The following is a 57,015-nucleotide window of genomic DNA, read 5'->3' on the forward strand; positions in this document are numbered from 1 at the left end:
CGATGCGTCTGCCGGCAAGGGATGCCAAACACCATTGAGCGCGAAGCCCTCGGCCTCCGGCGGAAGATCCGATTCGCCCGCCGCGACCGCGCCGGTTTCTTCCAACGACGGAATCGTCATGCTGGCTCTCCGATGCAATGGCCTGCCGCCCGCGCGATGGCAAGCCGCGCCATATCGATGCGATGAACGGCCGTGGCGCGGCAATCGTCGATCGGGGACAACCCCGCCAGCGATGCCCGAGCCACTGCGCCGGCAAGTTCGCGCCGGGGCCGGCCAGCCAGCGAGGCCTCCAGCGTGGTCATCCGCAGCGGCACCGCCGAGGCCCCGCCGACCGCAATGGCGGCGCTGGCCAGCGTATCGTCATCGGCCATGCTTAGGCGGACAGCCGCCGACACCACGGCCAGCGCCATCCCGTCGCGATTGGTGCATTTCACAAAGGCGGTTCGCTCCCGTTCCGCCGGCTGTGCGAAGGTGACGGCAACCAGCAGCTCGTCGGCCGCCAGCGCGGTACGGTGACTGCCCAGCGCAAAGTCGCGCAGTGGCAGGCGGCGTACGCCGCGCACGCTGGCCAGTTCCACTTCAGCGTCCAGGGCCAGTAGTGGCGGCACGCCGTCTGCCACCGGCGACCCATGGCACAGGTTGCCGCCGAGAGTGCCCTGTATGCGGATCTGCCGCGAACCGACGCCCGCCGCAGCATCGCGCAGCGCCACGGGCAGCCACGTGCACTGGACGACAGCGTCCCACGTCGTGGCCGCGCCGATCCGGACGATGCCGTCGTGTCGTGCGATGCCGCGCAGTGCATCGATGCTGCTGATATCCAGCCATTCGTGCCGCCCGGGCACGAGCGCCGGTACGGCAAAGCAGTCCGTCGCGCCGCACAGCACGCGCCGTGGCCGCTCGGCAAGCCTGGCAAGGGCCGCGTCGATGGTATGGGGGCGAAGGTATTGCATGGTCAGGCGGGCTGGCTGCTGGCTGGCGTGTCCGCGCGAACCGCGCGCAACACGCTGTCGATCACAAACGACTCCCAGTGTTGCACGGCCTCGGGAGTATCAAGTTCCTCGCCCAGAAACGCGGACAGCGTGTATCGATTCGACGTATAGAAATACGCCGGCGAGGCGATCAGCAAAAAGACGTCGCGCGCTTTGAGGTCGGGGCGAAACAGGCCTTGGGCTACGCCGCTGGCCAGGATCTGCTCGATGATCTGCATCGCATGGGACGAATATTCGCCCCGCCGATCCGACTTGGATACGTGCCGGCCCTTGTGCAGGTTTTCCGTATTGAGCAGATTGACGAAATCGGGGTTGCGCCGGTAGTAGTCCATCTTGAAACGGATCACGGTCTTCAACGCTTCCACGGGATCCGACGGATCTGGCACCACCTTCGCCTCGGCCTCGTCCATTCGCCGGTAGATGCCTTCCAGCACCGCGATGAACAGGCCCTCCTTGCTGCCGTAGTAATAGTAGATCATCCGGTCATAGGACTTCGCCAGACTGGAGATCTTTTCCACGCTCCCGCCTTCATAGCCGTAGCGCGCGAAAACCTTGGTCGCCGCACGAAGAATCTTGTCGCGGGTTGCCTGCGCCGCGGCCTCCCGGACCCCGGTACCTCGCACGGCCTTTTTTGCTGCTTGCGTCATATCGCTCCTAAGACAGCGGCGCGTCGCCACTGATCCATGAATCCACCGACGGACTCGGTTCCACCTCATTTCATACAGGGAACACTACATGAGCGAACGGATGATACTAGGGACTCCCTCCAATCGCAACACGGATCGATAATCCCTTTAAATTCAATGCATTGGTCATTGGATTTGGCACCTTGCCGCCCCCCTTTCGGCACCAGCGCAACGCTTCGGCGTTTGTCATTTTCAAAAACAATGTGCTAAGGTTGATTTATGGAGCGTTCACTACATGAGAAGCGCTTCGAAGGAGCCTGGCCGGATCGAATGGAACGCACGGTCAGCGGGCAAGAGGTAAAAGAAGATGAACAACGAACTCGACGATTTCCGCTGCACCGGTCCGGTGCCCGGCATCCATCCCGTGGGCTTCGACCGCAGCCCCGCCGAGACCGCGCCGCCTGACATGCTGGCCCTGCGCCAGATCTCGCACAGCCTTTCCACCGAAGCGATGCCGGCCAGGCGCATCGAAACGCTGCTGCAGGCGGCCCTGCAGAGCACCGGCGCGTCCTGGGGATGCCTTGCCGTGCTGCGCGATGGCGAATGGGATGTTGCGGCAAGTGCCGTAGGGCCTGCTCCGCAGCGGTCGCTTGCCGACCCGGACACATTCCTGCTGCCGCCCGCCATGGGGGCGCTGCCCGCCGCCATCCTCGATGCAGCCACGCGCCTGGGCAACGGGCTGGTCTTGCAGGACGCCCGCGAGGCCGCCGACTGGCAGGCGGACGACTACGTGCGCCGCTTCCGGCCGCGCGCCGTGATCTGCGTGCCGATGCGTTGCAATGGCGGCCTGGTCGGCGCCCTTTACCTGGAACACCTGCATACCTCTGGCGTGTTCACGCCAACCCGGACGGCCGTGGTCGAGATCATCGCGCAGCAGGCCGGGTTTGCGCTGGAAAATGCGCGCTTGCACGATGCGCTGTCCGAACAGTGCGCACGCCTGAGCAGCACCGAGGAAAAGATGCGCGCCACGCTGTCGGAGCTGGCCCGCGCCAGCCGTTTACAGGCCTATGGCGAACTGGTCGCGTCGATCGTGCACGAGATGGCTCAGCCGGTCACAGCGCTGGATTCATCGGCGCGCGCCGGGCTGCGCTGGCTTGACCGCAGCAGCCCCAATATCGATGGCGCGCGCGAGATGCTCGCCCATATCTCGGCATGCGCGCTGCGGGCGCGCACCATCATCAACGGCCTGCGCGCCAAGGCCCGGCAGGCCGCCCCAACCTTCTCCCTTTTCGATCTCGATGACGCCCTGCGGGAAGTGGCCGACATGGTGGCGGCCACGCTTGACGCCATGCACGTGGAACTGCGCCTGGTCGGACCGCCTTGCGGCACGCCCCTGCGCGGCGAGCGCGTGCCATTGCAGCAGGCCATCATCAACCTGCTGATGAACGGCGCCGAATCGATGCTCGGCATCCCCACCGGCAAGCGGCTGCTGACGCTGGCGTGCGAGCCCGCGCAGGACATGCTGCACATCCATATCGACGACCACGGAGAAGGCTTCGCGCCCGAACTGGCCGACCGCATCTTCGAGCCGCTGTTCACGACCAAGCCCCATGGCATGGGCATGGGCCTGGGCATCTGCCGGTCCATCGTCGATGCCCATCACGGCAGGCTCGATCTGGCGCAGCGGCCCACGGGCGGCACGCGCGCCACCATCACCTTGCCGCGCATTGCGAACTAGGCGAGCGCGCGCCGGATCGGACGCCGCCGACTACCTGCCTTCGACGTACCGCTTGAAATTATCGAGAATGCTCTGCCAGCCCTGCTGCTGTTGCTCGACCGGATATTCCGAATCCGGGTCAAAGCTCACGCGTACCGTCACGCCTTGCGGGCTATCGGCAAAATCGACCTCGGCGTTCCGGTCTCCGAAGGCGTACACGATGCGCCGGTTCGGCACGATCTCGGTGTAGGTACCCGCGAAATCGAAGCCCATGCTGCCGTCCTTGGCCTCCATCCGCGACGAGAACGCGCCACCAACGCGCAGGTCGACCGACGCCGCCGTGGTATGCCAGTCATCGGACGCGGCATTCCATTGCTTGATGTCCTCGGGCGTGGTGTAGGCGCGCCACACGTTATCGATCGGGGCGGCGACCGTGGTTTGTACGGTGATCTTCATCGCTGCGTCTCCATAATAGTTAGCCGGACGGATAACTATAGGCCGCCGACATGACGAACGCAACCGCAATCTCCGACGAATGCCGATCCCGTCGCGCCACGCCCGCCAGTTCCCCGCTCTCAGTTGATTATGTTGCCGATCAACAGGGCTGCAGCACATCGTGCTGCGCGGCGCTATTCCTACCGCGCATTCCGGGACGTTCTATTCCGGCGCGGCACATAGAATCGATGTCACCACAAGGGCATTCGCATCCGGAGACAGATCATGGGCCGCGCCGAACCGCTTCAGCCACTGCAGATCGATGGGGATATCGATCCGCTGGAAACACAGGAATGGATGGATGCCCTGAGCGGCATCGTGTCGGCGGCGGGGCCCCGGCGCGCGGGCTTCCTGCTGGAACGACTTGGCGAGCACGCCGCCCATCTGGGCCTGGACAAACGCGCGCATCCCTACTCCGCCTATCAGAACACCATTGCGCCGCAGGCGCAGCCGCCTTATCCCGGCAACCTGGCCATCGAACAGCGGCTGACGGCCATCCTGCGCTGGAATGCGCTGGCGATGGTGGTCCGCGCCAACAAGGCGTACGGCGAACTGGGCGGACACCTGGCCAGCTACGCATCGGCCGCCGAGATCTTCGAAGTGGGCTTCCAGCATTTCTTTCGTGCCGATACGCCGGAGCGCAAGGGCGATCTGGTCTTCTTTCAGCCGCATTCGGCGCCCGGCGTCTATGCGCGCGCGTTCCTGGAGGGTCGCCTTTCCGAGGCGCAGCTGAGCCGCTACCGGCAGGAAGTCGATGGCGGCGGCCTGTGCTCGTACCCTCATCCGTGGCTGATGCCCGATTTCTGGCAGTTCCCCACTGGCTCGATGGGCATCGGCCCGATCAGCGCCATCTATCAGGCGCGGTTCCTGCGCTACCTCGAGCATCGCGGCATTGCGGCCACGGCTGGCCGACGCGTCTGGGGGGTGTTTGGCGATGGCGAGATGGACGAGCCCGAATCGCTGGCCGCCTTGTCGCTGGCGGCCCGCGAGGGCCTGGACAACCTGACGTTCGTGATCAACTGCAACCTGCAGCGGCTCGATGGCCCGGTGCGCGGCAACGGCCAGGTCATCAACGAGCTGGAAGCATTGTTCAGCGGCGCCGGCTGGAACGTCATCAAGGTGATCTGGGGCTCTGAATGGGACGCCCTGTTTGCCCGCGATACCAATCACGCGCTGCTGAAGCGTTTTGCGGCCATGGTCGATGGCGAGTACCAGAACCTGGGCGCCAAGGACGGCGACTACAACCTGTCGCACTTCTTCCACCAGGACCCCGAACTGAAGGCGCTGGTGGCGGGCATGAGCGCAGCCGATATCGACGGCCTGCGCCGTGGCGGCCACGACTTGCGCAAGCTCCATGCGGCCTATCATGCCGCCGTCCGTCATCCCGGCCAGCCTACCGTCATCCTGGCCAAGACCAAGAAGGGCTACGGCATGGGCAATGCGGGCGAATCGCGCATGACCGCCCACCAGCAGAAGAAGCTCGACATCGAAGCCCTGCACGCGTTTCGCCACCGCTTTGCCCTGCCCATCGACGATGCCGCGCTCGAATCGATGCAGTTCTACAAACCAGCCGACAACAGCCCCGAAATGGCGTACCTGCGCGAGCGTCGCGCAGCGCTGGGCGGGCACCTGCCCCGGCGCACCGACACCGCGCCCGCCTTGCCGGTGCCGCCGCTCGACAGCTACGCCGGCTTTGCCCTGACGCCCGACGGGCGCGAGGTATCCACCACTACCGGCGTGGTGCGGCTGTTCACCAACCTGATAAAAGACCGCACGCTCGGCCCGCGCATCGTGCCGATCGTGGCCGATGAAGCGCGTACCTTCGGCATGGCCAACCTGTTCCGGCAGATCGGCATCTACGCGCCACAGGGCCAGCTCTACGAGCCGGAGGACGCCGGATCGATGCTCTATTACAAGGAAAGCCGCGACGGCCAGCTGCTGGAGGAAGGCATTACCGAGGCAGGTGCGATGGCGTCGTGGACGGCGGCGGCCACGTCGTACAGCGTCAGCGGCGAGCCGATGCTGCCGTTCTACATCTACTACTCGATGTTCGGCTTTCAGCGCGTGGGCGACATGATCTGGGCCGCCGCCGACCAGCGCGCCCGGGGGTTCCTGATCGGTGCCACCGCCGGCCGCACCACGCTTTCTGGCGAGGGCCTGCAGCACCAGGACGGCAGCAGCCAGCTGGTGGCCGCCACGGTGCCGAACTGCCGCGCCTATGACCCGGCGTTCATCGGCGAGGCCGCAATCATCATCGACCATGGCGCACGCGCGATGCTGGAGCAACAGCGCGACGAGTTCTACTACATCACGGTCAACAACGAGAACTACGCGCATCCACCGCTGCCGGCCTCGGCACACGCCGACGTGGTGCGCGGCATGTACCGCTTCGGCACGCGCGGTGACGGCGTCGCCCGTGTGCGGCTGCTGGGATCGGGCCCGATCCTGCGCGAGGTCATCGCCGCCGCCGACCTGCTGGCGCAGGACTGGAACATCGCCAGCGAAATCTGGAGCGTGACGAGCTTTCCGGAACTGGCCCGCGATGCGCGCGAATGCGAACGCCAGCAGATGTTCGGCACCGGTACGGGCCATACCGACACCACCAGCCATGTCGCACGCTGCCTGGCCGGCACGACGCCGGTCATCGCCGCCACCGATTACGTGCGCGCCTACGCCCAGCTGATCGCGCCCTACGTGCCGGCCCGCTATATCGCCCTTGGCACCGACGGCTTCGGCCGCAGCGACACGCGCGGCGCGCTGCGGCGCTTCTTCGAGATCGACCGGCACCATATCGTCGCCAGCGCGCTGCATGCGATCGATGCCGGGTTGCACGCGCAGGCGCTGGCGCGATACGGGCTGGATGCAGGGGCCGCACCCTGGAGCCGCTGACCGGCAGGCGCCACCTGCGCCGGCCTGACGTGCAAATCCGATCGATCTAGTGGGACCACCGCGGGGTGCGCCGGCCGCCCCGCTTGCATCAGGCCGGTTGCGGAATACGGCGTATCGGCACCTGCCGCCGATCAAGACCCCGCCCCGGGGGGAATCCGGCTGCGTCAGGGCTGGATGGCACGCTGCGCCTGGCAGCATTCCCGTGGCAACGTCACGGTGAATACCGTGGTACGAAGCCCGGGCGACGATTCGGCCACCACGGTGCCGCCGTGCAGCATGGCCAGCTCGCGGGCGATATAGAGGCCGAGCCCCAGCCCCTCGGAACTGCTGGCGCCGGTAGCGCCCGCCGTTGCGCCCATCCCCGAATGGAAGGCGTCGAAGATATGCGGCAGCACGCGGGCATCGATAGTGCCGCCGTTCGACACCGCCACCGTCACGCGGTCCGGGACCGTGCCGTCCACGCGCACGGTCACCGGCGCGCCGGCATCGCCGTGCTGCAGCGCGTTGCCCACCAGGTTCTGCACCACCTGGGCGATCAGGTCGGGATCGATCGTGGCCCGGGTATCGCCCAGCTGCTCCAGCACCAGCTGCAGCGCGCCGCGCGACGCCTGGCATTCATCGACGATGGCCGCGCAGATCGCGCCCAGATCCGCCGCCTGCGGCATCAGGCTGACGCGTCCGCCATGCAGGCGTGCCACGTGCAGCAGCTGGTCCACCATGCGCGCCATGCGCTGGCTGCTGCGGGCAATCCGGTCCGTGGCCGGCTTCAGCTTTTCCTCGCCACCAAAGCGGCCCAGGAACGACGCCGAAGCGATGATGGCCGATAGCGGCGTGCGCAGATCGTGCGCCAGCACGGCCATCAGCATTTCATTGGTCTTCAGCAGCTGCTGGGCGGTTTCAAGCTGCTCGGCCAGTAGCTGCTTCTGCTGGGCCAGTTGCACGAACACATCGACCTTGGCCGACAGCACGCGCGCATCCACGGGCTTGAACAGGAAATCCACCGCGCCCGACGCATAGCCGCGAAACGCGCGCTGGCTGTCATGCCCCGCGGCCGTCAGGAACAGGATCGGGATCTGGCTCGTACGCTTGCTGCCGCGCATCAGCTCAGCCAGTTCGAATCCGTCCATCTCCGGCATGTGCACGTCCAGGATGGCCAGCCCGAATTCGTGGTCGAGCAGCAGTTCCAGCGCCTGCGCACCGGAATTGGCATGGACGATCTCCACGCCCGGTTTGGCGAGAACGGCGTCGAGCGCGGTCAGGTTGGACGCAATGTCGTCGACGGCGAGGATCTTCACGGGAGCTTGCATGGTAGGCGTCATTCAGTCAGGCGGGCCAACCCGTGGCCAATCGCTTCGAGGGTCAGTATGTGGTCGGCCGCACCACGTGCGATAGCCTCTTGCGGCATGGTCTCCACCATGGCGGATTCCGGCGACTGCACCCACGTACGGCCGCCGGCCGCGCGAATCACCGCCAGGCCGCGCGCACCGTCGTCGTTGGCGCCCGACAGCAGCACCCCCAGTGCGCGCTCCCGCCAGGCGACGGCGGCCGACTCGAACAGCACGTCGATCGATGGACGCGAAAACCGCACGGGCGGCGCCACCGACAGGGCCAGCCGCACACTGTCTGGCGTGTCGGGGTCCCGTTCCAGCAGCAGGTGATAGTCCGGTGGCGCCAGGTAGAGATGGCCGGGCTGCACCGGCAGCTTGTCTTCGGCCTCGTGCACCGGCATCGCACAACGCAGCGCGAACAGTCCGGGCAGCAGGCTCGGCGTCGACGCCAGCTGGTGCATGACGATCACGACCGGCGGCATGAAACGCGCGGGCAGCATCGGCAGCACGGCGTTCAGCGCCTCCAGCGCGCCGGCCGAGCCACCGATTACCACCCCGCTGCACGGTTGCGTCCCGGTTTGCATGATCGTGCCTCAGAGCTTGCGGTACAGCCGCTCGCGCGACGACACCGCCTCGAAATCCTGCGAATGGGCGCTGAAGTGCAGGCTTTCCTTGCTGCCCAGCCCCAGGAACCCGCGCCGCGCCAGCGCATCGCGGAACAGGCCGATGGCACGGTCCTGCAGCGGCCGGTCGAAATAGATCAGCACATTGCGGCACGAGATCAGCTGGGCCTCCTGGAACACGCTGTCGGTCGCCAGGCTGTGATCCGCAAATACCGACTGGCGGATCAGCTGCCCGTTGAACTTGGCCTTGCCATAGGCGGCGTGATAGTAGTCCGACAGCGACGCCCGCCCGCCGGCGGCCAGATAGTTGGCGCCGAAGCTGCGCAGCCGGCCGGCGTCGTACACCCCCGCGCGCGCGATGGCCAGGGCCTCCGGGTTGATATCGGTGGCATAGAAGACGGTGCGCGACGCCAGGCCCTCTTCCTCGAACAGGATCGCCAGCGACCACAGTTCCTCGCCGCTGCTGCAGCCGGCCACCCAGACGTTGACCGACGGATAGGTCTGCAGCACCGGCACCACGTGCTCGCGAATCGCGCGGAAGTAGGACGGATCGCGGAACATCTCGCTGACCTGCACCGTCAGGTATTGCAGCAGCCGGCCGAACAGCACGGCGTCGCGCAGCATCCGGTCCTGCAGCTGCGACAGCGTGGACAGGTTCAGGTCCCGCAACGCCTGCTCCAGCCGGCGCCGCAGCGACGCACGCGAATAGCGCCGGAAATCGTGCTGGTACTTGCGGAAGACGGCCTCCAGCAGCAGTTCCAGTTCGATGTCGAAGTTGGCGTCGAGCAGCACCGTGCCGTCGTCCGACCCTGCGTCGGCCAGCGGCCCGGCGTCCTGGGGTTTCAGTTTGCGTGTAGCCATACCCGACACAGCGAAAGCAGTTTATCCACATCGATCGGCTTGGCGATGTAGTCGTTGGCTCCGGCCTGCAGGCAGGCCTCGCGGTCGGACTGCATGGCCTTGGCCGTCAGCGCGATGATCGGCAGGCGCGCGTACTGCGGCATCTGGCGGATGTGCCGCATGGCCGTGATGCCGTCCATCTCGGGCATCATGATGTCCATCAGCACCAGGTCGATGTCGTCCATCCGGTTCAGCACGTCAAGCGCCTCGCGCCCGCTGCGGGCGATCTCCACGGTGGCGCCCAGCGGTTCGATGACCTTCGACAGCGCGAAGATATTGCGCGCGTCGTCCTCCACCAGCAGCAGTTTACGGCCGTCGAACGTGTCGTCGCGGCTGCGGGCCGCGCGCAGCATGCGCTGGTGTTCCGGCGGCAGCGACGACTCCACGCTGTGCAGGAACAGCGTCACTTCGTCGAGCAGCCGGTCGGGCGAACGGGCCCCCTTGATGATGATCGACTTCGAGTACCGCCGCAGCTTCTGCTCGTCCTCGGCCGACAGCTGCCGGCCCGTATAGATGATCACGGGCGGCATCGCGCCGGCATTGGCCTGCGCCCGCTGCGCCATATGGGCCAGCAGGTCGTGACCGGTGCCGTCGGGCAACACCATGTCCATCACCACGCAGTCGAACGGCGTGCCGTCCAGTGCTGCGGTGGCCCCTGCCACGCTGTCGGTGGTCACGATCTCGGCCTCCAGCGACTTCAGCAGCGCGCGAATGCTCTCGCGCAGCGCCGGGTCGTCCTCGATCACCAGCACCCGGCGCTGGCCCGCCGCCATGCGCGCCTCCAGGCCCCGGATCGCCGCAGCCAGCTTGTCGCGCTCGCTGGGCTTGAACGTATAGCCCACCGCACCCAGGTGCAGCGCCGCTTCGGCATGATCGCTGACCGATACCAGATGCGTCGGGATATGTCGCGTGGCGGGGTCGCGCTTGAGCCAGTCAAGCAGCGTAAGGCCCGACTGATCGGGCAGCGCCACGTCCAGCAGGATGCCGCACGGCTGATGCTGGCGCGCCAGTTCCAGGCCCTGCGCCGACGTGGTGGCGTGAATGCAGTCGAAATCGAGTTCGTGGGCCAGGTCGTAGAGAATGCCGGCAAAGTCGATATCGTCCTCGACCACCAGGATCAGCCGGTTGCCGCGCGTGCGATGGTCGCGATCGTCGGCAATCGGTGCCGGGTAGCCGGGCTGCACGCGCTCCATGGGTTCCTGCGCCGGGGCCGGGGCAGGCGGCACCGCGCGCGAGGGCGGGGCCATCACCAGCGGTGCCGGCGCGCTGGCCGGCTGCGTCATCAGGCCAGCCTGCGTGGCGGAGTCCGCGCCGAGCAGGCGCGGCACAGTCAATGCAAACACGCTGCCCTGCCCCGGTTCGCTGGCCACCGAGATCACGCCGCCCAGCAGACGGCCCAGCTCGCGCGAGATCGACAGGCCCAGTCCCGTGCCGCCATAGCGGCGGCTGGTGGTGCCATCGGCCTGCTGGAAGGCTTCGAAGATGACCTGCTGCTTGTCTTTCGGAATGCCGATGCCGGTGTCGCGCACCTCGAAGCGCACCGCGTCGTCACCCTGCGCAGCCAGCGCCAGCGTGACCGCGCCCGATTCCGTGAACTTGAATGCATTCGACAGCAGGTTCTTGAGCACCTGCTGCAGACGCTGGCTGTCGGAGACGATAACGTCGGGCACGCCGGGCAGGAATTCGACCCGGAACGGCACGCCCTTCTGCTCGGCTATCGGCCCGAACATGCCCTGCAGCGTCTCGGTCAGCGCCTTCAGTTCGACCGCTTCGTGCTCGATCACCAGATGGCCGGCCTCGATCTTGGACAGGTCGAGGATGTCGTTGATCAGGTTCAGCAGGTCGGTGTTGGCCGCGTGGATGGTGGATGCGTAGCGCACCTGCTCCGCGGTCAGCGTGCCGTCCTTGTTCTCCTGCAGCAGCTTGGCCAGGATCAGCGCACTGTTGAGCGGCGTGCGCAGTTCGTGCGACATATTGGCCAGGAATTCGCTCTTGTACTGGTTGGACCGCTCCAGCGCCCGGGCGTTGGCGGCCAGTTCCGCCTGGAAGGTCAGCATCTCGCGCTTCTGGCCTTCCAGCCGCTGCGCGTGTTCTTCCAGCTGGACGTTGGCCTGTTCCAGCTCCGCCTGCTGGGCTTCAAGCCGCGCCTGCGAATCCATCAGCGCGCGGCCACGCTCCTCCAGTTCCTCGTTCGATACGCGCAGCTCTTCCTGCTGGACCTGCAGTTCTTCGCTCTGGCGCTGGGTTTCGCCCAGCAGCTTTTCCAGGCGGCCCCGGTAGGCGGCGGCCCTCAGGGTCATGCCGATCGGGTCGCCAATGCGCTCCAGCAGTTCCACGATGTCTGCGGTGTCCCGCTGCATCGCGACAAAGCCCAGTTCCACCACGCCCACCACCTCGCCTTCGGCCGTCAGCGGCGCCGCCACGATCTCGTTGGGCGTCGTCCGGCCCAGGGCCGAGGACACCTGGAGATAGTCGGCCGGCAGGCCTCCGACCGCGATCACGCGGTTTTCCGCCGCTGCCTGGCCGGCCAGCGTCTGCCCCGCCGTCAGCGTCTGCGGCAGTTCGTCGGCGTTGGCCAGCGCCCAGGCGGCCACGCGGCGCATCTGGTCGCCATCCACCTGGTACACCGCGCCCACGTGCGCCTGGAAGGCCTGCGCCAGCACGCGCACCAGCGCATCGGCCACGTTCCCCGCCGATTGCGGATTGCGCACGGCCTGATGCACCCGCACCTGCGCCTGCTGCAGCCATGCCACGCGCTGCATGGCCGCCTGCGACACGATGTAGCGATACACCACCACGGCCAGGAACCACAGCATGACCACGCCCGCGCCGCGGTTCGCGATGGCATATATCGGCCGGATATTGCTGGAAGGCGACACCGCGTAGCCAATGCCGATCAGCACCGTGCCTACGGCGGCGACGATCAGCGGCAGCCTCGGGTCGTTGCCGTACAGGGACAGGCAGACCGGCACCAGATAGAACAGCCACGCCGCCAGCCCAAGCGGGGTGAGCGCATCCATGCCGAATACCACGGCCATCGAGACCGGAACAAGGATCGTGCCGAACAGGAAGCGTTGCAGGGAAGACGGTTGCATACCGGCGGGATAGAAGGAAAGGCGCGGTTGCGCGCGCTCCTACGACCGCACCGCGCGCAACAACAGGCCAAAGCGACTTATGCTACCCCGCACCAACCGAAATGGCTGTCGGTGTCGCGCCGACATCGGCCCGGCGCCGGCGGGCCGGCGAGGCCCCCCGGTCAGGCCCTGGACTTGGCTTTCGGCTTGGCCGCGGCCTGATTCAGCGCAACCGCCGCGCGGATCAGGGCCTTCAGGGCGGCTTTGTCGATGGCCTCGCCCTCGCGGAAGTCGATCGCACGGCGCACGTTGCCGTCCAGGCTCGAATTGAACAGCCCCTTGGGATCGTCCAGCGAGGCGCCCTTGGCGAACGTCATTTTCACGGTGGCCTTGTAGACCTCGCCCGTACAGAGGATGCCGTCGTGCGACCACACCGGCACGCTCCATTTCCATTCCTCGATCCCCTCGGGGTCGGCTTCCCGGACGATGGCCCGCAATTGCGCCAGCATCTTGCCGCGCCAGTCGTCAAGCTCGGCAATCCTGGCATCGATCAGCTCGGCGGCCGGTATGCCGGCCTGCGGTTCTGCCTTCTTCATGTTGCTGTCTCCCGTTGAATGGTTACCGTCGTCACACGTGTCGATACACCGCATGGCTTGGCGACGATGCGGGTTTTCCCTTAGCCTTGAGCCCCCCCGTGAGCCGGCTGCCATCAATCCTTCGGGTGCCGCTGGCCGCGCATCACTATAAATCACACCATGACGGAATCCGACAGCGCCGGTCCGCTTGACAAATAATTCTCTAATTATAATACTCAACACACTTTCATTCTCTAACGGAGAACGACACAGTTGTGTCGTCGCACAGGCGTGGAACTGGCAGAACTGGAGATTTTCAGGGCGGTGGCGCGCGAACAGAGCATCACACGGGCGGCCAAATCGCTGGACCGCGTGCAGTCGAACGTGACGACGCGCGTGAAGCAGCTTGAGGAAAGCCTCGGCGTGGACCTGTTCCAGCGCGCGAACAAGCAGATGATCCTGACCCCGGCTGGCCAGCGCCTGCTGGGCTATGCGGACCAGCTGCTGGCGCTGGCTGAGGAGGCACGGCAATCCATGCGCGCCGATGCGCCCAGCGGCCGCCTGCGCGTGGGATCGATGGAAAGCACCGCGGCCACGCTGCTGCCCCGGCCGCTGGGCCGCTTCCACGCCGCATGGCCCGACGTCGAACTGGATCTGAGCACGGGCACGTCGCAGGCGCTGGCAGACGGCGTACTGGAACGCCGGCTGGACTGCGCCATCGTGGCCCATCCGGGCACGGGCAGCCCCCGGGACATCGACGTATCGGAAATGGGCGCGGGCCTGGAAGGTGTTTACCTGACCACAGAGGACCTCGTGCTGGTGCTGCCGGCGACCCATCCGAAGGTGCGGCGCCCCGAAGACGTGACGCTGCGCCAGCTGGCCGCGTTCTCGCGTGGCTGCACCTATCGCCGGTGCGCCGAGGATTGGCTCGAACAGGCTGGCGACGATGTGCGCCGCCATCTCACCGTCATCGAACTCCCTTCGTACCACGCCATCCTAGCCCAGGTCACGGCAGGTTCCGCCGTGGCCATCGTGCCGCGCTCGCTGCTGGCCATGCAGGCCATGCAGGCCAATATGGGAGCCCTGCAGACCGTGCCGGTCCGCAAGGTGCATACGTACCTGATTCGCCGCTCCGCTTTCACCACCTCCGCCTACGACGCATTCGAGCAGGAACTGCGCCGTAGCCAGCCCGCATGACAAGGACCGCCATGGAACCCGATCGTCAGAACCCGTCCCGCAACCTGCTGTCGCGCCTGGGCATCCGCCTGCCCATCATCCAGGCCCCGATGGCGGGCGTCAGCACCCCCGCCATGGCAGCGGCCGTATCCGAAGCCGGCGGCCTGGGCTCGCTCGGCGTCGGCGCCATGGATGCCGAGGGCGCGCGCAAGGTGATTCGCGAAACCCGCGCGCTGACAGCGAAGCCCTTCAATATCAACCTGTTCTGCCATGTGCCCGCCACGCCCGACGCCGAGCGCGAATCGGCCTGGCTGAAATACCTGGCCTCGGCCTTCGCCGAATTTGGCGCCACGCCGCCGGGCACGCTGCGCGAGATCTACAAGAGCTTTGTGGTCGATGACGCGATGTACCAGATGCTGCTGGAAGAGAAACCGGCGGTGGTGAGCTTCCATTTCGGCCTGCCGGCGCAGGCGTGGATCGATGCGCTGAAAGCGGCCGGCATCGTGCTGCTGGCCAGCGCCACGTCGCTGCAGGAAGCGCGGCGGATCGAGGCGGCCGGTATCGACGCCATCGTCGCGCAGGGCATCGAGGCCGGTGGCCATCGCGGCGCCTTCGATACCGAGGCCGAGGACGAAGGGCTTGGCACGTTCGCGCTGACCCGCGTGCTGGTGGCCCGCACGAACCTGCCCGTCGTCGCGGCTGGCGGCATCATGGACGGCGCCGGCATCGCCGCCGTGCTGGCGCTGGGCGCCGCCGCCGCGCAGCTTGGCACGGCGTTTGTCGCCACCAGTGAATCGGCCGCCGACGCCGCGTACCGCGCCGCGCTGACCGCCGACGAACCCCGCCCGACCACGCTGACCCGCGCCATCTCGGGCCGTGCGGCGCGCGGCTTCACCAGCCGCTTCACGCGCCTGGGCACCGCCGCCGGCGCCCCGGCGATTCCCGACTACCCGGTGACGTACGACGCCGGCAAGGCGCTGCACGCAGCGGCCAAGGCCAAGGGCGTCAGCGAGTTCGCCGCCCAATGGGCCGGCCAGGCCGCGCCGCTGGCACGCTCGATGCCCTCGGCCGAGCTGGTCGCCGTGCTGGAGCGCGAACTGCGCGAGGCATTGGATCAGTTGAGCGCCGTGCGGGCCGGGTTGGCTTGAGCATACGTGCGGCGCGGAACGTTCGAGCCAGCAACCGGCTCCGCGCAAACGTCCCGGCCATCCAGTGCAGGAACGCCCGCACGCCAGACGCTGCGGGTTAATTGGGGGATCGTCTGAGGTCAGTCTGCGGGTTGGCTGCCCTTGGTTTGCTCCCTCTCCCGCACGACGGGAGAGGGAAAGCCACGCACCGCCCTACCCCGCCAGGTGTCCCCTCAGCAGCCCGTTCACCTCGCCGGCCTTTTCCATCTGGCTCATGTGGCCCGCGTCGTCGAACACCGTCACGGTCGCGCCGGCCGGGACGTTTTCCGCGTGGGCAGGCGGGACGACCTGATCCCTCGCGCCCCAGATCACCAGCGTGCGTTTGCCCGCCTCGGCCAGCCGTCGGCCCGGCTGCTCGCGCTGGCGGCCGTCGGCGAACAGGCTGGCGCCCAGTGCCGCGAGTGCCTCGGGCACGCCGTCGAGCCGCTTGTACCGCAGCAGGTCGTCCAGCATCTGCCGGCTGACCAGATCGGGGTTGGCGAACAGTAGTTCGACGACCGGCTTCAGGTCGCGGCGCGACTGCGCATTGACAAAGCCTTCCGTGTAGCCATTGTTGATCTCGTCGCCAAAGCCCACGGGGGACACCAGCGCGACGGACAGCGCGCGGTGCGGGGCGTCCACGGCCAGTTGCGCGGCAATGCCGCCGCCCATCGAATGGCCCACCAGGTGCGCCTGGCCGATGCCCACCGCATCGAGGAAGCGGGTCACGAACCCGGCCATCTCCGCCAGCGTCGTGCCAGCCAGGCGGGGCGTGGTCTGTCCGTGCCCGGGGAGATCCAGCGCCACCACGGTGTACGTGTCCGCCAGCGGATCGAGGTTGAACAGCCAGTTGTCCAGATCTCCGCCAAAGCCGTGGAGGAAGAGCACCGCCTCGGCGCCGTGGCCCCTGCGGGCGTAGCGGACGCGCAGGCCGTCGACCTCCACGAACTGATAGGCGGGGCCGGCTTCGTCTTCATCTTCGTCATCGGCCGGCGTCTCATAGCTGGCGACATACGCGTCGATTTCCGCATCGCTGACCTCATCGGGTGCCAGTACGCCAAGCAGCGCCTTCACACGCAGCACGTCGCCCGCATCGGCCACCTTGCGCCGCAGCGTGCCGGCGTCGGGTGCTTCCACGGCGTTGGCGATCTTGTCGGTTTCCACATCGAGGATCGGCATGCCCACGGTTATCTCGGCGCCGGTGTCGACCAGCCAGGCATTGACGGTGCCTTCCTTCATCGACAGGCCCCATTTGGGCATCACGATCGGGGTGATTGTTGCGGCCATCAGTGTTTGCCTCCCTTCATGGTCTTGCGCGCGGCTTCCACGATGCGGGCCGCGCTGGGGATATACAGGTCTTCCAGCGTCGGCGAGAACGGCACCGGCGTATGCGGCGGACAGACCATCTCGATGCCGGCCTTGAGCGCGCCAAACGCCTGCTGCACGGTCTGGGCGGCGATGTCGGTGGCGATATTGCAGCGCGGGCTGGCTTCGTCCACCACCACCAGGCGGCCGGTGTTTTCCACCGATTCGAGCACGGTGTCCATGTCCAGCGGGGACAGCGTGCGCAGGTCGATCACTTCGGCCTCGATGCCGTCCCGGGCCAGCGTGGCCGCCGCCTCCAGCGCGCGATGCACCATCAGGCCATAGCTGACGATGGTCACGTCCTTGCCGTCGCGGGCGATATTGGCCTCGCCGAACGGGATCGCGTAGGCGCCCTCGGGCACGTCGCCCTCCAGCCCGTACAGGTTCTTGTGCTCGCAGAAGATGACCGGATCGTTGTCGCGGATGGCCTGGATCAGCAGGCCCTTGGTGTCGTACGGCGTTGACGGGCACACGACCTTGAGCCCCGGGATATGCGTGAAGATCGGCGTCAGCATCTGGCTGTGCTGCGCGGCCGCGCGGAACCCGGCGCCGACCATGGCGCGGATCACTACCGGCGTTTCGGCCTTGCCGCCGAACATGTAGCGGAACTTGGCGGCCTGGTTGAAGATCTGGTCGAAGCAGACGCCCATGAAGTCGATGAACATCAGTTCGGCGATCGGGCGCATGCCGCAGGCGGCGGCACCGATGGCGGCGCCCACATAGGCCGATTCGGACAGCGGCGTGTCGAGCAGGCGGTCGCCATGCTTGGCATAGAGCCCCTTGGTCACGCCGAGCACACCGCCCCAGGCGTCTTTCTCGCCCTCGGCGCCTGCGCCGCCGACGATATCCTCGCCGAGCATGATCACGCTCGGATCGCGGGTCATTTCCTGGTCGATCGCTTCATTGATCGCCAGCTTCATGCTGAGTTTGCGGGCCATGATGCTGTCTCCTTTGTTTTGGAATGGCTTAGTAGCTCACGTAGACGTCGGTCAGCAGGTCTTCGGGCCCAGGCAGCGGCGCGGCCTTGGCCTCCTGCACGGCGTGGTCGATCAGCGCGGCCACCTCGCGGTCGATGGCATCGAACTCGTCGCGCGTCACCACGCCGGCCTGGGTCACGGCCCGCGTGAACAGCTTCAGGCAGTCCTTGTTGGCGCGGATATCGTCCAGCTCGCCGGCGCCGCGATAGGTCTGGGCATCGCCCTCGAAATGGCCATAGAAACGGACCATCTTGCATTCCAGCAGCGACGGGCCGCCGCCTTCGCGGGCGCGCCGGATGACCTCGCCCGCCGCCTCGTGCACGGCAAAGAAGTCTGTGCCGTCCACGGTCACGCCCGGGATGCCGAAGCCGGCCGCGCGATCGACATAGCTGTCGACGGCCGTGCCGTAGTCGCGCGACGTGGATTCGGCGTAGCCGTTGTTCTCGATGACGAAGATCACCGGCAGGTTCCACACCGCCGCCAGGTTCAGGCTTTCCAGGAAAGTGCCCTGGTTCGACGCCCCGTCGCCGCAGAACGTGATGCCGACCTCGCCCTTGCCGCGAAACTTGGCCGCCAGCGCCGCCCCGCAGACCAGCGGTGCGCCAGCGCCGAGGATGCCGTTGGCGCCCATCATTCCCTTGGACAGGTCGGCGATATGCATCGACCCGCCCTTGCCGTTGCATGAGCCGCCCTTCTTGCCGTAGATCTCCTTCATCATCGCCACCGGATCCACCCCCTTGGCGATGCAGTGGCCGTGGCCCCGGTGCGTACTGGCAATGCGGTCGCCATCGTGCAGATGGTGAAGAATGCCCACGCCCGCCGCCTCCTCGCCGGCGTAGAGGTGCACGAAGCCGGGAATATCCCCCCGGCCGAAATCCACGTGCAGGCGTTCCTCGAAATCGCGGATCGTCCGCATCTTGCGGTACACGGTCAGCAATGTCTCCTTGTCGAGGGGCAGCTGCGCTGAATGCGAAGTGCTGGCGCTCATGGTCGTCTCCTTTGGTGGTGGTACTGCCTGTGATGGTGGTACTGCCTGTGGTGATGGGATGAAGGGTCGGGATCAGGTCAGCGCCGGCACGCTGCGCATCAGCTGCTCGCACGCCGCGTAGCGCATGCACGCCGCCACGTCGATGCTGCCGAACGCGTGGTCGTGCAGCGTGACGGTGACTTCGTCGTGCGGCCCGAACGCCAGCTCGCGTTCGCCGTCCAGCGCGACGATGCCGGCGCGCTGGCGCACGCGGTGCGGGCGGGCGTGCGCGATGCGGTGCCAGCCCGCGATCGGCACGGTACAGAGCAGCCCGGGAGCAATCGGTGCCAGCAGATCGCAGGTACCCTCGCCGGCCGGTGCCAGCTCGATGGCCAGGCCGCCCGGCTCGCGCCGGCCTATCGGTTCCAGCAGGCCGGCGATGGCGGACAGGCCAATCGCCTGCGGGTCTGCATAGGCCACGTAGACGGCGGCCAGCGTGTCGGCCCGCCATAGCGCCCGGGCGCCGATGAACTGCTCATGCGCGATGACGGCATCGACCAGGGCTATGTCGCGCCGGAAGCCGCCATCGGCATCGCGGATCACGATATCGAGCCGCTTGTTCGACGCCAGCGCGCGGCCGGCGGGGATCTGCCCGGTGGCGTAAAGGCCGGCGGCCAGCCCGGTGATGGTCGGCTCGCGCATTTCGGGGAAGGCGTTGTTGGTGCCGGTGGAGACCCCGGCAATCGGCACCGCGCCGCATTCGCGCACCACGGCACGGTGCGTACCGTCGCCGCCGAGCACGATGATGACGGACACGCCGGCATCGGCCATATGACGGGCGGCATGCAGCGTATCGTCGACGCGCGCGGTCACCGGCATGTCGATGAAGTCCACCGCCGGCAGGCGGGCATCGGGGCCCTGGTGGCGCGTCAGGTGCCGGGTCAGCATGACGCGCAAGCCCTCGCGGTCCGGCATCATCATCACGCGGTCGATGCCGCACGCGGCCAGCGCGGCCAGCAGGCGCAGCACGATATTGACGCGGTCAGCCAGCTGCAGGCTGTTGGCGTTGGCGATCACGCGGCGGATGTCGCGCGCCGATACGGGATTGGCGATGATGCCGACCAGCGGTGCCCCCATGGCCTGTCTCCTGTCGCTCTTGTCGTGACAGGGTCATTGCAATGGGTGTGCCAAGGGTGTAGCGGCGGTGCCAGGGCTGGAAACCGCGGAAAATCGGCTTCAGGCCCACGCGATAACCCGGAGGCCGCACGCCATTCCGCCGGTTCAGGATGTGACAGGTGTCACAGTACAGCTGTCCAGGGCTGGACAGTCGTCACGGCTGGCTGCCATCGCGCCGGTTGGGCGACGCGATGCCGTACCGTTCCATGCGCCGGTACAGCGTCATGCGGCTGATGCCGATCTGCCGCGCCACGGCACTCAGGTTCCAGCCCGACGCGCGCAGGTACTGCATCAGCAGCATGGCTTCGGGGGATAGCGCCTGGGATACGCTGTCGGTGCCGGTGCCGGTGCCGGTGCCGGTGTCCGCCTCGGCCCCGGCCGCAGGCAAGCCCCGCGTCAACGTGGCGTCTTGCGCGAAGCCGTCAGGCAGATCATCAGGCGTCACCATGCCACCGTGGCAGATCGCGCAGGCGTATTCGATGACATTGCGCAGCTCGCGCAGATTGCCGGGCCAGCGGTGGGCGTGCAGCCGCTGGCGCGCCGTGTCGGCCAGCATCACGTTGCGCGTCCCTTGCGAGGCCGGCTGGCCGCCATCGCCACCGGCCAGCATCTTGTCGATCAGCCAGTCCAGATCCTGCCGCTCGCGCAGCGGGGGCAGCTCGAAGCGCGCGCCATTCAGACGGTAATAGAGATCCTCGCGGAACTGGCCGGCCTCCACGAGCTGGTCCAGCCGGTGGTGCGTGGCCGAGATCACGCGCACATTGACGGGCACCGGCCGCGTCGCGCCGATGGGCAGAACCTCTCCTTCGGCCAGCACGCGCAGCAGCCGCGATTGCAGGTCGCGGGGCATGTCACCAATCTCGTCCAGGAACAGCGTGCCGCCATCGGCCTCCTGGATCAGGCCGCGCTTGCCGCGCGCCCCGGCCCCGGAAAAGCTGTTCGGCAGGTGGCCGAAGAGTTCGCTTTCGATCAGGGTTTCAGGAATCGCCGCGCAGTTGAACGCCACGAATGGCTGGGCCCGGCGCGCGCTGGCCTGGTGCAGCGCCTTGGCGAAGTATTCCTTGCCGCTGCCGGTCTCCCCGTGAATCAGCAGGTGGATGCGCGCATCCACCAGCCGTGCCGCGCGTTGCAACTGTTGTTGCATGGCAGTGTCGCCGCCGCTCAGGGCCGCCAGCGCGGCCGGCAGTGGCGCCGCCGGTTGCGCATCAGGCCGCGACTGCCAGCGCAGCGCAGGCGGCATCACGCTCAGGTACAGCAGGCCGCCGCTACGGTGCAACGCCACCAGCCGCTGCTCGCTGGGCCGGGAATAGACGTAGCGCCCCAGATCGTCGATCCGGGCATCGAACAGCGCCTCGAACGACTGACCCAGCACCGGTGTGCCGGGGCTTTCGCCCTCCAGCATGCGTCGGGCACGGTTGTTGCAGCCGACTATGCGGCCTGCGGCGTCCAGCGCCAGCAGGTATTCGGGGCTGACATCGACGAACTCCGGCGCGACATTCAGCTTCAGGATCCAGTCCCGGTGGTGGACGCGCAGGAAGTTGGCGTTTTCGATATGGGCGGCATAGATGCGCACCATCTGCAGCGCCAGGCCCTGGCTCGCCTTGGCGTCGGGGGACGTCAGCGCCGAGATGTCCAGAATCGCGTTGAGGCGGCCCTGCGTGTCGAACAGCGGCGCGGCGGTACAGGTCAGCGGGATATGCGTGGCATCGAAATGATCGGCCTGATGGACGGTCAGCGCCTCGCCCGTGACGAGCGCGGTGCCTACAGCACAGGTTCCCGCGCCGGCTTCGCTCCATTCCGACCCCAGGTAGAGGCCGGCGTGGCGCAGCGCGGCGTCGGTATTGGCATCGCCGATATAGTCGACGGTCACCCCCTGCGCATCGGTCAGCAGCACCACGTAGCCGAGGCCGGCGACATGGCCATATAGCGATTCCAGGCCATGACGGGCGATGCGCGCGAAGTCGTCGATGCGTTGCTGGTGCTCGCGCAGGCACGATTGCTCCACGATACGCGCCTCTTGCATGCGTGACGGGTCCAGGCCGTACTGATGCACGCAGCGTCGCCACGAGTTCTGGATCATGGCGTCGTGCCCGATCGGCGCGGCGGATTCGGCGGGCAGGGGCAGCCAGGTGGTGGCATGCACCACGGTCTCGATGTGCTCGCGCTGCCGCAGATCCATCGCTGTCTCCTTATCGGTCTGCCGGGTACTGTATCCCACCGCCCTGCTGGCGCAAACGCGGCGCTGCAGCATCGCGCAGCGAAATGCGCTGGACATCACGTCATGGCGGTTAATCGCATAATTTGGCTGTCATCCCAACGTTCCCGGCGTCGCCCAAGCCAGGGGCGTCCGGCGTACGGATGGCGGTTAATGGCATTTGTTGTCCGATCATCAAGACAGCGTTTCCAGTGCCGATACTTCACTTGCCGCCCCGTACGCGCGATCATCTGGGGTCGCCTAAACGGAAGAGTCCCTCACATGTTCGAGCGTCGTTATGGCGCCGTGGCCCTGTCGGCCTGCGGCCTGATCGTCCTGGCCGCCCTGGCGGCCACGCGTGCCCTGTCGTGGTGGTGGGTGGCGCTGCCGCTGGCGTTGTGCCTGGTAGGCGTCCACGACCTGCTCCAGCGCCGGCACGCCATCCTGCGCAACTACCCGATCTGGGGTCACGCGCGCTTTTTCCTGGAATTCATCCGGCCGGAGATCCGCCAGTATTTCATCGAGGACGATACGTCCGAGGCGCCCTTCTCGCGCGCCCAGCGCAGTCTGGTGTACCAGCGCGCCAAGAACGAGGTGGATAGCCGTCCGTTCGGCACCGAATCGGACGTCAAGCGCCCAGGCTACGAATGGATCAGCCACTCGCTGGCCCCAACCAAAATCCCGTCGGCCGATTTCCGTATCACGGTGGGGGCCGGCCGTGCCCAACCCTACGACATCTCGGTCTTTAACGTTTCTGCGATGAGCTTCGGCGCGCTGTCGGCCAACGCCATCCGCGCCCTCAACCGCGGCGCAAAGATCGGCGGGTTCGCCCACGACACCGGCGAGGGCTCGATTTCGCCGTATCACCGCGCCGAAGGCGGCGACCTGATCTGGGAACTGGGCTCCGGCTACTTCGGCTGCCGCCGCGCCGATGGCAGCTTCGACCCCGAACTGTTCGCCAGGCAGGCGGCCGACCCGCAGGTCAAGATGATCGAGATCAAGTTGTCGCAGGGCGCCAAGCCGGGCCATGGCGGGGTGCTGCCGGCGGCCAAGATCACGCCGGAAATCGCGGCCACGCGCGGCGTGCCAATGGGGGTCGATTGCGTGTCGCCCGCCGCCCATAGCGAATTCTCCACGCCGCTGGAACTGCTGCAATTCGTCGATCGGCTACGTAACCTCTCAGGCGGCAAGCCCACCGGCTTCAAGCTGTGCATCGGCCATCCGTGGGATTTCTTTGGCGTGGTCAAGGCGATGCTGGCATCGGGCATCCTGCCGGATTTCATCGTGGTCGATGGCGCAGAAGGCGGCACCGGTGCGGCCCCGCTGGAATTTGTCGACCATATCGGCGTGCCGCTGCAGGAAGGGCTGCTGCTGGTTCACAACACGCTGGTCGGCGCCAACCTGCGCGACAGGATTCGCGTCGGCGCCAGCGGCAAGCTGATCAGCGCGTTTGATATTGCCCGCACGCTGGCGATGGGTGCCGACTGGTGCAATGCCGCCCGCGGCTTCATGTTCGCGCTGGGTTGCGTGCAGGCGCAGAAGTGCCACACCGACCGCTGCCCGGTGGGCGTGGCCACGCAGGACCCGGTCCGCCAGCGCGCCATCGTGGTGCCGGACAAGGCCGAGCGCGTGGCCAATTTTCATCGTCATACGGTGCATGCGCTGCAGGAACTGCTGCAGGCAGCCGGGCTGCATTCGCCCAGCGAACTCACCCCGCACCATATCGTGCGGCGCCTGTCGCCCAGCGAGGTCAAGCCGATGTCCGAGCTGTTCGACTTCCTGCAGCCGGGCGACCTGATCAACGGCAACCTGCGTTTCAGCCTGTGGGAAAAGTACTGGCCGATGGCCCGCGCGGACCATTTCGGCATCCCGGTCTCGATCAGTACTCGCCCAGCGCCCAGCCGCTGATATAGGCGAAGTATTCGCGCAGCCAGGCGTTATAGCGCACGTACAGCGGCGTTGGCGCGGCCACGCCCGACACCGCGCCGAACCCCGCCTTGCGCGCGATGCGCTCGGCGCGCAGCAGGTGAAAGTCGCTGGTCACCATCGCCAGCGGCGCGGCGGCGCCGATGCCGTGCTGTTCCAGCACCCGGCGTGAGAAGCGCATGTTCTCTTCGGTGCTGGTGCTACGGTCCTCGCGCAGGACGCGCTGCGGCGGCAGGCCCTGGCTCACCAGATAGTCGGCCATCAAGCCGGCTTCGGTGCAGTCGAGCCCCCCGAAATCACGGCCACCCGTCACCACGACCGGCACCGCCGGCCACTGGCGAGCCAATGCCAGCGCCGCGTCGAGGCGGGATTTCAGCGTGGGGGATACCGCGCAGTGGGGCGATCCGGAACCCAGTACGAGGATGGCCGCCGGCGGCTGCGTGGCGGCGTCGGGCGCGGTGAGCGTGGCCGGCGCGTGGCCGCCCTGGCTCAGGAAGCGGAAGAAAACGGCGACGCTCAGCAGCCAGACGATCAGGATCGCCCAGCCGGTGCGCCACAGCCACGCCACGCCGGGATACGTTCGGCGCCAGCGCGCCACCGTGTGCCAGCGCACCGCCAGGGCAAGCGCGCCCAGTCCGAGCACGCCGGGCACGACCACACCAACATTCATCACGCCCCGCAGCGCCAGCATCAGGGCATCGCCAAGCAGCACGCTGCCCAGCACCGCCATTGCAATACGCCACCCTTTCGATCTACTCGCCATTCCCGCGCCCGCAAGCTGTGTCAGGCGGCGATGCTACAACCGAATGGCGGGCTTGCGATTGTCAGCCGGCAAGAAACTTCACCACCGCCTGGCTGAACGCGTCCGCCTGCTGCAGGTTGGAAAGGTGCGCGGCGTACAGTTCGACGTACTGCGCGCCCGGGATGGTGTCGGCCAGATAGCGGCCATCGGCGGGAGGCGTCGGGATATCGCCCGAGCCTGCAATGACCAGCGTGGGCGTGGTGATGCGGCCAATTTCGTTACGCAGGTCTGAGTCGCGCACGGCCAGGCAGTTGGCGGCGTAGCCACGCGCATCGATCGCACCAAGCATGGCGCGCAGATGCTGGACCAGTGCCGGCTGCTGCGCGGCGAAATCGGGCGTCAGCCATTTGTCGACCACGGCGGCGGCGATCGACGCCACGCCATCGCGCTCCACGGCGGCGGCGCGGTTGGTCCAGTTCTCGGGCGGGCCGATATAGGCTGCCGTATTGCAGAGCACCAGCTTATGCAGGCGGTCGGCGTGGTGCAGCGCCAGCCACATGCCAGTGATGCCCCCCATCGACAGGCCGCAGAAATGCACGCGCTGCAGGCCCAGGTGATCGAGCAGCGCGATCACGTCGCCGCCCAGCTGGGCGATGCGGTACGGGCCTTCGGTCACGGCCGACTGGCCATGGCCGCGCGTGTCGTAGCGCAGCACGCGGAAATGCTTCGTCAGCTCAGCCATCTGCGGCTGCCACATGTCGAAGTTGGTGCCCAGCGAGTTGGAAAGCACCAGCACCGGCAGGCTGGCATCGCCATCGAGCTGGTAGTGGATCCTGACGCTGGAAGGGGCAGACAGTTCGGCAAACGGCATGATCGGGCTCCGCTCAGTTCTGGGCAATGGCCGAACCGTGCTGCGCCAGCGCGGTGACCTTCATTTCCATGTACGGATACAGCGGCAGCGCCGTCAGGATCGTGTGCAGCTCGTCGGCGTCCTTGACGTCGAAGATGCTCACGTTGGCGTACTGGCCGGCCACGCGCCACAGGTGACGCCACTTGCCGTCGCGCTGCAGTTGCTGCGAGTAGGCCTTTTCCTCGGCCTTGATCTTGTCCGCCACCTGCGGATCGAGCGAATGGGGAATACGGACAGTCATTTCGACCATGAACAGCATGGCGGCTCCTTCTTGGTTAATGGGGTGATATCCACGTGGCGGAATCAGACGGTGGCAACCGGCGTCACAGGCGAGCCCATCGCACCGGGCAGCCGCAAAGGCGGCGCCGACAGGAAAAACCGGTGGCGGCCTTCGGCCCGCAGGTACGCCGCCAGCTCGCGCAGGTGCCAGAGTTCGCCCAGCGGCAAACCCAGCTTGAACAGGCAGTGGTGATGCAGCGGCAGCATCGGCACCGGGCCGGCGCTGTCGGGCACCGGCCGCGCCGGATAGCGTTCCACCGCGTAGTTGTCGGCGGCAATCGCGGCGATGCCGGTGTCCGTAATCCACTGCAGCAGGCGGTCGTCCCGCCCGTCCAGCGCGCAACAGCTGTTGTGCAGCAGCGCGGCGTCCGGCTGGCCCGCCATTTCCACGAGCATCTCGGCAAACCCGGTGCGCAGCACCAGGATGTCGCCGCTGCCTACCTCCACGCGGTCGGCATCGATCACGCGCATCAGGTCGTCGTAGCCCACCGTGCGGCATTCGCGGCCGTAGTGGTGCGCCAGGTCGACCAGCACGCCACGCGCCTGGATGCCGTGGGTGGCGAAGGTCTCGATGCCCAGCGCCGCGGCGTGGCTATGATCGTGGCCGCAGGCGTGCGCCGTGAAGTGGTCGGCTTCGGCGTAGTCCACCGGGCCGACGATATCGGTATTGGGCCGGAACCCGTTGTAGTACACGCGCTCGGCCACGCCGTCGCCGTCGGCATCGAACAACGCGCCCACGTGCGCCAGCGAATCCCATTGCGTGGAGTACTGCATCGACAGCAGCACCTGGTCGTCGCTGAGCACGTCCAGCGCGCGCGGATCTACCTTGGCCAGCGGGAAGTTGACGTACGCGACGTCGTCGCGGAACGTGGGCCGCAGCACCGGCGGATGCCGGCGCGGGTTCAGCACGTTGCCGCCCGGGAGGTCCAGCGGCAGCGACAGGCAGAAGGTACGTCCGCTGCGGATTTCCTGGGCGGCGGCCCGCACGCAGTCCGCCGTGATCAGGTTCAGGCGGCCAAGCTGGTCGTCATCGCCGAAGTCGCCCCAGTTGGCGCCTTCGGGTCGTTGCTTCCATCGTTTCATGAGGACTGCTCAGATATCGGCTCAGATATGGCGGACGCCGTCCAGGTACGCCTTGCGCCAGCGCACGATCTTGACCTCGGCAAACAGGTCGGCCTGGTGGAACGGATCGGCCTCGATAAAGGCCTGGGCGGCCTCGCGCGAATCGACGTCGAGGATATAGATCCCGCCGCCGCCATCGCTACCGTCGTCGTTGAGCTTCGCGCCGCAAGCCAGCAGCAGCTGCTTGTTGGCTTCCAGGTAATCCAGGTGCGTGGGCCGGTTGGCCTGGCGCACGTGCTGGTGATTCGGCTTGTCGAAGGTTTCGATCAGGTACGGCATGCGAGGTCTCCAGGTTGTACTGCGTTGTACTCCGCTGTACTGCGGCGGAAAGACTTCAGTGGGTGGCCATGCCCCAGGCCAGCAGCGCCACGATGTAGATGGCACCGACCCAGAACATCATGATCACGGTGTAGCCCATCACGTCCTTGAGCTTGAGCTTCGAGAGCGCCAGCGCCGGCAGGATCCAGAACGGCTGCACCAGATCGTTCCACGCGTTGCCCAGCATCACCGACATCGACGTCTGTGCCACCGAGCTGCCGATGGCCTTGGCCGCATCGATCATGAACGGCCCCTGGATCACCCAGTGGCCGCCACCCGACGGGGCAAAGAAGTTGATCACGAAGCTGCTGACCAGCCCCCAGAACGGCAGGGTCTGCGGCGTGGCGATATCGACGAACACGCGCGAGATGGTATCCACCAGCCCCGAGCCCGCCATCACCGCCATGATGCCCGCGTAGAACGGATATTGCAGGATGATGCCCGAAATCGTCTTGATGCCTTCGTTGAGCTTGGCCACGTAGTTGGCCGGCGTACCCAGCAGCAGCACGCCGATGAACAGGATCAGGAAGTTGATCAGGTTCAGGTCCAGCGTACCGCCCTGCACGAAGTAAAGCACCGCATAGGCCATGCCGCACAGCCCGATCAGCAGGCTCAGCAGTCGGCTGTTGTTCATGCGCGCGGCCAGCGTGTTCTCGATGCCCATGCTATGGCCGCCGGCAGCCGATTCCTTCGCCTCCGGTTCTTCCTTGATCTCGACCACGTCCCTGGCATCGCGCGGATGCAGCATCGCGTTGAGCAGCGGCAGCGTGACGATCACGGCCAGGCTGGTCAGCAGCATCGGCACCGAGAAAATGGTGTCCTTGAGCGCGATGACGCCCATCAGCTTTTCCATCGGGTGTCCCGGCGTGGAGATCAGCACCGGGATACTGGCCGACAGGCCCAGCCCGTACATCGTGAAGCCGCTATAGGCCGAGGCGATGATCAGCGGGTAATGCACGCCCTTGACCTTAATGGCCAGCTTGCGCGCGATGATGCCGCCGATCACCAGGCCGAAGCCCCAGTTCAGGTAGCTGCCGATGCCGCCCACCAGGGTGGCGACGATGATGGCGCCGCGCGGCGTGGCCACGCGCGCCACGATGCCGTTCAGGAAGCGGTCCACCAGCGGCGCGGTGGCCAGCACGTAGCCCATGGCCAGGATCACGGCCATCTGCGTGGTGAACGAGAGCAGGTTCCAGAAACCCTTGCCCCAGTTGGTGATGATGGCGCTTGCGCCCTGCCCTTCCACCAGCATCGCCATGACCATGCTGAGCAGCGTCAGTCCGATGGCGAACACAAAGGGGTCCGGCAGATACCGGCGCATCAGTTCCGTAAAGAACCCGGCAACCTTGTTCAAGGCTTGTCTCCTGAGAGTCGAAATGACCGCATGTCGAACCCGCGTTCTACATGCGAACGTCTTTTAGTCGTGGCCGGGAGCGTAAGACTTTGGATCGAGCAATGTCAAGGCAATGAATGGGCTGATTTATTCTTCTTGACGCAACAATTCGATGTTGCGGCGCAGCGCAACATGACCCTCGGCCGATAGCGCGAGGGCTGGTGTCTTTCAGGCGAAAACGGGGATTTTGCGATGCAGCATCAACCTTTCAGGCCAGAAAGGCTGATGACCGGTATCCGCACAGAACGCGGGGCCGTCGATGAGGAAAACAGAGTGTCGGGAAAGGCCCGGACATCACCGGGCCCTGGGTGGGATCACCGACTTCAACGAATGCGCAGTTCGTTGTGCACGTCCTTCACGCCCATGACGTGTTCGACGATGTCCTCGATGCGATGCTTCTCACCCCGGTCATGGGCTGCCCCGCGCAAGGTCACCACGCCGCCCTCGACGTCGACCTCAACCTCGTGCAAATCGACGTGGCCGTCATGCGCCAGGCGCGAGCAGACATCGTCGCGGATGCGCTCGTCGGAACGGACGTAGCCCTTTGGCCAGACTGGCTCGGATCGATGCACGGGCTCGCCATACCCGCCAGCATAGCCGCCGCCATACCTGCCGCCATACCTGCCGCCATACCCGCCACCATAGCCGCGTTCGGCCTCGCGGGGCACTCCCGCAACCCGGCCACCTGCCCCGGCCCGATGGCGCAAGGCGCCGTCCTCGTGCCGGTCCTGCCAGTTCACGTCCGCGGCGCGATGCCAGCGGGCGCGGCCGGGTGCGGTACGCAGGCCGTCGTCGTCGGCAATGCCATAGGCGGCCGGGTCGACATGCGATGACTCGTAAACGCTGGCGTCGGGCCGGGGGGCCCGCGCCCAAGGGCGCGGATACGAATCGGGTCCGCCAAAGTCCTCGGTCTGGTCGTGGACGGCCCAGTCGCTGCCTTCATTGAGCACACCGGGGCGGAACCAGGGGTTTTTCAGCTTCTGTGTCATCTGGGTCTCCTTAGCGCGTCTGCCGCGATCCCTGGAACCCTGCAAGTTCTGTTCCGCTGGCTGTCGGGCCACAATCGCCCGCGCTTCCGCCGGGAATCGCTTGCGGGCCATGTAGACCTGCAAGCCTGCGTGGAAGATTTACCGAGCCCGGGCGTGTCAGTCCGCCTCCAGCCGCGCGCGCAGGAAATCCACGAAAGCACGCACCTTGGGCGACGCCACGGCGCCCCGTGGAAACACCGCGTTGAAATCCTGCGCCGGCCCGATCCATTCAGGCAGCACGCGCCGCAGCCGCCCCGCCTTGACATCGGCGGCCATGCTCCGGTGCATGGCCAGCGACAGGCCCTGTCCCGCGCACAGCGCATCGTGCAGCAGGGCAGGATCGCTGGCGACGATGACCGGGTCCACGGCGAATGACTGGGCGCGCCCGCCGTCCCTGCGCAGCGGCCACGCATAGCCGCGCTCGCGCCGCGCCTGGTGCAGGGCCAGCGTGGCATGGCCTTCGAGTTCGGACGGGTGCGCCGGCATGCCGGCGCGCTTCAGGTAGCCCGGGCTGGCATAGACGCCCGTGGCGAAGCTGCCGAGCCGGCGCGCCACCAGATCGGAATCGGGCAGCACACCCAGGCGCAGCGCCACGTCGATGTCATCGGCCACCAGGTCGAGCGGCACGTGCGAAGCCAGGATTTCGAGCCTGACGTCCGGAAAGGCCGTCCGAAAATCCGCCAGCAATGGCGCGATCCACGCCGCACCGAACGAATACGGCAACGTCACGCGCAGCCAGCCGCGCGGGCCGGCCTGCAACTGGTGGACCGCCGCCTCGGCGTCGTCGATCTGACGCACCAGGTCGCGCGCATGGGCGTAGTACAGCCCGCCCGCTTCGGTCAGGCCCAGCCGGCGCGTGGTCCGATGCAGCAACTGGGCGCCCAGTTGCGCTTCCAGCGCCATCACCCGGCGGCTGACGGTGGTCTTCGGCATCTTCAGCAGCCGCGCCCCGGCCGTGAAGCTGCCCGCCTGCACCACGCGCACAAAAATCAGCGTGTCGTTGAGATCCGCGGCCATGCCGGTCCACTCCAGAACGGAAACAGCGGCGATTGTCCCACCAATGGCCCAATCACGCCCATTTCCGAGGACTAATCAGCATGCGCGGCCATCCCTACGATGCGAACCCATCCCACTGCAAACTGGAGAAACCATGACACTGACCGAATACGTGACCCACGACGCGCTGGGCCTGGCCGCGCTTGTCGCCCGCAAGGAAGTCACGGCCGAAGAACTGGCCGAACTGGCACGCGAGGCCATCGAAGCCGTCAACCCGGCCATCGGCGCGGTGGTCGAGCACTGGCCGCTGGCCGACGCCGGTCAGGCTAAGGTCGATGGTCCGCTTGCCGGCGTGCCCTTCCTGATCAAGGACCTGGCGATCGCCATGGCCGGCAGGCGGCTGGAACTGGGGTCGCGGCTGGCGGCCGGTCTGGTGGCGCCGGACGATTCGAACCTGATGCAGCGGCTGCGCGCCGCCGGGCTGGTCACGCTGGGCCGCACGGCCACGCCCGAAATGGCGTTCAGCACGGCCACGGAATCGGTGCAGCAAGGCCAGACCCGCAACCCCTGGGATACGCAGCGCAGCGCGGGCGGCTCCAGCGGTGGGGCTGCCGCAGCCGTGGCGGCCGGGATCGTGCCGCTGGCCCACGCCACCGATGCAGCGGGATCGATCCGCGTGCCGGCGTCGTTCACGGGACTGTTCGGCCTGAAATCCACGCGCGGCCGGGTTTCGAACGGTCCGGCGCTCGACGAGGTCTTCGCCGGGCTTGGCGTGCAAGGCGGCCTGAGCCGCACCGTGCGCGACAGCGCCGCGCTGCTTGATGCCATCCACGGCACGGCAGCCGGCGAGCCGTATCACACCGCGGCCCCCGCGCGGCCTTTCCTCGCCGAGGTCGGCCGCGACCCGGGACGCCTGCGCATCGGGCTGATGCTGGCGCCCTGGAACGATGGCGCGGTGTCACAAGTTGTGACGGATGCCACCACCGATGCCGCCCGCAAGCTGGCGGGTCTCGGCCACCACGTCGAGCTGGTGCGCCCGGACCTTGGGGTGTCCTGGGACGCCTTCGTCCATGCCAACGCGCAAATCTGGTGTGCCACGCTGGTGAACTGGATCGACGCCGTTGCCGTGCAGACCGGCCGGCGCGTGGATGCCGATACGCTGGAACCGGCCACGCTGGCGGCCTATCGCTACGGCCAGCGTGTCACGGGCACGGCATTCGCGGCGGCCCTGGATGTTCGCAACGCCGTCACGCGCGCCACGGCCGGCTGGTTTGCCGGGACCGACATCGTCATGACGCCCACCATGCCAGACCTGCCCGAGCCCGTGGGCACCTATGCGGCCGGCGCCGAGCAGATGGACGGGCTGGCATGGACGGCGCGCGTGTTCCGGCACTCGCCGTTCACACCGGCCTTCAACGTGGCGGGCCTGCCCGCGATGTCCGTACCGATGGCCACCGCGCCAACGGGGCCGCATGCCGGTTTGCCAATCGGCATCCAGTTCGGCGCCGGCTTCGGGCAGGAGGCGACGCTATTCCGCCTGGCCGGCCAGATCGAGCAGGCACACCCCTGGGCCGGCCGGCATCCGGCGGTCTGGGCTGGCCGGACGTGAAGCGAGGACGGGGCGGCAGGGGCCGACGCATTAGAATGACGCGCCAGCCCTGCGCCACCTCGCCATAACCGCCCCATGATTCCGTCCGTCTCCGCCCTGCACAACCGCCTGAAGATGCAGCACCTGCGCCTGCTGGTCGCCATCGAGGAACGGGGGTCACTGCGCCAGGCGGCCGAGGCGCTGACATTGTCGCAGCCGGCCGTCAGCAAGATGCTGCAGGACATGGAAGACCTGCTGGGCGTGTCGCTGTTCGAGCGGCACGCGCGCGGCCTGCGGCCCACGCGCTTTGGCGGCGCTGCCACGCGCTACGCCAAGCTCGTGTTTGCCGACATGGCCGGGTTGCGCGATGAACTGGTGGCGCTGGAAGCGGGCAAGATCGGCCGCGTGCGCGTGGGCGCGGTGATGGCGCCCACGCCGGGGCTGCTCGCCAGCGCCATCCGGCAGCTCAATCGCGATCACCCGCAGCTTGAAATCGCCGTGCAGGTCGACACCAGCGACGTGCTGATGCCGCAACTGGAGCGCGACCAGCTCGACGTCGTGCTGGGCCGCGTGCCCGAGGGCTGGGACACCAGCGCGCTGGATTTCGAGCAGCTTGGCGACGAAGGCCTGGCCATCGTGGTCGGGCCGCAGCACCCGCTGGCGACACGCGGCGAACTGGCGTTCGCGGAGCTGACCCGGTATCCGTGGATCATGCAGCCCCGCCCCAGCCCGATGCGCGCGCTGCTGGACCGCTCTTTCGAGGACGCCGGCGTGCCGGCGCCCCCTTCGACCATCGAGACGGCCGCCGTACTGATGACCACCTCGCTGCTGATCGACAGCGAACTGATTGCCGTGCTGCCCGAATCGGTGGCCGCCTACTACGCGCAGCTGGGCGCGCTGGCCGTGCTGCCGCTGCCCCTGCCGATCAAGCTCGGGCCGTACGGCATCGTCACGCGGCGCGGGCGCCCGGTGTCGGCGTCGATGAGCCTGCTGATCGATACCCTGCGCGCCCACGCCGCCTGATCACCGCCCTGCCGGCTCAGCGTCCCCAGCGCAGCACCAGCGGATCGAGCCGTCGCGCCACCTTCAGCAAGCCCTCGCGCGTGGCCGGATGCATCGGCTGCAGCGGATGACGCACGGCATCCGAGCGGATCACGCCGCCTTCCTGCATCAGCACCTTGGCGGTGGCCAGCCAGCCCTGGCGGTTTTCGTAGTTGATCAGCGGCAGCCATTGCTGGTAGCGGTCGGCCGCCGCGTCGGCATCGCCCGCCTGCCAGGCGTCGAGGATCTGGCGGATGCCGTCCGGGTAGCCGGCGCCGGTCATGGCACCGGTTGCGCCGGCTTCCAGGTCGGCCATCAGCGTGATCGCTTCCTCGCCGTCCCAGGGCCCCACGATGGCGTCGCCGCCCAGCGCGATCAGTTCGCGCAATTTGGCGGCCGCCTGCGGCACCTCGATCTTGAAGTACGACACATTGGCCAGTTCGCGGGCCATGCGCGCCAGGAACGGCGCCGACAGCGTGGTGCCGCTGACCGGCGCATCCTGGATCATGATCGGGATGTCGACGGCCGCCGATACGGTGGCAAAGAACTCGTAGATGCTGCGCTCCGGCACCCGGATCGTGGCGCCGTGGTACGGCGGCATGACCATCACCATGGCGGCACCGGCGTCCTGCGCGGCGCGACTGCGCTCGGCACAGATGCGCGAGCTGAAGTGCGTGGTGGTGACGATCACCGGCACGCGGCCGGCCACGTGATCGAGCACCGTGGTCATCAGCAGCTGGCGCTCGTCGTCGGTCAGCACGAACTGCTCGGAAAAGTTCGCCAGGATGCAGATGCCGTGCGAACCGGCATCGATCATGAAATCGATGCAGCGGCGCTGGCCGTCCAGGTCCAGCCCGCCCTGGGCGTCGAAGATGGTGGGTGCCACCGGGAACACGCCGCGATACTGGGCCGCAATGGGGGCCGGAATGGGGGCCGGAATCTGGGTCATGCTGTCTCCTTTGTTGTCTTGTGCCGCCAAATATACGGGCCGCTCGCTGGCCTGCCTATTGAATCCTGCGGATACCCTGATCGCCTGCGGTGATCGCTCGGCGGCAGGCCGGCGCGCCGACGCCGCGTTAACCCCGATATCACCGCCGCTTATCGCCGCTTCAGAAATGCTCAGTTTTCGGGGGGTACTCATCTTTCGTATAGTGGACGTCACGCAGCGCAGACTGCCCATCGACGGAGACAATCATGAAGACATGGATGGCCGGCACCCTGGCCGGTATCGCGGTGTTTGGCATGGCGGCGCCATGCGCCCGGGCCGACGATGCCCGCCCGATCCGCATGATGGTGGGCGCCGCGCCCGGCGGCGGCACCGACATCATGGCGCGCATCGTTTCAGACAAGCTGTCCGCCATCCTGAAGCAGCCCGTGGTGGTCGACAACCGTCCCGGCGCATCGAACACCATCGCCGCCGACATCACCGCCAAGGCCCAGCCCGATGGCAACACGCTGCTGATGGGTGTGTCGACGTCGCAGGCCATCGCGCCGCACCTGCTCAAGCTGCAGTTCAACCCGCTGAAGGACCTGGTGCCCGTGGCCCTGGTGGCCCAGGTGCCGAACGTGCTGGTGGTGAACAACCAGCTGCCGGTCCAGGACGCGAAGACGCTGGTCGCCCAGATCCAGGCCAACCCGGACAAGTACCGCTACAGCTCGTCGGGCGTCGGCAGCACGCAGCATCTGGCGGCGGCGGCCTTCGTCCACCAGATCCACGGCAAGATGCTTCATGTTCCGTACAAGAGCAGCGCCAGCGGGCTGGTGGACCTGATGGGCGGCCAGGTGGACATGAGCTTCGAGACCATGCCGTCGGTCATCAACCATATCAAGGCCGGCAAGCTGCGCGCGCTCGCCGTGACGTCCGACAAACGCTCGGCGCTGCTGCCGAACGTGCCGACGCTCAAGGAAGCCGGCGTGCCCGACATCCAGGCCAATACCTGGTACGGCGTCTACGCCACGGCCGGCACGCCGCCGGCCACGCTGCAGAAAATCAGCGCCGCCATGGCCCAGGTCATGAAGGACCCCGACACCGTCCGCCGCCTGGCCGACGTGGGAGCCGTGCCCGGCGCGATGGACCCCGCCCAGTTCGACGCTTTCTCGCGCAGCGAATATGCGCGCTACGGCAAGCTGATTGCCGAACTCGGCGTGAAACTGGACTGAATCGACTGGAATGGACCGACTGGACCGAAACATGCCCCAACGCCCCCGTATTGCCATGGTGCTCGGCGACCCCGCCGGCATCGGCCCCGAACTGATCGCCCGGCTGCTGGCCGACCCCGTTGCCGCGCAGGCGCGCATCCTGCTGATTGCCGACCGCGAGGAATGGCGGCGCGGCATGGCGGTGGCGGGCGTGAGCCTGTCGCTGCCCGAAGTGGAACGGCCCGACTTCCAGGGCACCGAGCAGGGCCCGCGCCTATATCACTGGAACCTGGACGACAAGCCGGCCTACCCGCGCGGCGAGGCCAGCGCCGCTGGCGGCCGCTATTGCCTTGGTACGCTGCAGGTGGCGCTTACGCTGGCCCAGGCGGGTCAGGCCGATGCCATCCTGTTCGGCCCGCTCAACAAGAGTTCGATGCACGCCGCTGGCATGGGTCACAACGACGAACTGCACTGGTTTGCCGAGAAGCTGGGCTACGGCGGCCCGTTCTGCGAATTCAATGTGCTGGACGGCCTGTGGACGTCGCGCGTGACCTCGCACGTGGCCATCCAGGAGGTGCCCGCGCTGATTACCCCGGCCCGCGTGCGCGACGCCATCGACCTGATCGACCATGCGCTGCGCCGCTCCGGCGTGGCGACCCCGCGCATCGCCGTCTGCGGCCTGAACCCGCACAACGGCGACAACGGCGCGTTCGGCCGCGAGGAAATCGACGTGATCGGGCCAGCCGTGGCCGAGGCGCAGTCGCGCGGCGTGGCGGCACAGGGCCCGTTCCCGGCGGACACCATCTTCCTGAAGGTCCAGGGCGGCCCGGACCAGCGCCAGTTCGATGCCATCGTCACCATGTACCACGACCAGGGCCAGATCGGCATCAAGCTGATGGGCTTTTCGCGCGGCGTGACGGTACAGGGCGGGCTGCCCGTGCCGATCACCACGCCGGCCCACGGCACCGCCTTCGACATCACGCAGCAGGGCCGGGCCAATCCGGGCGCCACGCTGCAAGCGTTCCACCTGGCCTGCCAGATGGGCGCCCGCCGGCTGGCGGATGCCCGCGCCGCCTGACCCCCATCGCCACCAGGACTCCACCATGAAAATCACCAACGTCCGCGCCCGCGTCTTTCAATGGAAAGGCAAGACGGTGCCGCCGCAGGCGCACTTCTGCACCAACGCCACCGACATCCTGTACGACCGCGGCGACGCCATGGGGTCGTTCCGCTTCCACGACTGGCTCGTGGTCGAGGTGGAAACCGACGACGGCCACGTGGGTATCGGCAACTGCGCGCTGGCCCCGCGCGTGGCCAAGCAGATCGTCGACCAGTACCTGGCGCCGATCGTGATCGGACAGGACCCGTTCGACAATGAATACCTGTGGCAGAAGATGTACCGCCGCACCCATGCCTGGGGCCGCAAGGGCATCGGCATGGCGGCCATCTCGGCCGTGGACATCGCGCTGTGGGACCTGATGGGCAAGGCCACCGGCCGGCCCGTGTTCAAGCTGCTGGGCGGCCGCACCAAGGAAAAGATCTGGTGCTACGCATCGAAGCTCTATAACAACGATGACCGCGACGCCTTCCTGGCCGAAGCCCAGCGTTACCTCGATCAGGGCTTCACGGCGATGAAGATGCGCTTCGGCTACGGCCCCAAGGACGGCCCGGCCGGCATGCAGAAGAACCTGGAACAGGTGCGCCTGCTGCGCGAACTGGTGGGCGATGGCGTGGACATCATGCTCGAGTGCTATATGGGCTGGACGCTCGAATACGCCCGCCGCATGATCCCGCGCCTGGCCGAATTCAACCCGCGCTGGCTGGAGGAGCCGGTCATCGCCGACGACATCGAGGGCTACGCCGAACTGAAGAAGATGAGCCCCTTCCCGATCTCGGGCGGCGAGCACGAATTCACGTCGTACGGCTTCAAGGACCTGCTGGAACGGCGCGCGGTGGACGTGATCCAGTACGACACCAACCGCGTGGGCGGCATCACCGCCGCACAGAAGATCAACGCGATGGCCGAGGCCTGGTCGGTGCCCGTCATTCCCCACGCCGGCCAGATGCACAACTACCATCTGACCATGGCGTCCACGGCATCGCCGATGTCGGAGTTTTTCCCGGTCCACGACGTGGAGGTGGGCAACGAGCTGTTCTACTACATCTTCCAGGGCGAACCCGCGCCGGACAACGGCTACCTGCAACTGGACGACCACCTGCCAGGCCTGGGCCTGACGCTCAACGAGGCGTATTTCGACCAGTTCGAGATTATCGGGTGACTGACGGCAGTTTTCCGCTGCCATCCCGGCCCCGCTCTCCCGCCTGCGGGAGAGGGGCCCGCAGGCGCGCTGCCGACCTTGCGTAAGTTGCACTGCACAACAAATAATAGAGCGGCTTGTACCTCACGTGAGTCACCTTCGGGAGCGTCGGATGAACGAGGAAGGCAAGACCGCCGCGGCGCGCGAGCCGCTGCTGATCGACCTGGCGCTGCAGGGCGGCGGCGCCCATGGCGCCTTTACCTGGGGCGTGCTGGATCGCCTGCTGGAAGAACCCTGGCTCGATATCGATGGGATATCGGGCACGTCGGCCGGGGCGATGAATGCCGCCGTGCTGGTCTACGGCCATGCGCTGGATGGCCGGGCGGGTGCCCGCCGGGCGCTGGAAGCGTTCTGGCAGCGAGTGTCCGATGCGGCCCGCTTCAGCCCGTTCCGCCGCACCCCGCTCGACGTGATCCTGGGGCGCTGGACACTCGACAACTCCCCGCTGTTCGTCGCCGCCGACCTGGCCGCGCGCATCTGGTCGCCCTATGACCTGAGCCGCACCGGCAGCAATCCGCTGGCCGAGGTGCTGCAGGCCACCATCGATTTCGATGTCCTGGCCCAGGCCCCGATTCATCTGTTTGTCACGGCCACCAATGTGGAAACCGGGCGCGGCCGCGTGTTCAAGAACACCGAAGTCACGGCCAGCGTGCTGCTGGCGTCGGCCTGCCTGCCCACGGTGTTCCAGGCCGTGGAGATCGACGGCGTGCCGTACTGGGATGGCGGCTATGCCGGCAACCCCACCATCACGCCGCTGGTGCGCGAATGCCAGTCGCGCGACACCATCCTCGTGCAGATCAACCCGGTGGCGCGGGCCGGCGTGCCACGCTCGGCGCGCGACATCCTGAGCCGGGTCAACGAGATTTCCTTCAACGCCGCCCTGCTCAAGGAACTGCGCATGATCGCCGTGCTGCAGCGCGTGGCCGACCCCGGCGATGCCGAGGGCGCCCAATGGGCCGACATGCGCATCCATCGCATTGCCAGCGAGCGCATGGCCGAATTTGGTTCGTCGTCGAAGATGAATGCCGAATGGCCGTTCCTGTGCATGTTGCGCGACGAAGGCCGCGCGGCGGCCGAGCAGTTCCTGGCCATGCACGGCGATGCGCTGGGCAACCAGTCCTCGTTCGATCTCGACGAACTGCTGCGGGAGGTCTGAGCCATGGGCTTGCTAGGCATCGTCATCGCCCTGGCGGCGATGATCTGGATGGCGTTCCGTGGCTGGAGCATCCTGCTGATCGCCCCGGCCGCCGCGCTGCTGGCGGCCGCCACGGCGGGCGACCCGTTGCTGGCCAACTGGACGCAGACCTTCATGGGCACGGCGGCCGGCTTCGTCGCCCAGTTCTTTCCGCTGTTCCTGCTGGGCGCGCTGTTCGGCAAGCTGATGGACGACAGCGGATCGGTGACCGCGATTGCCGACTGGATGACGCGCACGCTCGGGTCCAGCCGCGCGATGCTGGCCGTGGTGCTGGCCGGCGCCCTGCTCACCTATGGTGGCGTCAGCCTGTTCGTGGCGTTCTTCGTGCTGGCGCCGATGGCCCATGCGCTGTTTCGCGCGGCCGACATCCCGCACCGTCTGATGCCGGCCGCCATCGTGCTGGGCACTTCCACCTTTACGATGTCAGCCCTGCCCGGCACGCCGGCGATCCAGAACGCGATCCCGATGCCCTTCTTCAGCACCACGCCGTTCGCGGCGCCGGGGCTGGGCATCATCGCCAGCCTGGTGATGCTGGCGTTCGGCATGTGGTGGCTGACGCGCTGCGAAGGTGCGGCGCGCCGCAAGGGCGAAGGCTACGGCGGCGGGACATCGGCCGGTGTCGACGAGGTGGCCGAACGCCCGCTGATCCGCGAGCGCGCCAGCACCGCGCATGAGTTCGATCCGGCCGAAGCGCGGCACGGCCAGCGCAGCGCCGAGCCGCCCGGCGCGCTGGTGGCGCTGCTGCCGCTGGTCGTGGTGATTGCGGTGAACCTGACCATGAGCCTGGTCGTGCTGCCGCGCCTGGACGCGGACTACCTGGCGCTGCCGGAATGGGGTGCCACGTCGTTGCAGGCCGTGGGCGGGGTGTGGTCAGTGATCGTCGCGCTGGCGGCGGCCATCCTGTGCCTGGTGCTGCTGAACTGGCGGCGCCTGACCGCATTGCGCGAAACCATGGGCGCCGGTGCGCACGCGGCAGCCCTGCCGGTGCTCAGCGTGGCCAGCCTGGTCGGCTTTGGCGCCGTGGTGGCCGGGCTGCCGGGCTTTGCGGTGGTACGGGACTGGGTGTTGTCGATCGAAGGCGGCCCGCTGGTGTCGCTGGCCGTGGCCACCAACGTGCTGTCGGCGCTGACCGGCTCGGCATCGGGCGGCCTGACCATCGCGCTCGATGCGCTCGGCGGCACCTACCTGGCGCAGGCGCTGGAGATCGGCCTCGATCCCGCCGTGCTGCACCGCGTGGCGGTGATGAGCGCCGGTACGCTCGACACGCTGCCGCACAACGGCGCGGTGGTCACGCTGCTGGCCGTCTGCGGCACCACGCACAAGCAAAGCTACGGCGGCATCGTGATGGTCGGCATCGTCGGGCCGCTGCTGGCGCTGGTGGCCGTCATCGTACTCGGGACACTGGTCGGATCGTTCTGAACCGGCCAGTGCCCCGGCACGCCATTCGCGCCGGTCAGGCCGACTGCACGCGGTAGCGTTCCAGCCAGTGGGCGTACGGCGCGGGCAGCACCCATGACGGACGCTCCAAGCCCAGCTTCATCGCGGTCTGGTACGGCCAGTGCGGGTTCGACAGCATGGCGCGGCCCACCATCACCAGATCCATCTGGCCTTCCTCCACCACGCGGTTGGCCACCACGGGGTCGTCGATGCCCCACGACGACGCCACCGGCAGGCCGGCCTCGCGATGTACGCGCTCGGCGATCGGCGCCAGGAAGGCCGGGCCCCAGGGGATCCTGGCATCGGGCGTGGAAAAGCCGACGCTGACGTTCAGCATGTCCAGGCCGCCCTCGCGCATGGCGCGCACCAGTTCGATCGATTCCTTGAGCGTCTGCTCGTCGTTGCCGTCGTACTCGATCACGCCGAAACGGGCGGTCAGCGGCAGGTTCTGCGGCCACACCTCGCGCACGGCGGCCAGCGTTTCCAGCAGGAAGCGGCCACGGCCGATGGCGTCCTTGCCGTATTCGTCGGTACGCTCGTTGCCGTGGACCGAGAAGAAGCTCTGCGCCAGATAGCCGTGCGCGAAGTGCAATTCCAGCCACTGGAAGCCGGCGTCGCGGGCGCGCCGGGCGGCAGCCACGAAATCGGCCTGGATGCGGGCGATATCGTCGTGCGTCATCGCTTCGGGCATTTTCGACAGGTTCGCGCCGAACGGCCTCGCCGACGGCGAAAGGGTCTTCCAGCCACGGTCGTCGCCCTCGGGGATATGGTCGTCGCCTTCCCACGGACGGTTGGCGCTGGCCTTGCGGCCGGCGTGGGCGATCTGGATGCCGGGAACGGCACCACCCGCCTTGATGGCCTCGGCAATGCGCGCCATGCCGACGGCCTGCTCGTCGTTCCACAGACCCGTGCATCCTGGCGTGATCCGGCCTTCCGGCGACACCGCCGTGGCCTCGACGATCACCAGGCCGGCGCCGCCACGGGCCAGGCCGGCGTAGTGGGACAGGTGCCAGTCGTTGGTGAAGCCATCGATAGCGCTGTACTGGCACATCGGCGGCACCGCGATGCGGTTGCGGAGCGTAACGTCTTTCAGCGTGAACGGAGTGAAAAGTGCAGGCGTAGTCATGTGTGATCTCTGCATGTTGCAATGCAGCGATATTAGCCATGGCCCGCTATAATGAAAACCGTCTACGCGTTATCGCTTCCATAAGAGTTCATTATGCTTAACCCCCAATGGCTGCGCTCGTTTGCCATGCTGGCGCAAACCGGCAGCTTTACCAGCGCGGCCGACGAACTCGGCCTGACCCAGGCCGCCGTCAGCCAGCACATCCGGCATCTGGAAGATTCGCTCGGTCCGCTGCTGATCCGCCGCCCGCGCGCGCTGGAACTGACGCCGGCCGGCCGCGCGCTGCTGGAATACTGCGCCGACATGGAACTGGCCAACGACCGGCTGCGCGCCCGGCTGGTCGACGATGGCGAGTCCGGCGTGGTCGGGCTGATCACGCCCGGCAGCATCGGCCTGTTCCTGTACCCGCGCCTGCTGGACCTGCAGGGCAAGACGCCGGGACTGATCATCCGGCACCGTTTCGCGCCAGATGCCGAGGTGCTGGAAAGCGTGCTGCAGAACCGCTTTGACGTGGGGCTGGTGTCGCTCAAGCCCGACGATCCCCGGCTGACCGCGACGCCGTTCAGCGAGGAGCCCCTGGAACTGGTCTATCCGGCGGGCGAACAGGTACAGGGCTGGGACGATCTGCAGCGCATCGGTTTCGTCGACCATCCGGACGGCAAGACCATGGCCAACCGCCTGCTGAGCCGGCACTACCCGGGTAATCCGGGCGTGCATACGCTGCCCTGCCGGGGCTTCAGCAACCAGGTGAGTCTGATGCTGGAACCGGTGGCGCGCGGTTTTGGCTTTACCGTGATTCCGCGCTATGCGCGCCAGGCTTTCGTGCAGAAGGACCAGATCCGGGTGCTGGACTGCCACGCGCCGGTGATCGACAAGCTCTGGCTGATCCACCGCTCGGAATGGGCGCTGGCGCCGCGCGTGGCGCGCGTGGTGGACTACCTGCGCACGCAGGTGAAGACTGCCGCCTAGTGGCCGGGAACGGCGCCCTTCAGGATTGGCGGGGCCGGCTGCCCAGCCGGGCGATCACATCGGCATGCGCCGGGTGCGACGCCGCCAGCCGCAGGGGATCGGCCAGTTCGAATTCGCTGAACTCGAAGCCCGGTGCCACCGTGCAGCCGGCCAGCGCATAGCCGGCCGCGCCTTCGGTGGCGGGCACGCGCTCGGCGGCAAACCAGCAGCCGGCCGGCACCACGGCCTGGAACACGGTGCCGGGTTGCGCCAGTGGATTGCCCAGCCGATGCGTGACCAGCGTGCCGTCGGGCGTCAGCCAGCGCACGTGGATCGGATCGCCGGCGTAGAAATGCCATGCCTCGTCGGCACGGATGCGATGCCAGGCCGAAAACGCCGTATCGCACAGCAGGTAGTAGATCGCGGTGGAAGCGGAACGCTCGGCGCCGTCGGGCAGGCGCCGCACACGGGCCGCGTCACGGAACGTTTCGCGGTAATAGCCGCCTTCGGGATGCGGAATCAGGCCAAGCTCGTCGATCAGGCGTTGCTGCGGGGTATCGGTCATGGCGGAGGGCGGCAGTGGCACGGGGGCCGCCACCATACCATGGTGCGTCAGGCGAACAGTGCAGGATTTGCCAAGACAGCCCTGGCGCGCTGCGCTAGTCTGCCGGGCAATATCCGGAAATCCGCCCCCGATCGCCGGTGATGACGATCGCGGGCCTGCGAGCTGCCCACTACCAAGATGTCGCGCCCCGTTCCCGCCTGGCTGCCCGCCATGGCCTTTGTCCTGATCTGGTCCACCGGTTTCATCGTCGGCAAGGCCGTCGTGCCGGTGGCCGATACCAGCCTGTTCCTGCTGGCCCGCTTTGCGCTGGCCACGCTGATGTTCGCCGCCGTGGCTGGCGCCGGGCGCGCCGCATGGCCGCCGCTGTCGCAGGTGCCGCGCCATCTGCTGGCCGGCGCGCTGATGCAGGGCATCTACCTGTGCGCCGGCTATGGCGCGGTGGCACACGGCCTGTCCCCATCGATCATGGCACTGCTGGGCGCCCTGCAGCCGCTGCTGACCGCCCTGCTGGCCATCCCGCTGCTGGGCGAGCAGCCGACCGCGCGCACCTGGCGCGGGCTCGGGCTGGGCGCGCTGGGCGTGGGTCTGGTAGTCTTGCCAGCCATGCAGGCCGGCGCGCCGCACGTGGTATCCCCGTGGATTGTGCTGGTCGGCGTGCTGGCGATTGTCTCGATCACGATGGGAACCCTGCTCCAGAAAACCTCGATCCGCCGCGCGGATATCCGCGCCAGTTCGGCCTGGCAAAACGCCGGGGCGATGCTGGTGGCCGGCGTCGTGGTGAGTGCGTCCGGCGGCATCGGCGCGTTGCGCTGGCAAGGCGGCCCCACGCTGTGGATATCGCTGGCGTGGGCCGCGGTGGTGCTGTCCGGCCTGGGCACGTGGCTGTTGCTGGGCCTGGTGCGGCGCGGCCAGGCGGCCAATGCCGCCGCGCTGATGTTCCTGGCCCCGCCGCTGGCGGCCGTGCAGGCCGCGCTGCTGTTCGGCGACCGCCTTGGGCCCGTGCAGTGGGTGGGCATGGCCATCGCCGGGGTTGGCGTCTGGCTCTGCCAGACACAGGGCAAGCCGCGTCATGCCGAAGCTCGTTGAGCACACTTCGCCCCTGGTCGAACCGCGCCGCTACCCGCACCGGCCGTTCGGCCACGCGCACGACTATCACCAGTTGCTGTTTGGCGTGGATGGCCAGACCGAACTGGAAATCGACGGCCGCGCCTATCGGGTGGACGGCACCCACGGCCTTGTCATCCCGGCCGGCATGCATCATCTGTGCAGCGGACTGACCGACAACCTGCAGCTCGTGGCCGACTTTCCCGCCAGCTCCGTGGCGCTGCCGGCGCGGCTGATGGCGACGCCCCGCATGTTCGCGATGGATCCCGCGTTTGCCACGCGTGTGCGCCGGCTGGCCACCGCACGGCAGGCGTCGGGCGCCCTGCCGCAGCATGCCTGGCAGCAGGCAGCGGCGCTGGCGGGCGGCCTGTCCGCCATGCTCGGCCTCGATGACCGGCAGGCCGATGCGGCACGCTTTCCGGTGGGCGCCATCGACCGCTACCTGCGCACCCATCTTTCCACGCCCCTGCGGGTGGACCAGCTTGCCGCACGCATCGGCTGGGGGCCCCGGCGCTTTCATACGCTGTTCTGCGAGGCCTTCGGCGACACGCCCCACGGCTATCAGACGCGCCTTCGGCTGGACCAGGCCGTGCAATGGCTGATGGCCGGCACGATGCCGCTGGCCGATATCGCGGCCGGCGTTGGTTATCCCGACCAGACCACCTTCACGCGCGCCTTCGCGCGCCGTTTTGGCATGCCGCCGGCCGCCTGGCGCTTGGCCGCCGCAGCCTGACGCGCAAGTTTTACAAAGACGAGTAAGGGGCGCACGAGGCCCTTCGCGCGGTCCTGTCCGCAAGCCAGACACCGCGCGCGCCGCGCGACCGGTACGAAACTTGCGAAGCCTACCGTTCGCCATGACGAACGACGACAATCCCTCCCTGCTGCGCCCGGGCCACAATTGCTGGCGCGTGGCCCCATGCACGCGGCTGGCGATGCTCGTCGATGCCGATGCGTATTTTCCCGCGCTACGCCAGGCGCTGACCCGCGCGGAGCACAGCATCTTCATCCTGGGCTGGGATATCGACAGCCGCATGCGGCTGCAGCCCGAAGCGGGTTCCGGCGGCGCCGCTTCCGATGCCCCTTCGGACGGCCTGCCCGCCGAACTGCGCGACTTCCTCAATGCCCTGTGCCGCCGGCGCCGGGGCCTGCGCGTGTACGTGCTGAGCTGGGATTACGCGATGGTGTTCGCGCTGGAGCGCGAATTCCTGCCCGCCGCCAAGGAGCACTGGCAAGCTCACCGGCGGTTATCGTTCTGCCTGGACGGCAACCATCCCGTGGGCGCCTCGCATCATCAAAAGGTGGTGGTCATCGACCATCGGCTGGCGTTTGTTGGCGGGCTGGACCTGACCATTCGTCGCTGGGACACCCACCACCACCTGCCGGATGATCCGCGCCGCGTGGACCCCGACGGCAAGCCCTACGCACCGTTCCACGACGTGCAGTGCATGGTCGATGGCGAGGCCGCGCACGCGCTGGGCGAGCTGGCGGCCGACCGCTGGCTGCGCGCAACCGGACGGCATCCGCGCGTGCCGCGGCAACCATCGCCGGCGCCGGCCACCGACCTGTGGCCCGAACAGGTGGCGCCTGACATCACCAACGTGCCGGTGGGTATCAGTCGCACATTTCCCGTACGCGACGACGAACCGGGTATCAGCGAGATCCGCACGCTCTACACCGATGCCATCGGCGCCGCCCGCGACAGCATCTACCTGGAAAACCAGTATTTCAGCTCGGGGCTGATCGCCGACGCGTTTGCCGCCCGGCTGCGCGAGCCTGACGCGCCGGACATCGCCCTGGTATCGCGCCGCACGGAAAGCGGCTGGCTGGAAGAGGCCAGCATGGGCGTGCTGCGGGCGCGCCTGTACCGCCGGCTGCGTGCAGCCGATCCGGATGGGCGCTTCCAGCTGTACTGTCCGCACGTGCCCGGCCTGGGCAATGCCTGCGTCAACGTGCACAGCAAGATCATGGCCGTGGACGACCGCCTGCTGACAATCGGCTCCGCCAACCTGAGCAACCGCTCGTTCGGGCTCGATACCGAGTGCAACCTGGTGATCGAATCCCGGGGCGACCCGCGTATTGCCGCCGCCATCCGCGCCATGCGCGACCGTCTGCTGTGCGAGCATCTGGCCGTCACGCCCGAAGCGCTGCACCAGGCCATGGCCGCGCATCCGCGCATGAACGCTGCGCTGGCCGCGCTGTATCGGCCCGAAGGGCGCACGCTGCAACCCTTTGCGCCCGCCGTGCCCGAGGACGTGGATGCGGCGCTGCCCGATGCCACGCTGCTTGACCCGATGGAACCCATCGACGCCGAACAGGTCATGACGGAGTTCGTCGGCCAGGACGCCCGCCCGCATGTGGCCAGCCGCGTGGCGCTGCTGGTGGCCTTCGTGCTGCTGGTGGCCGGCGTGGTCTTTGCCTGGCGCTACACGCCATTGCGCGAATGGGCCGATTTCCGCCACGTGCTGGCGCTGGTGCAACGCGTGGACGACATGCCGATGGCCCCGCTGGCAATGATGGGTGCCTTCGTCGCCGGGGGACTGGCGCTGTTCCCGGTGACGGTACTGATCGTGGTGACCGTGGTGGTTTTCGGGCCCCTGTACGGCGGCGCGATTGCGCTGGCCGGGACCGTGCTCAGCACGGCGGCGGGCTACACCGTGGGACGCCTGCTGGGCCGCAACGCGGTGCGGCGCTTTGGCGGCCGGCGCCTGAACCGTTTGAGCCAGAAGGTGAGCCAGCACGGCCTGCTGGCCATGGTGGCGCTGCGGCTGGTGCCGGTGGCGCCGTTCACCCTGGTCAACCTGGTGGTCGGGGCGTCGCGCATCCGGTTGCGCGACTGCCTGCTGGGCACGGCCATCGGCATGTCGCCGGGCATCATCGTGTCGGCGTCGCTGGTGGACCGCATCGCGGCCGTGGCCCGGCATCCCGAGCCGAAGACGTTCGCGCTGCTGGCGCTGGTACTGCTGATTCCCGCCGCGCTGTGGTGGGTGTTGCGGCGCCGCCGCCAGCGGCGCGGCCGCGCGGCCCAAGGTCATGCGCGGGCCGGCAAGGGGCCACGGCCGCCGCACGGCTGCCACCCGCCGTCCGGCGAGGGTGCCCGATGACCGCACGCGAACCGGGCCACGCGGCGAGGGCCGCAATGCATGCCGATATCGCCGTGGCCAGCTACAACATTCACGGCGGCGTCGGCACCGACGGGCATTTCGTGCCCAAGCGCATCTGCGAGGTCATCAACGAACTGCGAGCCGACATGATCGCCCTGCAGGAGGTGGAGACGCGCGGCACGGGGTTCGACATGCTGCGCTTCCTGTCCCAGCACACCGGCCTGCACGCGATTCCCGGCCCGACGCTGGTGCGCGACGATGGCGACTACGGCAACGCGCTGCTGACGCGCTACCCGCCGGTCAAGGTGCGGCACATCGACCTGAGCGTGAAGGGATGCGAGCCGCGCGGCGCCATCGACGCACAGCTGGAATGCAATGCGATCGAATCCGGCACGTTCGCGCTGCGCGTGATTGCCACGCACCTGGGGCTGCGCCCCGGCGAACGCCGCTGGCAGGTGCGGCGCCTGCTGACCGCGCTGGCCGAGGCACCGGCGCAGCCGACCATCCTGCTTGGCGACGTCAACGAGTGGTTCCTGTGGGGCCGCCCGCTGCGCTGGCTGCATGCCTACTTCGAGCGCACGCCGCATGTCTCGACATTCCCGTCGCGGCTGCCGTTCCTGGCGCTGGACCGCGTCTGGACGTCGCCGCGCGCGCACCTGGTGGCGGTGTCGAGCCATCGCACGCCGCTGGCCCGGCTGGCCTCCGACCATCTGCCGCTGCTGGCCCGGATGCGGCTCACTTCGGCATAGCAACCGTTGCAGTATGATCGCCCGTGCTCATACGACACCAAGGGAGACAACGATGCACGAGAAGGCAGCAACGGCCATGAAAATGCTGGCCGCCACGATGACGCTGGGATGAGGCCTGGCCTGCGCCCAACCCGCACAACCGGTGCAGCCACTGCAGGCCAGGGAAGGCGATGTCGAAGTGCGCGACTTCCGGTTTCAGAATGGTCAGACACTGCCGGCCGTGAAGCTGCACTACGCCACGCTCGGCACGCCCACGCGAGGCGCCGACGGCAAGGTCAACAACGCCGTACTGCTGCTGCACGGCACCACCGGCACTGGCCGCGCGTTCCTGACGCCGCTGATGCAGAAGGAACTGTTCGCTCCGGGCCAGCCGCTGGACGCCTCGCGCTACTACATCATCATGCCCGACGGCCTGGGCCGCGGCGGATCGAGCAAGCCCAGCGACGGCCAGCGCGCCGGATTTCCGCGCTATGGCTACACCGACGTGGTCGAAGGCCACTACCGGCTGCTGACCGAAGGCCTGAAGGTGGACCACCTGCGGCTGGTGCTGGGCACGTCGATGGGCGGCATGCAGACCTGGATCTGGGGCGAACGCCACCCCGACATGATGGACGCGCTGATGCCCATCGCCAGCCAGCCGGTGGCGATGTCCGGGCGCAACTGGCTGTGGCGCCGCACGCTGATCGAGGCCATCCGCAACGATCCGGACTGGAACGGCGGCAACTACGCCAGCCAGCCCACGCGCTGGACCAACGCGGTGCCCGTGTTCGCGCTGATGACGCAGAGCGCCGCCACGCTGCAGAAGGCCGCCCCCACGCGCGACCAGGTGAACCAGTATTTCGACAAGGCCGTGGCCGACAGCCGCAGCCTGGACGCCAACGATTACCTGTACTGGTTCGAATCTTCGTGGGACTACAACCCCGAGCCTGACCTGGGCAAGATCCGCGCGCCGCTTTACGCGGTGAACTTTGCCGACGACATGATCAACGCGGTGGACCTCGGCGTCATGCAGCGCACCGTGCGCAGGGTGCCGCACGGCCGCTTCGTCGAGATGCCGGAGAGCGAACACACGTTCGGGCACCAGACGCTGCAGCACCCCGAAGTCTGGAAGCCATACCTGGTGGAGTTGCTGCAGGGATTACCCGCAGCGAAGTAAGCCTGCCACGCGCAGGCGCGACGTTGCACTGCAATGCCGGCCTGCGCCACAGGGCGCGCCCGGCATGGCGGGCATCGGTTGCCGCAGGGCCGCAATACGGGTATTTCGCTAGGCGGGCCCGCTAGATTGGGGCCATGCCGGTGCCTATACTGACTTGCACACCGTGCATGTCATGGAGCGTGGACGTGTGCTTCCGATAACAACGGGCGGGTGAATGGTGGCCCCGGGAGGACGCCACCGAAGGTCATGTCGATACGGCCTGCCCCATGAACAGGAAAAGTGGAGATGGGCATGCCCAGCGAACAGTTCCTTGCTACCCAGGAAACCCGCCGCTCGGGGCTGCGTGCCTTGCGGGCGGCATTGCTCCAGGTCCACAAGGAGGTCATCGGCTATGACCGCGGCCAGTATGAAAGACTGCATGGCCCGATTCCCGCAGGACAGTTCGTGCAGCTGGTGACGGAAGAATCGTTCTTCCGCTGGCTCGATCCGTTGTCGCGCCTGATCATCGAGATCGACGAGGAGCTTGACGGCGACGAGCATCACGATGAAACCTGCCGCGCCGTGGCCGGCGCCACGCAGAAACTGTTCAGCGAACACGGCGATCAGGCATTCCGCCGGCGCTATCAGGAAGCCCTGCAGGACGAGGCATCGGTCACGGTGGCACACGGCAGATTGATGTCCGTCATCGGCCAGCTGCGCCAGTTGCCGTAGCGGCCAGGATCAAGCGAAGGGCGCCGCCTAGCGGCCCCTGCCACCGCCCCGGCCGCCCCCACGGTAGCCACCGCCATATCCGCCACCATATCCGCCGCTGTATCCCCTGCCATACGCGCCGCCGTAGCCGCCGCCATACCCCCGGTAGCCCCCGCCATAGCCGTGATAGCCATACCCGCCACGGTAGCCGTAGCCCCGATAGCCGTAGTAGCCGCGATATCCGTAGTAACCCCGATACCCGCAGCAGCCGTAGCCGAACCAGATGCTGCTGTAGACGGGCCAGCCCGCATAGCCATACGGATATCCGTAGGGATAGCCGGCGTAGTAGCCGCCGTAATAGTTGCCGTAGTAGTACGGATATCCGCTGTAGAACGTGCCGTAGGCGTTGATCGGATAGCTGGCATCCCCCGTGCCGGTGTAACTGCTGTAGCTGCCGGCATAGCTGCCATAGGTTGTCCCATAGGCGGCGTCATAGCCCGGATAGGCCACGCAACCACCCAGCATCCAGGCCGCTCCAGCCACGACTCCCGCGAGCATCCCGCGTATGGCAACCATTCCCGTCTCCCGCCTGCCCTTCGGGGCGCGCCCGCCTGCGCGTGCGCCCAGCCTCTTGATTCTATTGCTTATTGATTGGCAGACAAGCTTGTCCCGGCCAGGCAAGCGATGCCAGGGCTCGTTGCCACTCGTTGCCGGACCCAAGCTGCGAACCTGCGTCAGCGGGCTCCGTGATCAGCACGCGCTCCACCGTTGGTGCCATGCGAACCTGGTCAAACCGAACATCCACCTTCATGTAAGCCTTTCGAAAAAGCCCGTGCGGATGCGGAGAAGGTGCCGACAAAACGCGCAAGCCATCGCAATGCGGCAGACAGCCGCGACACGATGAATGCGTGCGCAAGTGCGAAACAGGTTTTTCATTGTTCAGCGTTTGCTGGATAGGCGATAGCGGTCGATCCTCGCCAGATCGCGCCGGATCCCTGCGGATAAACCGCTGGGGTCGAGAAACGCTGAATCACATTGCACCGAAATAATCACATTGACCGCAGGGATACTTGCAAATGATAATCGCTCCCATTTCTAATTATTACAACGCATTACACGAGGGAAATGAGCCGTTATCTGCCCACCCACCGCATTACCCGGTCGCTGGCCGCCTGTCCGGCCCTGCTCGTCGGGCTGGTTCACGCGCAAGGCGCGGCGCCGGCGCCACAAGACCTGCCGCCGGTCACCGTCAAGGCGGACGTCAGCAAGGAACTGGGCGCCGGGTATAACCCGCCCAACGCCGTCAGCGCGACCAAGAGCGACGCCCCGCTGCGCGACATTCCGCAGACTGTGAACGTGGTGACCGCCGAGGTCATGCAGGACCAGCACGCCACGTCGATGCAGGACGTGCTCAAGAACGTGCCGGGCGTGAGTTTTTCGTCGGGCGACGGGCAGCGCGACCAGGTATCGATTCGTGGCTTTTCGGCCATTGCCGACCAGTTCGTCGACGGCATTCGCGACGACGCGCTGTACTTTCGCGACCTGTCCAACGTCGACCGCGTCGAGGTCATCAAGGGGCCGGCCGCGGTGCTGTATGGCCGGGGTTCGTCGGGTGGCCTGATCAATCGCGTGACCAAGAAGCCGGGGCTCGACGTGACGGACTTCGCGTTGAGCTATGGCATGTGGGCCGATCGCCGCGTCGAAGGCGATGTGGGCCGTGTGTTCGCGGATGGCGCCGCGGCCTTCCGCATCACGGCTGCGCACGAGGAAGCCAACAGCTATCGCTCGCAGCAGTTCCTGAACCGCACGGCCGTGGCGCCGTCGCTGGAACTGCGCCTGGCGCCGCAGACGACGGTATTGCTGCAGGCCGACTACCTTGAAGACCGCCGCGTCACGGACTTCGGCATTCCCGCCTACAAGGGGCGGCCCGTGGCAGTGGACCCGTCCACGTACTACGGCGCCGCCAATGCCCGCGATTCGGACTACAGCCAGAGCCGCGTGTACTCCGGCACTGCCACGGTCAACCATCGCTTCAACGAGAACTGGTCGATCCGCAATGCCACGCGCTACTACCATTACTCGCTGGAGCGGAACAACACGCTGACGAGCGCGGTCAACGAAGCGGCCCAGACCTTCACGCTGAACCACGGCAATGTCTATCGTGAAGAGCACGGCTGGTTCAACCAGACCGACCTGACCCAGAAGGCGCAATTCCTGGGCATGAAGCACGAGCTGCTGTACGGGGTGGAAGTCGGCCAACAGAACAAGGACCTGATCAACTACACGGCACCGGTGCGAAATTCGGCCGGTGCCGTGGCGAATTTTGCGCTGTTCAACCCGATACTGCCCACGTTGCCGCGCCTGGTCGGCGGCAACCCCGGGACGAGCAACCTGGGCGTCTTCAAGACGCTGGGGCTCTACACGCAGGACATGATCCAGTTTTCCGAGCAGTGGAAGGCGCTGGTGGGCGTGCGCTACGACCGCTTCGAGCAAGAGACGTTCCAGCGCGTGCCGGGACAGGCCAACCTGTCGCGCACGGACAATGCGTGGAGCCCGCGCGCCGGCCTGGTCTGGCAACCGTCGAAGCAGCAGTCGTACTACCTGTCGTGGAGCCGGTCGTTCCAGCCGTCCGGCGAAGCCTTCTCGCTGGCCGCGAACAACGCCCAGCTGGCGCCCGAGACGACCCGCAATACCGAGGTGGGCGCCAAGTATGACTTCCTGGATGGCAAGGCCAGCACCACCGTATCGCTGTTCCGGATCGAGCGCACCAATATCAAGGTGGCCAACGCCACCGGTACCGCGCTGATCCCGATCGGAGAGCAGCGCACCGATGGCCTGGAACTGAGCGGTGCCGCGCAACTGGGCGGCGGCTGGCGCATGCTGGCCGGCTATGCCTATCTGGATGCCGTGGTCACGCAGTCGACGCCCGCGCTGCAAGGCAAGCGGGCCACGCTGACGCCGCGCCATTCCGGCAATGTCTGGATCACCAAGGACCTTGGCCACGGCTTCGGACTGGGCGGCGGCCTGAACGTCGTGGGCGCGCGGCAGGCCGATCCGGCCAACACCGTGACGCTGCCGGGCTATGTCACCGCCGACATGGTGGCCTGGTACCGGCGCGGCAAGTTCGAGGCCCAGCTCAACGTGTACAACCTGTTCAACCAGGGCTACATCGTTTCCGGGCACGGTTCGAGCCCGAACCTGAACCTGCCCGGCGCCCCGCGCAGCGTGATGGGGACGGTGCGGTATCGCATGTAAGGGCTGTCGGCCGATGCCCGGGCCCCGGCGCGCGACCCCTGCCTGACCGGCGGGCCGCCGGGGCGAAGCATGTGCCGGATCCGCCGGATCCGCCGCATCGGCCTGCGCCGACGGCGCCGCCGGGCGATCCTCGCAGTCGCCCGCAAACCGTTGCCTGGCGCGGCTTTCCGCGCGGTGACACGGGGCGACATACTTCCCGCATGGCGCCCCGCCCGATCGCCCCCTACAGTTGGCTCACCGACGCAGCGACAGACAAGCCAAGCGTCACCGCCAAACCGAAAGGACGATCATGCAACTCCACCAAATCACCCTCCTGGCCACCGGCGTCATCGTCGCCGCGTCGATGGTCGAAGCTGCGGTCCTGGCCCGCAAGGCCCGCCAGCAAGGCAAGACCTACCCGTGGCATGAAATGGGCCTGTCGCTGGTCGACATGGTCGGCCGCAAGCTGATGGCCTTCCTGCCGCTGTCGCTGGCCGCGCCGATCTTTGCCCTGGCCTGGCAGCACCGCATCTTCACGGTGGAGATCAACAGCGCACTGGCCGTGCTGCTGCTCTTCGTCGGCCAGGAATTCTGCTACTACTGGTATCACCGCGCGTCGCACCGCATCCGCTTCTTCTGGGCCACGCACGCCGTGCACCACTCGCCCAATGAACTGACGCTGGGCACCGCGTATCGCCTGGGGTGGACCGGCAAGATCACCGGCACCGCCATCTTCTTCGCGCCGCTGGTGTTCCTGGGCGTGCGCCCCGAGGTGGTACTGGCCACGCTGAGCCTGAACCTGCTGTACCAGTTCTGGCTGCACACCACCTGGATTCCCAGGCTGGGCTGGCTCGAATACGTGTTCAACACCCCGTCGGCCCACCGCGTGCACCATGCATCCAACGTGGACTACCTCGATGCCAACTACGGCGGCGTGCTGATCCTTTTCGACCGCCTGTTCGGCACCTACGTGGCGGAGCGCGACGACGAACCGTGCCGCTTCGGCCTGGTCCACCCCACCACCACGCACAACCCGCTGGTCAACCAGTTCGAACACTGGATCAGCCTGGGCAAGGACATGCTGGCAGCGGGCAACCTGCCGCACGCCATCGGCTACCTGCTGATGCCTCCGGGCTGGGCACCGAACGGCCAGGGCACCACGACCGAGGAGCTGCGCCGGCAGCAGACGCTGCAACAGGGGCAGCAGATCGATCCGGAAATGGAGGGAAAGGTGGCTGTCGCGCAGTAGCCGGCGGCGTAGCGACGGAAGAACGGGCAGCGTGGGCTGCCCGTTCTTCTTTTGCGGCCGGGTACGGCAGGCGGGCGGCTTACTTCTGGTCGGTCTCGGGATACCAGTAGATGCGCTTGCGTTTGCCCACGCCGGTCAGCGACACCTTCTGCACGCCCAGCGCCGATTTGTCGTCGCCACCCGCGCTGCTGTTCTGGTTGCCCACCCCGAACAGCACCGGCACCACCACCGGCTGCCCGTCCTTGTCGACGCTCACCACGCCGAATACCGGCGACGGCGGGAAACCGCCGCCATCCAGAATGATGGAGCGATCGGGATTCAGCCCCGCGCTGGTCAGGAAGCTGTACGAGTAGCTGCGCGCCGTGCCGAGGTTCGGGTAGCAGACGCCGGCCTTGGGCACCGAAGGCGTGTTGGTGCCGACGCTGGTATTGCCGGCGACGGTAAGCGGCGCGTTCACGGCCTTCTCGCCAGGATTCACCAGCGTGATGTAGAAGCCCGAGCGCGAGCCGTCGTAGCCGGCCGTCGTGGCATCGACGAGGCTCGCTTCTGTCAACGGCGTCCAGAGCGCCGGCATCCCCGCCGTGTTGGTATCGCGGATCATGTAGAGCCGGTTGACCACGTTGTAGGCCGTGCCGGGCGTGGCGGAGGCCGAGTAGAGCGGATGCTCGCGGTCGCCGGACCCCAGGGACACGGCGTCGTAGCCGCGGGTGGAAATCACGTCGGGCGCATAGAAGAACTTGCGCGCATTGTTGGTATTGGCCGCGCCGCCCAGCGCGGCGAGCTTGTTCATCGTCCAGTTGGCCGGCGCGGTGCCGCCCACGGTTTCAAAATCGGCCCGCCAGACGTTGCCGCCCATGTCGCCGACGTAGATCCGCTCCACGTAGCCATCGCTGTTGCGGTCAACCGTGGTGACGTCCGACGGAATGGAGCGGGTCAGCCCTGTCACCGCCGTGCAGGCACCGGTGGCGCCCATGCAGGATGGCTGTGCCGACCACACCATGTTGCCCGTATAGGCGTCCAGCACCAGCACGCCGCGGCCCATGGTATCGACGCCCGGCGACGGATCGCTGTCCTCGGCCGGATCGTAGCCGGCGCCCATGATGATCACCGGATTCGCATTGCCGCGGACGCGGGCCACCTTCGGCTGCGACCAGGTCTGACCCATTTCCGGGATATCGGCGCTGGACCGCTTCCACACAAAACGCGGGCTCGCGGGGTTGGTGACATCGAGCGCATAGACCAGCCGGCCTCCGCGCCGCGCGGTCAGGTACAGCATCACCCGAGGATTGGCCGGGTCCCGCTGGTCCTGCATCACCGTGGTGCTGCCATCGAAGAAGTAGTCGCGAGGCTTGGGCTCCGGCGAGATGCCTGCCGGCGTGGTCGACAGCTTGACTTCAGGCGAGTTGGTGTAGAGCCGGCTCAGCCTGTCCAGGAATTCCGGTGCCACGAAGCCCCACAGCTCGCCGCCCGGCCGCACCGTGCCGATGCCCTGCGTCTGGTTGCCGTTGACCGCATGGAACACGCCGTCGTTGGTGCCGTAGAACACGACCACGCCCGTGCTGCCGCCATAGTTGACCACGGCCGGGCGCGAATGCAGCACATCGGCGTGGATCGACGAGCGCACCGTCACGGGCGAGCCCGGGCCCGTTTCGCTTTCGATGCCGGCGATGCTCTTGTTATCGACGGCCGCCTCGTCCTGGCCGCGCATCCACGCGATGAGCTTGGGCAACTCGGTCGCGGTGATCGTGGCCCCGCCATTGGTGCCGCCATTGAATGCCGCCAGACCCGTCGAGCCCGTCAGCCAGCTATTGGACGTATCGAAGCTGGGGAACGCGGCCGACACCGGGCAGTTGCCCACGCCGTTGCAGGTCAGCAGCGTGCGCGAATCCTGGCTGGTCAGCCACTGCACGCGCATCATCTCGCCCACGCCGCCCTTCTCGACGATTTCCCCATCCGGCGCATCGAGCTTCCATCCGGCGCCTGACGGGCTGTTCTGCCAGTAACCCGCGCCCGGCCAGTTCTTGACCGTCCCGCCATACGTGCCACCCGAAAACGACAGCGGCACGCCGGCCGTCCAGAAGCTCACCGCGTTGGCCGACATGAACCCCGTCTTGGCGTTGCTGATGGCCGATTCGCCGGTCGCATCCTGCATCACGAGCTTGCCGGTCTTGTCGTAGCCCACCTTGTACTGCTTGAGGTTGCCCATCCAGCGCGGCGCCGCCGTGGCGTCCGGCCGGAACATGCCGATATAGACCTGGTTCAGGAACTGCCCCTGCGCGTTGACCGACGCCGGCAGGCTGACCGACGCGAATACGCTGTTGACGGCCTGCACCTCATTGAAGATCGAAAGCAGGTCGGCCGCCAGGCCGTTGGCATCGCCAAGCTTCACGGTATAGGACTTGCCCCCACCGTTGGTGCCCATGC

General features: G+C 67.3%; 48 protein-coding genes (2 of these 48 running past the window's edge). 21 read left to right on the forward strand and 27 right to left on the reverse strand.

Annotated features, from left to right (window positions below; translation table 11 throughout):
- The 3 genes in view from BLQ58_RS18480 to BLQ58_RS18490 are tightly spaced (at most 2 nt apart) and all read right to left on the reverse strand, a layout consistent with a single transcriptional unit that may run on beyond the window.
- A protein-coding gene (locus BLQ58_RS18480) for a molybdopterin-dependent oxidoreductase (protein ID WP_092600922.1) crosses the window boundary here: on the reverse strand, positions 1 to 120 show its beginning. 2,715 nt of this gene lie to the left of the window's left edge; only the first 120 of its 2,835 coding nucleotides appear in the window; its start codon is at positions 118 to 120; its stop codon lies beyond the left edge, outside the window.
- Positions 117 to 950, reverse strand: a complete 834-nt coding sequence (locus BLQ58_RS18485; protein ID WP_092600924.1) for an FAD binding domain-containing protein — start codon at positions 948 to 950, stop codon at positions 117 to 119. Before BLQ58_RS18485 ends, BLQ58_RS18480 begins: the two co-directional genes overlap by 4 nt.
- A 2-nt stretch (positions 951 to 952) precedes the next feature.
- The gene (locus BLQ58_RS18490; protein ID WP_029051762.1) at positions 953 to 1,636 is read right to left on the reverse strand and encodes a TetR/AcrR family transcriptional regulator; all 684 of its coding nucleotides are present in this window, start codon (positions 1,634 to 1,636) and stop codon (positions 953 to 955) included.
- Positions 1,637 to 1,982: 346 nt separating this feature from the next.
- Here BLQ58_RS18490 and BLQ58_RS18495 point away from each other — a divergent pair, with 346 nt between their 5' ends.
- Entirely contained in the window at positions 1,983 to 3,353 is a 1,371-nt protein-coding gene (locus BLQ58_RS18495; protein WP_092600926.1) for a sensor histidine kinase, read from the forward strand.
- Between the two features lie 30 nt (positions 3,354 to 3,383).
- Here BLQ58_RS18495 and BLQ58_RS18500 read toward each other — a convergent pair whose 3' ends face one another.
- Positions 3,384 to 3,788 (reverse strand): SRPBCC family protein, encoded by a 405-nt coding sequence (locus BLQ58_RS18500; RefSeq protein WP_092600928.1) that lies wholly within the window; start codon positions 3,786 to 3,788, stop codon positions 3,384 to 3,386.
- Between the two features lie 264 nt (positions 3,789 to 4,052).
- On the opposite strand from BLQ58_RS18500, the gene mdeB reads away from it, so the two are divergent.
- Entirely contained in the window at positions 4,053 to 6,716 is a 2,664-nt protein-coding gene (mdeB, locus tag BLQ58_RS18505) for an alpha-ketoglutarate dehydrogenase (RefSeq protein ID WP_092600930.1), read from the forward strand.
- 164 nt (positions 6,717 to 6,880) lie between these two features.
- On the opposite strand, the gene BLQ58_RS18510 is transcribed toward mdeB, so the two are convergent.
- From BLQ58_RS18510 to BLQ58_RS18530, 5 genes are all read right to left on the reverse strand, one after another.
- Positions 6,881 to 8,023: a hybrid sensor histidine kinase/response regulator gene (locus tag BLQ58_RS18510; RefSeq protein WP_092600932.1), complete on the reverse strand. Its 1,143-nt coding sequence runs from the start codon at positions 8,021 to 8,023 to the stop codon at positions 6,881 to 6,883.
- Positions 8,024 to 8,031: 8 nt separating this feature from the next.
- The gene (locus BLQ58_RS18515; RefSeq protein WP_092600934.1) at positions 8,032 to 8,628 is read right to left on the reverse strand and encodes a chemotaxis protein CheB; all 597 of its coding nucleotides are present in this window, start codon (positions 8,626 to 8,628) and stop codon (positions 8,032 to 8,034) included.
- Between the two features lie 9 nt (positions 8,629 to 8,637).
- Positions 8,638 to 9,528, reverse strand: coding sequence for a CheR family methyltransferase (locus BLQ58_RS18520; protein ID WP_092600936.1), 891 nt, complete (start codon positions 9,526 to 9,528; stop codon positions 8,638 to 8,640).
- Positions 9,510 to 12,662 (reverse strand): response regulator, encoded by a 3,153-nt coding sequence (locus tag BLQ58_RS18525; protein ID WP_217636034.1) that lies wholly within the window; start codon positions 12,660 to 12,662, stop codon positions 9,510 to 9,512. Before BLQ58_RS18525 ends, BLQ58_RS18520 begins: the two co-directional genes overlap by 19 nt.
- A 161-nt stretch (positions 12,663 to 12,823) precedes the next feature.
- Complete coding sequence (locus tag BLQ58_RS18530; RefSeq protein WP_092600938.1) at positions 12,824 to 13,237, reverse strand: DUF1801 domain-containing protein; 414 nt, start codon at positions 13,235 to 13,237, stop codon at positions 12,824 to 12,826.
- A gap of 270 nt (positions 13,238 to 13,507) precedes the next feature.
- Here BLQ58_RS18530 and BLQ58_RS18535 point away from each other — a divergent pair, with 270 nt between their 5' ends.
- Positions 13,508 to 14,413 carry a LysR substrate-binding domain-containing protein gene (locus BLQ58_RS18535; protein WP_092600940.1) on the forward strand — a complete coding sequence of 302 codons (906 nt, stop codon included), beginning with the start codon at positions 13,508 to 13,510 and terminating at the stop codon, positions 14,411 to 14,413.
- Between the two features lie 11 nt (positions 14,414 to 14,424).
- The gene (locus BLQ58_RS18540; RefSeq protein ID WP_092600942.1) at positions 14,425 to 15,540 is read left to right on the forward strand and encodes an NAD(P)H-dependent flavin oxidoreductase; all 1,116 of its coding nucleotides are present in this window, start codon (positions 14,425 to 14,427) and stop codon (positions 15,538 to 15,540) included.
- Positions 15,541 to 15,732: 192 nt separating this feature from the next.
- On the opposite strand, the gene BLQ58_RS18545 is transcribed toward BLQ58_RS18540, so the two are convergent.
- From BLQ58_RS18545 to BLQ58_RS18565, 5 genes are all read right to left on the reverse strand, one after another.
- On the reverse strand, positions 15,733 to 16,845 hold the full coding sequence (locus tag BLQ58_RS18545; RefSeq protein ID WP_092600944.1) for an acetoin dehydrogenase dihydrolipoyllysine-residue acetyltransferase subunit: 1,113 nt from the start codon (positions 16,843 to 16,845) through the stop codon (positions 15,733 to 15,735).
- Positions 16,845 to 17,861 carry an alpha-ketoacid dehydrogenase subunit beta gene (locus tag BLQ58_RS18550; protein WP_092600946.1) on the reverse strand — a complete coding sequence of 339 codons (1,017 nt, stop codon included), beginning with the start codon at positions 17,859 to 17,861 and terminating at the stop codon, positions 16,845 to 16,847. The genes BLQ58_RS18545 and BLQ58_RS18550 overlap by 1 nt, the downstream gene beginning before the upstream one ends.
- Before the next feature lie 28 nt (positions 17,862 to 17,889).
- A complete protein-coding gene (locus BLQ58_RS18555; protein WP_092600948.1) occupies positions 17,890 to 18,888 on the reverse strand; it encodes a thiamine pyrophosphate-dependent dehydrogenase E1 component subunit alpha in 999 nt (332 codons plus the stop codon).
- A 72-nt stretch (positions 18,889 to 18,960) separates the two neighbouring features.
- Positions 18,961 to 20,004 carry an ATP-NAD kinase family protein gene (locus BLQ58_RS18560; RefSeq protein WP_092600950.1) on the reverse strand — a complete coding sequence of 348 codons (1,044 nt, stop codon included), beginning with the start codon at positions 20,002 to 20,004 and terminating at the stop codon, positions 18,961 to 18,963.
- Between the two features lie 193 nt (positions 20,005 to 20,197).
- The gene (locus tag BLQ58_RS18565; protein WP_092600952.1) at positions 20,198 to 22,222 is read right to left on the reverse strand and encodes a sigma-54-dependent Fis family transcriptional regulator; all 2,025 of its coding nucleotides are present in this window, start codon (positions 22,220 to 22,222) and stop codon (positions 20,198 to 20,200) included.
- A gap of 297 nt (positions 22,223 to 22,519) precedes the next feature.
- On the opposite strand from BLQ58_RS18565, the gene BLQ58_RS18570 reads away from it, so the two are divergent.
- Positions 22,520 to 24,145 (forward strand): FMN-binding glutamate synthase family protein, encoded by a 1,626-nt coding sequence (locus BLQ58_RS18570; protein WP_092600954.1) that lies wholly within the window; start codon positions 22,520 to 22,522, stop codon positions 24,143 to 24,145.
- Here BLQ58_RS18570 and BLQ58_RS18575 read toward each other — a convergent pair.
- The 8 genes from BLQ58_RS18575 to BLQ58_RS18610 form a co-directional block, all read right to left on the reverse strand.
- Positions 24,117 to 24,893: a YdcF family protein gene (locus BLQ58_RS18575; RefSeq protein WP_092600956.1), complete on the reverse strand. Its 777-nt coding sequence runs from the start codon at positions 24,891 to 24,893 to the stop codon at positions 24,117 to 24,119. The two genes, BLQ58_RS18570 and BLQ58_RS18575, sit on opposite strands and share 29 nt — an antisense overlap.
- A 94-nt stretch (positions 24,894 to 24,987) precedes the next feature.
- Positions 24,988 to 25,776 carry a 3-oxoadipate enol-lactonase gene (pcaD, locus tag BLQ58_RS18580; RefSeq protein ID WP_092600958.1) on the reverse strand — a complete coding sequence of 263 codons (789 nt, stop codon included), beginning with the start codon at positions 25,774 to 25,776 and terminating at the stop codon, positions 24,988 to 24,990.
- 13 nt (positions 25,777 to 25,789) lie between these two features.
- Positions 25,790 to 26,074: a muconolactone Delta-isomerase gene (gene catC / locus BLQ58_RS18585; protein ID WP_092600960.1), complete on the reverse strand. Its 285-nt coding sequence runs from the start codon at positions 26,072 to 26,074 to the stop codon at positions 25,790 to 25,792.
- Positions 26,075 to 26,118: 44 nt separating this feature from the next.
- A complete protein-coding gene (locus BLQ58_RS18590) occupies positions 26,119 to 27,177 on the reverse strand; it encodes a cyclase family protein (protein ID WP_092600962.1) in 1,059 nt (352 codons plus the stop codon).
- Positions 27,178 to 27,198: 21 nt separating this feature from the next.
- Positions 27,199 to 27,495: a YciI family protein gene (locus BLQ58_RS18595; protein ID WP_092600964.1), complete on the reverse strand. Its 297-nt coding sequence runs from the start codon at positions 27,493 to 27,495 to the stop codon at positions 27,199 to 27,201.
- A gap of 55 nt (positions 27,496 to 27,550) precedes the next feature.
- Positions 27,551 to 28,888, reverse strand: coding sequence for a short-chain fatty acid transporter (locus BLQ58_RS18600; RefSeq protein ID WP_092600966.1), 1,338 nt, complete (start codon positions 28,886 to 28,888; stop codon positions 27,551 to 27,553).
- Between the two features lie 362 nt (positions 28,889 to 29,250).
- Positions 29,251 to 29,916: a BON domain-containing protein gene (locus BLQ58_RS18605; protein ID WP_175459949.1), complete on the reverse strand. Its 666-nt coding sequence runs from the start codon at positions 29,914 to 29,916 to the stop codon at positions 29,251 to 29,253.
- Between the two features lie 156 nt (positions 29,917 to 30,072).
- Positions 30,073 to 30,972, reverse strand: coding sequence for a LysR family transcriptional regulator (locus BLQ58_RS18610; RefSeq protein ID WP_092600970.1), 900 nt, complete (start codon positions 30,970 to 30,972; stop codon positions 30,073 to 30,075).
- Positions 30,973 to 31,105: 133 nt separating this feature from the next.
- On the opposite strand from BLQ58_RS18610, the gene BLQ58_RS18615 reads away from it, so the two are divergent.
- The gene (locus BLQ58_RS18615) at positions 31,106 to 32,560 is read left to right on the forward strand and encodes an amidase (protein WP_092600972.1); all 1,455 of its coding nucleotides are present in this window, start codon (positions 31,106 to 31,108) and stop codon (positions 32,558 to 32,560) included.
- A 75-nt stretch (positions 32,561 to 32,635) separates the two neighbouring features.
- Complete coding sequence (locus BLQ58_RS18620) at positions 32,636 to 33,562, forward strand: LysR family transcriptional regulator (RefSeq protein ID WP_092600974.1); 927 nt, start codon at positions 32,636 to 32,638, stop codon at positions 33,560 to 33,562.
- A gap of 16 nt (positions 33,563 to 33,578) precedes the next feature.
- On the opposite strand, the gene BLQ58_RS18625 is transcribed toward BLQ58_RS18620, so the two are convergent.
- The gene (locus BLQ58_RS18625) at positions 33,579 to 34,529 is read right to left on the reverse strand and encodes a dihydrodipicolinate synthase family protein (RefSeq protein ID WP_092600976.1); all 951 of its coding nucleotides are present in this window, start codon (positions 34,527 to 34,529) and stop codon (positions 33,579 to 33,581) included.
- A 245-nt stretch (positions 34,530 to 34,774) separates the two neighbouring features.
- Here BLQ58_RS18625 and BLQ58_RS18630 point away from each other — a divergent pair, with 245 nt between their 5' ends.
- From BLQ58_RS18630 to BLQ58_RS18650, 5 genes are all read left to right on the forward strand, one after another.
- Complete coding sequence (locus tag BLQ58_RS18630) at positions 34,775 to 35,740, forward strand: Bug family tripartite tricarboxylate transporter substrate binding protein (protein ID WP_092600978.1); 966 nt, start codon at positions 34,775 to 34,777, stop codon at positions 35,738 to 35,740.
- A 31-nt stretch (positions 35,741 to 35,771) separates the two neighbouring features.
- Entirely contained in the window at positions 35,772 to 36,797 is a 1,026-nt protein-coding gene (locus tag BLQ58_RS18635; protein ID WP_092601169.1) for a 4-hydroxythreonine-4-phosphate dehydrogenase PdxA, read from the forward strand.
- A gap of 25 nt (positions 36,798 to 36,822) precedes the next feature.
- A complete protein-coding gene (locus BLQ58_RS18640; RefSeq protein ID WP_092600980.1) occupies positions 36,823 to 37,998 on the forward strand; it encodes an L-rhamnonate dehydratase in 1,176 nt (391 codons plus the stop codon).
- Between the two features lie 151 nt (positions 37,999 to 38,149).
- Positions 38,150 to 39,193 (forward strand): patatin-like phospholipase family protein, encoded by a 1,044-nt coding sequence (locus BLQ58_RS18645; protein WP_092600982.1) that lies wholly within the window; start codon positions 38,150 to 38,152, stop codon positions 39,191 to 39,193.
- Between the two features lie 3 nt (positions 39,194 to 39,196).
- Positions 39,197 to 40,651 carry a GntP family permease gene (locus tag BLQ58_RS18650; RefSeq protein WP_092600984.1) on the forward strand — a complete coding sequence of 485 codons (1,455 nt, stop codon included), beginning with the start codon at positions 39,197 to 39,199 and terminating at the stop codon, positions 40,649 to 40,651.
- A gap of 34 nt (positions 40,652 to 40,685) precedes the next feature.
- On the opposite strand, the gene BLQ58_RS18655 is transcribed toward BLQ58_RS18650, so the two are convergent.
- Positions 40,686 to 41,795, reverse strand: coding sequence for an NADH:flavin oxidoreductase/NADH oxidase (locus tag BLQ58_RS18655; RefSeq protein WP_092600986.1), 1,110 nt, complete (start codon positions 41,793 to 41,795; stop codon positions 40,686 to 40,688).
- A 93-nt stretch (positions 41,796 to 41,888) separates the two neighbouring features.
- Between BLQ58_RS18655 and BLQ58_RS18660 the strand changes: the two genes are divergently transcribed.
- Positions 41,889 to 42,764 (forward strand): LysR family transcriptional regulator, encoded by an 876-nt coding sequence (locus BLQ58_RS18660; protein ID WP_092600988.1) that lies wholly within the window; start codon positions 41,889 to 41,891, stop codon positions 42,762 to 42,764.
- Positions 42,765 to 42,783: 19 nt separating this feature from the next.
- On the opposite strand, the gene BLQ58_RS18665 is transcribed toward BLQ58_RS18660, so the two are convergent.
- A complete protein-coding gene (locus BLQ58_RS18665) occupies positions 42,784 to 43,308 on the reverse strand; it encodes a cupin domain-containing protein (protein WP_092601171.1) in 525 nt (174 codons plus the stop codon).
- 177 nt (positions 43,309 to 43,485) lie between these two features.
- Between BLQ58_RS18665 and BLQ58_RS18670 the strand changes: the two genes are divergently transcribed.
- From BLQ58_RS18670 to BLQ58_RS18695, 6 genes are all read left to right on the forward strand, one after another.
- Positions 43,486 to 44,394 carry a DMT family transporter gene (locus BLQ58_RS18670; RefSeq protein WP_092600990.1) on the forward strand — a complete coding sequence of 303 codons (909 nt, stop codon included), beginning with the start codon at positions 43,486 to 43,488 and terminating at the stop codon, positions 44,392 to 44,394.
- Positions 44,378 to 45,145 (forward strand): helix-turn-helix transcriptional regulator, encoded by a 768-nt coding sequence (locus tag BLQ58_RS18675; protein WP_092600992.1) that lies wholly within the window; start codon positions 44,378 to 44,380, stop codon positions 45,143 to 45,145. Before BLQ58_RS18670 ends, BLQ58_RS18675 begins: the two co-directional genes overlap by 17 nt.
- A 121-nt stretch (positions 45,146 to 45,266) precedes the next feature.
- Positions 45,267 to 47,513 (forward strand): VTT domain-containing protein, encoded by a 2,247-nt coding sequence (locus BLQ58_RS18680; RefSeq protein WP_139186138.1) that lies wholly within the window; start codon positions 45,267 to 45,269, stop codon positions 47,511 to 47,513.
- Positions 47,510 to 48,262 carry an endonuclease/exonuclease/phosphatase family protein gene (locus BLQ58_RS18685; protein WP_092601173.1) on the forward strand — a complete coding sequence of 251 codons (753 nt, stop codon included), beginning with the start codon at positions 47,510 to 47,512 and terminating at the stop codon, positions 48,260 to 48,262. The genes BLQ58_RS18680 and BLQ58_RS18685 overlap by 4 nt, the downstream gene beginning before the upstream one ends.
- A 115-nt stretch (positions 48,263 to 48,377) precedes the next feature.
- Positions 48,378 to 49,418, forward strand: a complete 1,041-nt coding sequence (locus tag BLQ58_RS18690; protein ID WP_092600994.1) for an alpha/beta fold hydrolase — start codon at positions 48,378 to 48,380, stop codon at positions 49,416 to 49,418.
- A gap of 285 nt (positions 49,419 to 49,703) precedes the next feature.
- On the forward strand, positions 49,704 to 50,129 hold the full coding sequence (locus BLQ58_RS18695) for a hypothetical protein (RefSeq protein ID WP_066740307.1): 426 nt from the start codon (positions 49,704 to 49,706) through the stop codon (positions 50,127 to 50,129).
- 27 nt (positions 50,130 to 50,156) lie between these two features.
- Here BLQ58_RS18695 and BLQ58_RS29200 read toward each other — a convergent pair whose 3' ends face one another.
- A complete protein-coding gene (locus BLQ58_RS29200; RefSeq protein ID WP_175459950.1) occupies positions 50,157 to 50,684 on the reverse strand; it encodes a hypothetical protein in 528 nt (175 codons plus the stop codon).
- Between the two features lie 549 nt (positions 50,685 to 51,233).
- Here BLQ58_RS29200 and BLQ58_RS18705 point away from each other — a divergent pair.
- Positions 51,234 to 53,363, forward strand: a complete 2,130-nt coding sequence (locus BLQ58_RS18705; RefSeq protein WP_092600996.1) for a TonB-dependent receptor — start codon at positions 51,234 to 51,236, stop codon at positions 53,361 to 53,363.
- 289 nt (positions 53,364 to 53,652) lie between these two features.
- Positions 53,653 to 54,591, forward strand: a complete 939-nt coding sequence (locus BLQ58_RS18710; protein ID WP_092600998.1) for a sterol desaturase family protein — start codon at positions 53,653 to 53,655, stop codon at positions 54,589 to 54,591.
- Between the two features lie 79 nt (positions 54,592 to 54,670).
- Here BLQ58_RS18710 and BLQ58_RS18715 read toward each other — a convergent pair whose 3' ends face one another.
- Positions 54,671 to 57,015, reverse strand: the 3' portion of a protein-coding gene (locus tag BLQ58_RS18715) for a pilus assembly protein (protein ID WP_092601000.1). The gene runs 844 nt beyond the window's last position; the window shows 2,345 of its 3,189 coding nt (coding positions 845-3,189); its start codon lies beyond the right edge, outside the window; the stop codon is at positions 54,671 to 54,673.

The sequence above is a fragment of the Ralstonia sp. 25mfcol4.1 genome (assembly GCF_900104095.1).
Taxonomy (GTDB): domain Bacteria; phylum Pseudomonadota; class Gammaproteobacteria; order Burkholderiales; family Burkholderiaceae; genus Cupriavidus.

Excerpts from the sequence above, each read along its gene's own strand:
- BLQ58_RS18485 (WP_092600924.1), bottom strand. The coding sequence starts at position 950 with ATGCAATACCTTCGCCCCCATACCATCGACGCGGCCCTTGCCAGGCTT.
- BLQ58_RS18490 (WP_029051762.1), bottom strand. The coding sequence starts at position 1,636 with ATGACGCAAGCAGCAAAAAAGGCCGTGCGAGGTACCGGGGTCCGGGAG.
- BLQ58_RS18495 (WP_092600926.1), top strand. The coding sequence starts at position 1,983 with ATGAACAACGAACTCGACGATTTCCGCTGCACCGGTCCGGTGCCCGGC.
- BLQ58_RS18500 (WP_092600928.1), bottom strand. The coding sequence starts at position 3,788 with ATGAAGATCACCGTACAAACCACGGTCGCCGCCCCGATCGATAACGTG.
- mdeB (WP_092600930.1), top strand. The coding sequence starts at position 4,053 with ATGGGCCGCGCCGAACCGCTTCAGCCACTGCAGATCGATGGGGATATC.
- BLQ58_RS18510 (WP_092600932.1), bottom strand. The coding sequence starts at position 8,023 with ATGCAAGCTCCCGTGAAGATCCTCGCCGTCGACGACATTGCGTCCAAC.
- BLQ58_RS18515 (WP_092600934.1), bottom strand. The coding sequence starts at position 8,628 with ATGCAAACCGGGACGCAACCGTGCAGCGGGGTGGTAATCGGTGGCTCG.
- BLQ58_RS18520 (WP_092600936.1), bottom strand. The coding sequence starts at position 9,528 with ATGGCTACACGCAAACTGAAACCCCAGGACGCCGGGCCGCTGGCCGAC.
- BLQ58_RS18525 (WP_217636034.1), bottom strand. The coding sequence starts at position 12,662 with ATGCAACCGTCTTCCCTGCAACGCTTCCTGTTCGGCACGATCCTTGTT.
- BLQ58_RS18530 (WP_092600938.1), bottom strand. The coding sequence starts at position 13,237 with ATGAAGAAGGCAGAACCGCAGGCCGGCATACCGGCCGCCGAGCTGATC.
- BLQ58_RS18540 (WP_092600942.1), top strand. The coding sequence starts at position 14,425 with ATGGAACCCGATCGTCAGAACCCGTCCCGCAACCTGCTGTCGCGCCTG.
- BLQ58_RS18545 (WP_092600944.1), bottom strand. The coding sequence starts at position 16,845 with ATGGCCGCAACAATCACCCCGATCGTGATGCCCAAATGGGGCCTGTCG.
- BLQ58_RS18550 (WP_092600946.1), bottom strand. The coding sequence starts at position 17,861 with ATGGCCCGCAAACTCAGCATGAAGCTGGCGATCAATGAAGCGATCGAC.
- BLQ58_RS18555 (WP_092600948.1), bottom strand. The coding sequence starts at position 18,888 with ATGAGCGCCAGCACTTCGCATTCAGCGCAGCTGCCCCTCGACAAGGAG.
- BLQ58_RS18560 (WP_092600950.1), bottom strand. The coding sequence starts at position 20,004 with ATGGGGGCACCGCTGGTCGGCATCATCGCCAATCCCGTATCGGCGCGC.
- BLQ58_RS18565 (WP_092600952.1), bottom strand. The coding sequence starts at position 22,222 with ATGGATCTGCGGCAGCGCGAGCACATCGAGACCGTGGTGCATGCCACC.
- BLQ58_RS18570 (WP_092600954.1), top strand. The coding sequence starts at position 22,520 with ATGTTCGAGCGTCGTTATGGCGCCGTGGCCCTGTCGGCCTGCGGCCTG.
- BLQ58_RS18575 (WP_092600956.1), bottom strand. The coding sequence starts at position 24,893 with ATGGCGGTGCTGGGCAGCGTGCTGCTTGGCGATGCCCTGATGCTGGCG.
- pcaD (WP_092600958.1), bottom strand. The coding sequence starts at position 25,776 with ATGCCGTTTGCCGAACTGTCTGCCCCTTCCAGCGTCAGGATCCACTAC.
- catC (WP_092600960.1), bottom strand. The coding sequence starts at position 26,074 with ATGCTGTTCATGGTCGAAATGACTGTCCGTATTCCCCATTCGCTCGAT.
- BLQ58_RS18590 (WP_092600962.1), bottom strand. The coding sequence starts at position 27,177 with ATGAAACGATGGAAGCAACGACCCGAAGGCGCCAACTGGGGCGACTTC.
- BLQ58_RS18595 (WP_092600964.1), bottom strand. The coding sequence starts at position 27,495 with ATGCCGTACCTGATCGAAACCTTCGACAAGCCGAATCACCAGCACGTG.
- BLQ58_RS18605 (WP_175459949.1), bottom strand. The coding sequence starts at position 29,916 with ATGACACAGAAGCTGAAAAACCCCTGGTTCCGCCCCGGTGTGCTCAAT.
- BLQ58_RS18610 (WP_092600970.1), bottom strand. The coding sequence starts at position 30,972 with ATGGCCGCGGATCTCAACGACACGCTGATTTTTGTGCGCGTGGTGCAG.
- BLQ58_RS18615 (WP_092600972.1), top strand. The coding sequence starts at position 31,106 with ATGACACTGACCGAATACGTGACCCACGACGCGCTGGGCCTGGCCGCG.
- BLQ58_RS18620 (WP_092600974.1), top strand. The coding sequence starts at position 32,636 with ATGATTCCGTCCGTCTCCGCCCTGCACAACCGCCTGAAGATGCAGCAC.
- BLQ58_RS18625 (WP_092600976.1), bottom strand. The coding sequence starts at position 34,529 with ATGACCCAGATTCCGGCCCCCATTCCGGCCCCCATTGCGGCCCAGTAT.
- BLQ58_RS18630 (WP_092600978.1), top strand. The coding sequence starts at position 34,775 with ATGAAGACATGGATGGCCGGCACCCTGGCCGGTATCGCGGTGTTTGGC.
- BLQ58_RS18635 (WP_092601169.1), top strand. The coding sequence starts at position 35,772 with ATGCCCCAACGCCCCCGTATTGCCATGGTGCTCGGCGACCCCGCCGGC.
- BLQ58_RS18640 (WP_092600980.1), top strand. The coding sequence starts at position 36,823 with ATGAAAATCACCAACGTCCGCGCCCGCGTCTTTCAATGGAAAGGCAAG.
- BLQ58_RS18645 (WP_092600982.1), top strand. The coding sequence starts at position 38,150 with ATGAACGAGGAAGGCAAGACCGCCGCGGCGCGCGAGCCGCTGCTGATC.
- BLQ58_RS18650 (WP_092600984.1), top strand. The coding sequence starts at position 39,197 with ATGGGCTTGCTAGGCATCGTCATCGCCCTGGCGGCGATGATCTGGATG.
- BLQ58_RS18655 (WP_092600986.1), bottom strand. The coding sequence starts at position 41,795 with ATGACTACGCCTGCACTTTTCACTCCGTTCACGCTGAAAGACGTTACG.
- BLQ58_RS18660 (WP_092600988.1), top strand. The coding sequence starts at position 41,889 with ATGCTTAACCCCCAATGGCTGCGCTCGTTTGCCATGCTGGCGCAAACC.
- BLQ58_RS18665 (WP_092601171.1), bottom strand. The coding sequence starts at position 43,308 with ATGACCGATACCCCGCAGCAACGCCTGATCGACGAGCTTGGCCTGATT.
- BLQ58_RS18670 (WP_092600990.1), top strand. The coding sequence starts at position 43,486 with ATGTCGCGCCCCGTTCCCGCCTGGCTGCCCGCCATGGCCTTTGTCCTG.
- BLQ58_RS18675 (WP_092600992.1), top strand. The coding sequence starts at position 44,378 with ATGCCGAAGCTCGTTGAGCACACTTCGCCCCTGGTCGAACCGCGCCGC.
- BLQ58_RS18680 (WP_139186138.1), top strand. The coding sequence starts at position 45,267 with ATGACGAACGACGACAATCCCTCCCTGCTGCGCCCGGGCCACAATTGC.
- BLQ58_RS18685 (WP_092601173.1), top strand. The coding sequence starts at position 47,510 with ATGACCGCACGCGAACCGGGCCACGCGGCGAGGGCCGCAATGCATGCC.
- BLQ58_RS18695 (WP_066740307.1), top strand. The coding sequence starts at position 49,704 with ATGGGCATGCCCAGCGAACAGTTCCTTGCTACCCAGGAAACCCGCCGC.
- BLQ58_RS29200 (WP_175459950.1), bottom strand. The coding sequence starts at position 50,684 with ATGGTTGCCATACGCGGGATGCTCGCGGGAGTCGTGGCTGGAGCGGCC.
- BLQ58_RS18705 (WP_092600996.1), top strand. The coding sequence starts at position 51,234 with ATGAGCCGTTATCTGCCCACCCACCGCATTACCCGGTCGCTGGCCGCC.
- BLQ58_RS18710 (WP_092600998.1), top strand. The coding sequence starts at position 53,653 with ATGCAACTCCACCAAATCACCCTCCTGGCCACCGGCGTCATCGTCGCC.